Genomic DNA, 57671 nt, shown 5'->3' with positions numbered 1-57671 from the left:
CACTATAAGTGAGGGCATAGGTGCCAATCTCACGGGTATCTACGTAACCATCGATGTGAATTTTGCCAGTCAGGTCGCCATCTTCATTATCAATGGCATTGACGCCGACCATGGCATCAAAGTCAGAGCCATGGAGAACACGGACATTCTGAACGCCTTTCAAGACCGGCTTGCCGTCAACCGGTGGAGGCGTTGGAGAGTTGCTGTGGATAAACGGGCCATAGTCTTTAACAAACTGCTCGTTGTAGGCGTTACCGGAGGCATCGGTGCCCATATCCCAGTTTATTGACCAGGTCATCACACCGCGCAGGCCCTGACCCTGTGACTCAAGGCGTTTGAAAGCGTTGTATAGATCCTGAGGGTCTTTGACAAAACCGGTAGCTGCCGCATCATTACTGGATGGGATACCGAAAACCAACCTGGAATGTGGAATCTGATGAAAACCACGGGTGCCGTTTACCAGTGAGTCCGCCATGTAATAAATAAACTCTTCTTTCAAGGCATCGTTGTTCTGGGCAATCCAGCCAATCCCATCAATCCATATACCATCGCCACCCTGATTATAAAACTGCGGGTTGATCCAGTCGTAGTAACCTTCCAGGTTATCGATGTAGGGAACGTACTTACCACTGTCAACAAGGTAAGGAAACTCCGGAGCCATGGTAATCAGGAAGTTTTTACCCTGCGCCTTGTAATGATCTTTTACAATACGAAGCGCTGCTGGAATTACCGTCTGGTTATCTGCTGCGGTAACGGCGGCCTGTTCCAGATCGATATCCAGACCATCAAAGCCGTAGTAGTCGGTCAGTCGGATAATCTCATCCGCAAAAGGCTGCTCATCACCGGCCCGCAGTTCAATGTGCGCATCAGCACCACCGAGGGCGATCAACACAGAACGGCCCTGATTATTCAGTTCAGCAATCTGATCAATAAACTGCTGCTCAGTAAGACCAATGGCCGGGTCCAGATGGAACGTCGGAATACGACCTGCAGCTGTGTCGTACACTTTCATAAACGAGACGTTGACCACATTGTACATTGGGTCAACCTGGTCCAGTTTCACACAGGGAGCGTTCCCGCCCTGATAGCCGGAGCCATTGCACCAGTTGTGCCAGTAGCCCACCACAACGCCACTGTCCGGATTAACCATGGCCGAACCGTTAGCCTGTGCAGTCACAACTATTCCCGCCAGTACCGCAGAAGTAGCCAGTTGTAATAATTTACGCTTAAACAAATTTCTGTTCCTTACACATTTTATTTGCCAGCAGTTTTTATAGGCTTTTGATTCATAAGACAAGAGCAACATAAGGATCCGATCACAAATTATTGAAAAAGGTCAGGGTAGACTTCGATGAAAAAGCAATGGCACCAGCATAAGCCAGTGCCAACTACTTACAGATTAAATTGTTATCAAGCACATATTGCCCCTTGGCCTGAATCGATGAAGGATCATCGTAGGTGATCAGCTCATCGGTTGACTCCTTCCACAGGTAAGGTGCCTCGGCCTGCTGATCATAGCCATAGACAAAGCCTTGGGCTTCACCATGATTCTCATAAATATCACGATAATCCAGCACGCCCTTTTCCCAGGTGCCGTTGATACCACCGGTAGCAGTACCACTGAACGGATTACCAGCCTCCTTCAGGTTACTGACGCCTCTTAGGGTAGACATTAAGCGCCTACTCCTCTCTTCGGCAAGTTAAAGATGGAACCACGAAGGACACGAAGAGCACGAAGGAAAAGAATGGCTCTTCTTTGTGCTCTTCGTGTCCTTCGTGGTTCCATCCGAAACCCCAATGAAAATGGAGGGATAAGCTTAATGTCCAACCTAAGACTGACGCCTGCCCAGCCACGGCCGTAAAGCGCAACACCCAGAACAATTTTGTCGTGATCAATACCTGACCGTACTCCTGAATACCGTTGTGGCTGAAGTAGCGGTTTTCACCCATATCGTTCATGGATGACTCAAATCTCATACTTCAGCTGCAAGATGGAACCGGTTTCTGTAACCTGTTCCATAATTTAAATGAATTTGTGACTTGAGTTATAAGCTAAACGACAATGATATAAACACGATCAGCAATACTGAATCGTGCAGATAATGGACAAGGTGAGAGCGTTGATGGCAGGGATATACACAATTCCCCAACAGGTGCTAATTGAGAGGATTACTCTGATCCACAAAGATCAATTGCTCAGTAGCAAACCCAAGTGCTTTGGCTTTGTTGATAAAGTCCGATTTAACCTGATCACTGACGGTAGGCGTTCTGGCCAGCAGCCAGAGATAATCTTTGCCATTTCCTGAGATAAAGGCGTATTCATAGCCTTTCTGATCAAGCTCGAAAATAATGTAGGAGCCGTAGAAGGGGCCAAAAAAAGAGACTTTCAGATATCCCTCGTCAGGTTCTCTGACAAATTTTGCCTTGCCTTCGGCCTGCTTACGTTCACCTGCCTCAGCAGAGTAACCTGAGTTGATGACCCGAATACTGCCATCAGGGTTGCTTGAGTATTCTGCGGTGATATGGGAAAGGCCTCGCTCAAATCGATGATCCAGCCTGGCTATCTCATACCATTTTCCAACATAGCGGTTAACCTCAAATGGCTTTACCGGTGTAACGCCTTCGGGTATTCCTGTACAGCCCGTCAGCAGTGCTATCAGTGACAGAATTTTAATGGCTTTCAATGCGTTTTACCCTTATTTCAATACATCCAGCATATTATAAAGTTCTTCACTTTACCTGAGAGGACATAATACCAAAACAGATTTGATGTCTTTAATAGTACGACAATAAATTTTATAAATTACATCGAGTTATCGGAAGTTGAGCACGGTTTGCCGTGGTTTGGGAAAATTAACGTACAAATAGGTATTAGTGCTAAAAGGTTTGGAGGGTATCGCTCTTGCAGGGAATAACGCTGTTTCTGTTTACCAACGATTTGAGGCTGAGTGATAACCGGGCCTTGCTGCAGGCTGCTGCCAGTTGTAAACACCTGGTGTGTGTCTATTGTGTTGACCCTGCCTGGTTTAAGCCAGGCCGTTACCAGTCAAGGGTGATGGGCGAGCATCGCTGGCGTTTCCTGCGGGAGGGTATTCAACAGCTTGAATCACAGCTTGAACAGCGACGGCAAAAACTGCTGGTGCGTTTGCAAAGTCCGTATCAAGCGATCGAGCAAATGCTGAAAGCCCATAAAATTGATGCGGTCTATCGCAGCCGTAATATGGGTTATCAGGAGAGTGCCTATTGGCAAAGTCTCAAGCAGAACTTCCCGGCAGTCACCTTCAATGAAGTTGAAACATTTACGCTCTTCCACCAGAACGATCTGCCATTTGCCCCGGACGAGCTGCCGGAAACATTTACTCAGTTCCGAAAGCTTGTCGAACATCTACCCATTACCGAAGCCGCAACCGCACCGGATATCATGCCAGGGCCCATGCCCGGTTTGAATTACTATTCTGACAGGTTACCGGCAAAGGCCAAAACCAATAGCCCGTTTACCGGTGGTGAAACGGCAGGGGCAGAGCATCTGAAGCACTATTTCTCAGCGCTGCAGCCAACCACCTATAAAGAGACGCGAAACGCCTTGCAGGGTTGGGAGACCTCAACCAAATTTTCACCCTGGCTGGCCCACGGCTGTCTCTCCGCCCGGCAGATTTTCCAGGCACTCAGGCATTATGAGTCATTGATTATGGCCAATGAATCCACCTACTGGATTCAATTTGAATTGCTGTGGCGTGAATATTTCCAATGGTACGCCCTGAAGCATGGTGCTCGGCTGTTTTCATCCAGAGGCATCCGGGATAAGTGCCGGTTGTCCTGCTTTTATCCGGAACGGTTTCAGAAATGGTGCGCCGGTAATACACCCTGGCCCATTGTGAACGCCTGCATGAAAGAGCTGCAGGCCACCGGTTACCTGTCCAACCGTGGGCGGCAGATAGTGGCCAGCTGCTTTATTCATGAACTGGGGATGGACTGGCGTTACGGAGCCGCCTGGTTTGAGCAGCAGCTGGTGGATTATGACGTGGGCAGCAACTGGGGCAACTGGCAGTATCTGGCGGGCGTGGGTGCTGACCCGAGAGGGAGTCGCCATTTTAATCTGGATAAACAGGCTCAGCAGTTCGATCCTGATGGCCGCTATATCAACCGTTGGGGAGGGCATAAAACCTACCCTCTCGACAGTGTCGATGCGGCTGACTGGCCTATCATGCCTTAATCATTCAGCGGCCAATAGTTGATGCCGCCAGCGGGCCTTATGATCTTTCGCCAGGTGGGCAGATACCTGTGGCATGATTCGGATGAAGTCATCCGCCAGGGTCCAGGGGGGATTCACAACCACCATGCCTGAAGCGGTCATACCGGGCTCGCCAGGGTCGGCAACGCCCATTTCAAACAGGTGGGTATTGCGCATCCTGCTTTTGGCAAAGCCCTTTTCCATCTGTCGAATCTGCTGCTTGTCCACCAAGGGATACCACAGCAACAGCATGGCCTGAGGCATTTTCATGTAAGCGGCTTCCATCACCTTAACCACTGTCTGATAGTCCGACTTGATCTCATAAGAGGGGTCAATCAATACCAATGCACGACGACTGGCTGTGGGCAGGAGGGCTGGCAGGCCCTTAAAACCGTCTTCCTGGCGAACATGACAAAGACGACGATGTTCACAATTCTGACGTAATTCAGCAATGGTTTTAGGATGCATTTCATACAGCCAGGCTTTGTCACCGGGCCGCAACAGCCGCTTTACCAGCAATGGTGAGCCCGGGTAACGTTTGGCACGGATATCGTCGGCAATCTGGCCGTGGTAGTCATCCAGACCTTTCAGCTTTTGCCAGTCCAGCTTCAGGACACCTTCATCGCTTTCCGCTGTCTTGCGGGCCATGGCTGAGTCCAGTCGGTAGAGACCGGCACCGGCATGGGTGTCGATATAATCAAAAGGCGTGTCTTTTTTCTGCATGTGCCGCACGCAGGCCAGCAACAGCCAGTGTTTGAGTACATCGGCATGATTACCCGCGTGGTAGTGGTGTTGATAGCTCAGCATGGGATCTGAAAGCCCTGAGTCAGGTGGAAGTCGTGCCTTTTGAAAGGGGGGGAATCTAACAGGTTTCTGGGATAACCGGCATACGGCGATATATCCATTGGGATAGCAGTTTTCGCTATGTAAGTGGTTGAAATAGAAGCGGTTAAATGAAGAGGTTAGTTTTAGTTAGCGAATCTGACCAGCTTGTTAATGAAAAATTCAAACGAGGAAGATCATGGCTATGCATTATGAGCTACCCATTGATCATCAGAGAGTATCAGCAGGGCAGGTGTTGCAATCCATCAAAACACTGAGACGACTATTTCAGAACTCACGCCTGCATTTCTTCTTACTGGCACATTGCTATATCACGGGGCAGTCTATGGATGGTAGAGAAATCCATAAGGATCAGGTTCAGGAGTACCTTCAGCGTTTTCCTGCCGGTAGCAGGCTGCGCCTTGCTGGAGTTCTGGTTTGAACAGTGTGGCTCCGAAGACAATATAATAGATGAGTTGCTGTTTAAATGGGAAAATCCTGTTATTCCGGGAAGGGGCAGTGATCATTGGTACTACGGATAGAGTGCCCCTGCCAGTGAACATGATGTTTCTGTGGCATAACGTACAGAATGCCGTGACTTTTTCTGAATACCCGTTTTTGAGTTGCCTTGAATACTCTACATGCACAGTAGCGATGAGGTTGTTCTGAGCCGAACCTGTCAATTTAACGTAAAGTAGGCATGAAGCACTTTCAAAGCGTAAGAATTGCTGACAACAAGGTTGATCGAACCGCACAAAAGCAATGCCCCGTCTGCCATCGTCCTTTTTCCTGGCGAAAAAAGTGGGAACGCTGCTGGGAGGAGGTCCGCTACTGTTCAAGGCGCTGCCGATCTCAACGAAACCGGGTGATGGATGAAAAACAATAAACACTATTCTACCCTCAGGCTGATTCTTGGAGACCAGCTCAACGCCCACCATAGCTGGTTCACCAGGCAGGACGATGACTGTCTTTATGTGATTGCCGAACTGCTTCAGGAAACCGGTTATGTTAAGCACCATGTACAAAAAATCTGTGGTTTTTTTCTCGCCATGGAACAATTTGCCATGGCATTGCAGGAAGCGGGGCATCAGGTTCTGCATTTGACGCTGGATGAAACCAAAGACTTTGCCGACTTGCCATCATTGATTCTTCACTTGTGCCAGCAATATGCAGTGACCCGTTTTGAATACCAGCGGCCCGATGAATATCGTTTGCTGACACAGTTAAGAGATTTTGAACCCGATAAAACCCTTTTTAAAAAAGAGTGGGATACCGAACATTTTCTGGTTCCGTTTGAGGCGCTTGGCAAACGGTTCAAGCCCGGTAAGCCCGGCAGGATGGAAACGTTCTACCGAAAGATGCGCCAGCAGCATGACGTCCTGATGTGTGATGGCCAGCCGGAGGGCGGACAATGGAATTACGATGCGGATAATCGCTGTAAGCTCAAAGCTGCTGATCTTGATGCGATTCCAGAACCGTTAGTGTTTGCCAGTTCAACCGCGTCAGTACTGGAGCGGCTGAAACGCCATAAGTTACAGAGCTTTGGTGATATTGGCACTCATCTGCTCTGGCCGATTACACGTCAGCAGTCATTAACATTACTCAATTATTTCTGCACCCATTGCCTGCCACATTTTGGTCAGTTCCAGGATGCCATGACCGCGAACAGTGACCATCAGTGGAGTCTTTACCATTCCCGGCTCTCCTTTGCCCTGAATACCAAAATGCTCCATCCGAAACAGGTGATCGATAAGGCGATCAGCACCTGGCGTGACAACCCTGAAGCGATTTCACTGGCGCAAATAGAAGGCTTTGTCCGTCAGATCCTGGGGTGGCGTGAATATATTCGGGGTGTTTACTGGAGCAATATGCCGGACTACGAGTCCATGAACTACCTGAAAGCGACAAGCGATCTGCCTGATTGGTTCTGGACCGGTCAGACACAGATGAACTGTATGCGCCATGCCATTACTCAGTCATTGCAGTATGCCTATGCGCATCATATTCAGCGGTTGATGATTACCGGTAACTTCTGCCTGTTGGCGGGTATTGATCCTGACCAGGTCGATCAGTGGTATTTGGGTATTTATATCGATGCAATTCAGTGGGTAGAGCTGCCCAATACCCGGGGCATGTCACAGTATGCCGACGGAGGCATGGTGGCATCGAAACCCTATGCAGGCAGTGGCAATTATGTGCAGAAAATGAGTGACTATTGTCCGGGCTGTGTTTACCAGGTGAAGGAAAAAGAGACCGAAAGCGCCTGCCCCTTAAACAGTCTTTACTGGTATTTTATGGAGAAACACCGAGAGATGTTGCAGAACAATCCACGGACCGCCCTGGTTTATAAAGGGTGGGACAAAAAGGGTTCAGCGGACAGGAATGCCATCCTGAAGCGGGCTCAGTGGTGTATTAATCATTTGAACGCGCTGTAAACATTTGATAACCCGATAAAGTCACCGCTAAGGGAGACTCATCGGTAGGGCATTGTTGAGCAATGGAGTGAAGGACCCAAAAGTGTAGGAACGAGATCATGGTTACTAAAGATCATGGCTTGAGATGGTTCACAATAATAGCGAGTGTCTCTTCAACTTTGTCAAAACGGTTATCAATCTTATCGAGTCGATTTTCAATCCTGTTGAAGCGTTCACGGTTCTCCTGTTGGTGGGCATCCACCTTTTTGTTGAGTGTTTCAATCGCTATTTCGTGCCGCACACTGTGCAGGAACAGTTTTTTAATATCATTCTGTGAGTTTTTAACGCTGATCTCTATTTGATGAATGGCATTCCAGAGCGCATCCCTGTCTTTATCATGGTTCATAAGGACCACTTCTGATTATTTTTGATGCGTTGAGAATAGCAGATGATTGCCTCGTTCCCGGGGTTTTTTTTTGAGGGAACGAGGGTATTCGTGATGTTCTTTACTAATCCATCAGGCAGGTTTTGGCACCCAGGCCTTGCACCATCCTTCCGGCTCTACGGAGTTTGCCGGAAAAAGCCTGCAACCCTGGTTATCCGGGGTATAGAGAGCGCAATTCTCACACTTTCGTCCTTCCTGGTAGCCATCTATGGATTTAGCATCTGCCTGTGTCTTCTTATAGGAGAGACCTATTGCGGTAGGGTTGGACTCATCCAGTGGGGGGAGCGCATCAGCCCGTGCCTGGCGGCTGGGAATATTTAGAAGGGGAATAAGCGCGGATGCTGCGGCCAGTTGTAAAAACCGACGCCGGGTGGGGCCACGCTTTTCAGAATCGAATGATTTTTCAGACATGGGAGTACCTCATCGTACTTTTATGTTTTTTAAACCTGATAGTATCAAGGTTTAAAACTTTTCTATTTCTACGAGTAGGTATATCTCACGGATCATGGGGGAAATCAATCAGAAACGAAGTCGTGCAGGTTTTGTCGGGTAATCAGGAGGCTCACTGGCTCACCTCCATATTGCCAACAGTCGCTGCGTCAACCGGGCCTTCGCAAGGGTGTATGGCTTTTCGGGCAGCACCACCTCTGGCGACCAGGACGAGGTCACCTATGCCGGCACCAACGGTATCAACGGCCACCAGTGACTGGCCGATTTCCTGCTCGCAGGGATTGATCAGCTCAACGATCATTAATTTGAAGCCACTGAGACCATCCTTCTTGCGGGTGGCCCAGATGTTGCCAGTTACCTTGCCAATCAGCACTTGCCATACTCCCGGAAATGGTTGGGCTCGAAATTTCAACGGGGAACATTAATACAGGGGTTGGAAAGTCCAATTGACGAAAGTCAGTTTTCCAGGCATCAGAAAATTAACCTGGATCAATATTTGGGCAGTTTTTGAGGGTGCGTGTGGGGGGCATACCTTATCTGTGATGAATGGTCGTTCTTAGGGTGGACATTAAGTTAAACCTGGATTTTCAATGGGTGTCGGATGGAACCACGAAGGACACGAAGAGCACAAAGGAAAAGAAAATCTCTTCATTGTGTCCTTCGTGGTTCCATCTTTAACTTCCCAAAGGGGAGAGTAAGCGCTTTGCTGATTATCTTAGTTCTTACTGCCAGTTGGGAACGCGGCAGCAAGAAGTAAAAAAGGTTAATTAGCTCTTTCCGGGATGATTAATCTGGGCCATGCCAATAACCCTTGGGTCGTTGGGATTTTTATGGTTAATTATTGCCAGGTAGAATGAATGGTCAAATTTAAAGCGAAGAAGTTTTTCAGGAGGTATATGTAAATCGTATGAGAGTATAGATGACGCAGCAGCTACCGTCGCTCCATTTTCATCAACGTCCAATGCTGCTATATGTTTACCCTTGGCTTCAGCCTCTTCACATATTTTTGTAAATTGATAATTGAACTTGAACTTGGGCAGCGTTAGCACCGCGTGTTTACTTCCGGATTTGCCCAGGATAGTGGTGAGTCCACTTGACAAAACCTGGTTGAGATCTTCACTACCGGGATTCGTTTCCCCTTCTGGCGGTAAAACAAACACCGCTTTCATGCCCGATTCCATAACAGGAACAGCGACAAAGTCATAATCTTTATTTTTTATGTGCTTAATGGGTTGTACACTTCCACTTTCCATCCACTGTATTTCTGAGTGGGCTGCATTTTCCCATGTCATTTCTGAACTCTCTTTTTCGTTCATCACTCTAAAAGGAAACCGCCATGAAACCTGTTGCAATAACCAGGTGACCAGTTGAAACGCCATGTCTGGATTATCCAGGTCTTTTGCTTTCAGAAAATCAGTAATCAGGCCCTGGGTGTCTTTTGTTATTTGCTCATTGAGCTCTGCCGTGGCCTGTTCAGGTCCCTTGTGAAATAAAGCTTCACTGGTTGTATGAGGAATCTGGGATTGTCTCAGAATTCCATCAATCTTTGGTCTTTTTGAAATGACATGTATGCCTTCTTTGGTGCTTTTGATCAATGGTCGAGCTTGATGAGGCTCACCAGTATCCCCTGAAGAGTAAGCCATATTCTTTAAATTAATAGTCATCGCCTCTGATGTTGTGACCAGAGCAGGTGAGGTGACAATGTTAATTGATCGTTCGAGTAATGTTAATTCTCTAACAAATTCCTGTACGTCATCGCCAAGACCCTTCAAATAGGGTTGGACATTTTGTGCTAATGATGTACCAGAATCTGAGGAATCAGCCGACTGTGTTGAGGATTGAGGGAAGAGTAAATCACTGTTGTCACTGATCGTATTTGGTGAAAATCTGGAATAGTCACTAGAGGGTAAATTATTCATGTATATTCAAACCTCCAATCGTAATATTTAATATCTGATCCTGCGCATTATTCGCATTCAAAATGGCAAGTTCTGACCGGTTAAATGATAGGAGGTATTTTTATTATGTAAATTATTGTTTGAATAATTAAGTGTCATTGTTATTACTGCAATATAGATTGTTGTTGTTGATTTTATTTGGCTATAGTGATCTCCAAATGATTTACTTACTATTCTTTCAGGAAAAGTCATTTCTGAAATCGAAGGCTTAACAGGATGACCATAAAAGCGTTTGCATCATCAGCAGATCTGGAGCCCAAAAAAGAGACGCTTGAAGTTCTGGCAGATGGTGTTTATGCCTTTACCGCTGAGGGGGATCCTAATGTCGGGGCCATTGAGGCAGAAGACTTCCTTATTGCTTTTGAGGCTCGGGCAACACCAAGGGCAGCGTCTGACTGGTTACGGGAACTCAGAAGGCATACAACGAAGCCTGTTAAGTATCTGGTTTTGTCTCACTACCATGCAGTGCGCGTACTCGGTGCAGCCGCCTTCTCAGCCGAATCGATTATTGCCCATGAGAACACCCGGTTCCTGATTGAAGAGCGTGGTATGGAGGACTGGGACAGTGAGTTTCGTCGAATGCCCAGACTATTCCGGGCACCCGAAGGAATCCGGGGGCTGACCCATCCTGATATTGTGTTTAATGATCGATTGGAAATCCCGCTGGGTGGGCTTCGGGGAAGCCTGGTGCTTGAATACTGTGGACGGGGTCATACCGCCGGGGATATCTGTGCCTGGCTGCCCCGGCATAACATTCTGTTTGCCGGAGATCTTGTTGAGGCCCGGGCTGCACTTTATACCGGTGATGCTTTCCATGTTGACTGGTCCACCACCACGTTGGACAAGGTAAAGGCTTACGGTGCTGAGACGTTGGTTGGTGGCCGGGGTGCAGTTGTGCATGGTCGTGATCATGTTGATGCCGCTATCGAACAAAGCCGCACTTTCCTCAAGACTCTGATTGATCAGGTAGGGGCCGTTTATAAAAACAGGGGAACGTTAACCGAAGCCTTTGCCGCATCCCATAAAAGCCTGGCCCCCCGGTACGGTAACTGGCCCATTTTTGAGCACTGTTTGCCATTTGATGTTCAGCGCCTCTGGGATGAGTTGGATGGTATTGACTGGCCGAGAATCTGGACTGCCGAGCGGGACCAGGAAGTTTGGGATCAACTGCATGGCGGATATTGAAGCTGGTATAAATAGAGAAATGTACAAGGTTAATAAACGACGGGTTGATGATCCCCGGCTTGCATACTCACCGACTGGCCATAAAAATTTATATATGACTTGACTCTCCAGGGTGAAATCCGTTTAATACGCCTCGCACATCGTTTCGTTGTTTGAACAGCGCCTGGGTAGCTCAGTTGGTAGAGCAGCGGATTGAAAATCCGCGTGTCGGTGGTTCGATTCCGCCCCTAGGCACCATGCTTAAATGATAAATGATATATGTGCCAAAATTTAGCCTGGGTAGCTCAGTTGGTAGAGCAGCGGATTGAAAATCCGCGTGTCGGTGGTTCGATTCCGCCCCTAGGCACCATTATATAAAGGCCCTGAAGCATTTTTGTTTCGGGGCTTTTTTTGTTGAAAAGTCGTATTATACGACGGAGTGTTTTTAGATGTGTGTCCTGCTCACAGTCTCTTCTTTGGGGCTATACCATCCCCCTTACCCTTTCCTGCGTTACGATGTATTTGATGGTCTTGCAGTGACAGGCGTTAGGGATGTAATAGAAGTTTATACGGTCCTGGAGTACTTCTCCGACATTCTTCTTCCACTTAGCCAGCACATATCGGATAGAATCTATTCAAAAAAGGGTGCAAACTCTAAGAGTCCGAGAATAGACTGCCTTAACGAGAGCCACGTTGTCCAAAACTTGATATTACCAAGATGCTGAACCAAGTCCTTACTGCAGAAATCGGAGATGAATCCCACCGGTCAGCCACTGATCCGGATGTCTCTGCCATATCCAAAAAACCAGCCAGTGCTGATTTTTTTGCGGGAAGTGGACTTGCCACTGAAGGGCTAAAAGATTTCTTTGACTCTGTATGGGCCAACGATATTTGCGCCAAAAAGAAGGCTGTTTTTGCAGCAAACCACTCGCCTGAAATCTTTACTCTTGACTCAATCGAAAACATCAAGGGTGACAAACTTCCCCGACACTCCTTGTCTTGGGCAAGCTTCCCTTGCCAAGACCTTTCCCTTGCTGGAAATATGGGTGGAATAACCAGTTCTCGCAGCGGAATGGTTTGGCAGTGGCTACGCATTCTCGATGAGATGAGAGAAGCTCCAGCCGTATTAGTTGCTGAGAATGTCAGAGGCCTGGTATCAGGTAAGAATGGTGAAAACTACCTCGCTCTTCATAATGCTTTACTTGAAAGGCAGTACAATGTTGGAGCTGTCCTAATAGATGCTGTGCATTGGGTACCTCAGTCTCGCCCGCGGATATTTGTCATTGCCGTGAGAAAGAGTACTGATATATCCGGTTTTACTACTGACTCACCAACATGGGCTCACCCCAAAGCTATTCAGGCCATTGCTTCCAAAGCAACTGATTGGACATGGTGGAACATTCCCGCTCCATCTACACCAATGCACCCACTAGAGAAAATCATTGAGCTGGATGCGCCCTTCGACTCTGAGGAAACCGTCAATCACCACCTCAGCCTTATTCCCAAAAGCCATTTTGATAAGCTTGAAGCCGCTGTAAAAAAAGGTCAGAGAGTCTTCCCGGGATATAAGCGAATCAGGAATGGTCAGCAGGTGTTAGAGGTCAGAACGGACGGCCTTGCAGGCTGCCTGCGAACCCCAACTGGAGGTAGCAGCAGGCAGCAACTCGTTATATATCGTAATGGTAAGTTTGGAACTCGCCTTCTGACTGTGAAAGAAGCTGCTCAACTAATGGGTGCCCCCAAATACCAGATACCAGGTACTTATAATCAAGGATATAAGGCCATGGGTGATGCCGTTGTGGTTCCTGTTGTACGACATCTTGCAGAGCATTTGCTCTACCCCCTCATAAAAAAATAGAGCTGAACTCTTTCTGTCGATAATGTTTAATAGCCTTCAGAAGGGTGGAGGCTATATGATTGACTACGGTATAACCGCTTGTGCATTTGAAACAGAAGAGCTGAGAAAACAGTTGTCTGCTTTTTTCGACTCAAAATTTTTAGGGCAAAAGGTTGGCAACTACAAGTTCGGTGTATATGCATTCTACGACTATGAGCGGGAACCCATTTATATTGGGCAGACCAAAGAAAGTCTGCGCACTCGAATTCGCAGACATCTGACAAACAGGCGGACTGATGCAGTTGCCATGTCAGTTCTTGATCCAATGGAAGTCTACGAAATAGAAGTGTGGCCCCTTCCTCAATACACGACTCTATCCAAAGAAGAACGCAAAACAGCGAGCTTGCACTTAGATGCGCTTGAATATGCTGTATACAAAAAGAGCATTGACACATCCAGGTTTCACGCCGTTTTGAACGAGAAAAGTCCCCCGCAACCAAAGATCGAAATTGATATTCCACAATCATTTCGACAAGTCGTTATTTCTGATGAGGTCTTCAAATTGAGGAGCCATCCTGATTTTCGTATAGCCAGAAGGGCGGCAACTATCGCGAAGTTATCCCACATCATTAGTGAAAGAAAGGTAGCATACGGGCTGCGGAACACGTTGAATACTCAAGCCCTCAGGCTGCAATGGCTCACAGAAAAAAGGCTTTCGTCAGTATCGCCAGATTCTAATGAAAGTGATGATTGAAGCTCAGCAATTGCTAGCCCGGATATTTCATAAACGTGCTCCCGCTCTCGCTTGTCCTTTGCCGCTCTAAGGGAGTTTTGTTCAGTCGACCGTACTCCCCGGTACGGTGCTCCCTCACAAAATCCCTTAGAGCGACAAAGTCCTGCGCGAGATTCGGGGCAGTTTATGAAATATCCGGGCTAGACTTTCATCACCTTTAATGTATGCAGAATGCCTATCGTTACCTGAACAATAGACATGATCAAATATTTTCCCATCAGCTTTGAGGCGTGCCAGACCCTGAGGTTGGCTGAGAATAGCCAGCCGGAGGTTAGTTATCTTCCGGCACATAGCCTTCAGCGGCATCAATATCTTCGCCAGAGAAATATTTATCCATTTGTTCCATAAGGTACTGCCGGGCTTCAGGTGCCAACAGGTTAAGATGCTTTTCATTGATCAGGCGGGTCTGGTGAGCCTGCCATTCAGTCCAGGCTTCCTGGGAAACATGCTCAAAGATCCACTGACCCTTTGGACCGGGTAGCGGCGGAACCATGAGGCCTTCCGCTTCTTTTTTCAGTTTGACGCATTGAATCATTCTGGCCATTGTTATCTCACTGCTTCAGTTACTATGGATTGACGGTATCTTAACGGGAAAGCTACCTGATAAACATTCATTCCCTTCAGGAAGAGCAGCTGACTTCCAGTTTTTTGCCCCATTCAGGTGGTTGCTCTGCATAGTGCTCAAAATCAGGGTGCTCATCGTAGGGCGAAACCAGTACGTTCATCAGGTTTTCAATTTCCTGATAGTCCCCTTTCTCTGCCTTTTCGATCGCCTGTTGTGCCAGATAGTTTCTGAGAATGTATTTCGGGTTAACCTGTTTCATCCGTTTCTGGCGGTTCTGGTCATCCAGAGGGTTTCTCTTGAGCCTTTTCTTATAGCTATCCAGCCAGGGGGCAAGTGATGGGTGGTTAACTAACGCCTCCAGCTGGTTAACGGGTTGTTCTGAAGGAAAGCTGCTGAGAGTTCGGAAGAATAATGTGTAATCACAGTGACTGTCATGCAATAGCTGAAGGAGATCGCGAACCAGTTCTGCGTCTTCCTCCTCTTCTGCCAACAGCCCCAGTTTATCGAGCATCAGGCGGGTATAGGTTTGGGTGTAGATTTGTGGGTATTGATCCAGCGCTTTCTGGATTAACTCAATATCATCAAACAGGGGAACCAGTGCCTGGCCAAGCCTGCCACAGTTCCAGTAGCCAATGTCGGGTTGTTGGCTGAAGGCATAGCGACCGGAGTGGTCAGAGTGGTTGCAGATGTAGTGCCAGTTAAAATCGTCCATAAAACCATAGGGGCCATAATCAAACGTATCCCCGATAATGCTCATATTGTCCGTATTCATAACGCCGTGGGCAAAACCTGCAGCCTGCCACCGGGCAATTAAGGTTGCGGTACGATGAACGACTTCTGCATAAAATAGCTGATAGCCTTTGTCACTGCCCGCCACTGCTTTCATTCCTTCAAGATCATGAAAGTGGTGTTCAATGGTGTAATCAGCCAGCTCTTTTAAGGCTTCATACCGTTTGTTGTAAAAAAAATATTCAAAGTGGCCAAAGCGGATATGGCTTCTGGCCAGTCTGAGTAATGTTGAACCCGCTTCCCTGGTTTCCCGGTAAACCGGTGTATCACTGGTCACCACGCACAAAGCGCGGGTCGTCGGAATGCCCAGATGGTGGAGCGCTTCTGAGGCGAGATATTCCCGGATACAGGAGCGCAGAACGGCTCTGCCATCACCAAATCGGGAGTAAGGGGTTGGCCCGGCCCCTTTCAGATGCAGGTCCCACTTTTCTCCCCGGGTATTGACCAGCTCTCCCAATAACAACCCTCTGCCATCACCCAGCTGGGGATTATAGGCACCAAACTGATGGCCGGAATACACCATGGCCAGTGGTTCTGAACCGGGCCATGCACGGTTTCCGGAACCGATCAATGTCAGCTTTTCCCGGGTTTCCCGGGTGTCTTCAAGGTTCAGCTGCTGGCCGGCTGATGGGCTGTAGACCACGAGTCTCGGGTTCTCCAGGGGAGTTGGGTCCAGCCTTGTATAAAAGTATTCAGGCAAGCCTGAGTAGGTGTTGTTGAAGTGTCCGCCATCAAGGTTATTCATCCCTGTGGTGCTCCCGAATGATTCACAGTGGGTCAGTTTACTCTGTATCTGTGCACTACACATTCATTCATATAAATGGCCAGTTTTTGAACTTATAGCCAGTTTTTCTGTCTTAGAATATAAGTTATTCAAAATAATAAAGGGGAGAGGTACATGAATTCAGTTGAATTGGGCGCTTTGAACGCCATGTCTTACTGTTGGAACAAGCATGATGACAGTTTCATCCTTGCTCGTGCGGTGAAAGCCATTGCTGGGGTGGTGAAAGCAACATTTACCAAATATACCGTCTCATTAATTGAAGCCGAGGCTGTGATGAAGCGCCATCCCGATGCCTGGTTTGCAGAGCCTGTCACATGGGCATTGGCTAAATACAAGATAACCCATGCAACGGATACTTCACGACAACCAGTAACAGCAAGCAGTTCTCCTGCCTCATCAGCAACAGCAGGCAGTCCTCCCCCATTGCCCCGAACACCCCGGGTATCGGAGTATTCACCATACTCATTTTCCTTAAACGAAATGGTTAAAACACGGGTTCAATTTATAAACGAAGAATGCCGGACTTCAGAAGAAGCTGTGATTGTCGCCTATCAAAAGATGAGAGCTGCTGCTGGGGAGTTGTGGGTCGAAAACGCCAAGGTTACATGTGATGAGGTGAGGATAGATGAAGTAGACGAAATCGTATTTGGCAATAAAAACCACCATGTTATGTCGAAATACAAGATAATTATTCATCAACCAATCGGTGGAGGTTGCACGGTTGAAGAAGTACTCAAGTTGCGTGATAAAAGTAATGGTCAGATGAAATTGGTGCGTATCGGTTCGTTCAGTGAAACTGTAGGCGTATCAACAGCAGGAGGAGCCGGTTTTCCCGGTTATTCAGATCAAAGCTCTATCAAGGCTGGCCGCTATTTACAACAACTCAAATTTAAAGACGAAAAAGGTGTAGATCGTTACCCCTACCGGGATACCCAGTTTGGTATAGGCAGCCCTATCACTGACGATCAAAAGATACGCGGTTTTTGGAGTTGTGGTTTTGATGCACTGAGGTTGGGGATTTACCAAGCTACCGGCTATAAATTTTCTTTCCTGGTCCTGGTCGCTTTTTTAGAAGAAATGATTAGCTCCACAACTAATGCAGCGCAATTGAGGCAGTGGTTTTCTCAGCACGACTATCCTTTTGGCGATGTAGCAATGGAATTGTTGGCTTCTGACATCCCAAAATCACCAGACTACCCGTTTTTTCTGAAGGAAAAGGAGTCTAAAGGTGCAAAAGAACTCCCGGAAGAAAGAAAAAATGCTGAAGGTTTCGACATATGTGAACGTAGTAAAATTTTGACGACAAACTGGGACTGCACATCAACAGCCATACTTGGCCAGCCTGCTCACGCTTATGGTGTCTATCGAAACAGAAAATCAGATGGCACTTTCGAATATATGGTCTACGACCCTCACAATTTCGAAAGAAGACCAGACTTTTACATTTCAGATTGTGGTCAGGGTCGTATGAGTTTTGCAACCGCCGAGGATGCTATTAACCACGTAACAACAGATAAAGGGGGTTGCAATGGCCACCTTGATGCTTTCTATAGATTGCCTGATTCCACAATGTGCTACCTGCGGGACAAAATGTTGGAAACAAAAAAACGGCTGGAGGAAAATGGAACAGGCTACTAAAAGTTATAGCGAACCCTGGCAATACACCCATCGACTTTGAAATTATCTGTCCAATGGTGTAGGTAACGAAAGGTAATGGTGGTATTGCTCTTAATTTCCCCCAATCATCTTCAGGCCAGCGCCCAGCTCCATGATGTCACATTTACCATTATTGACTTGATCATAAGATAAGTGTGGCTGGGCAGGATCTCTGGCTGACTCGGTATAATCGTCGGTTTTAATGGTGTAATAGTTGAAGGCTACCTGAGGCTGCCAGCTCCACTCATATCCCAAGGTTAGCTGCTGGCCAGCTGATGGGCAGTAGGCCACGAGTCTCGGGTTCTCCAGGGTGGTCCAGCATTGTATAAAAGTATTCAGGCAAGCGTGAGTAGGTGTTGTTGAAGTGTCCGCCATCAAGGTTATTCATCCCTGTGGTGCTCCCGAATGATTCACAGAGAATCAGTTTACTCTGTATCTGTGCGCTACACATTCTTATAAATGGCCAGTTTTTGAACTTATAGCCAGATTTTCTGTCTTAAAAATAAGTTATCCAGAATAATAAAGTGATAGAGCTATATGAATTCAGTTGAATTAGGCGCTTTGAACGCCATGTCTTACTGTTGGAACAAGCATGATGACAGTTTCATCCTTGCACGTGCCGTGAAAGCTATCGCGGGGGTGGTGAAAGCAACATTTACCAAATATACCGTCTCATTAATTGAAGCAGAGGCGGTGATGACGCGTCATCCCAACGCCTGGTTTGCAAAGCCTGTCATACGGGCATTGACTGAATACAGGGTATATCATGCAGAGGATACTTCACGACAATCAGCAACAGCAAGCAGTCCTCCTCCGTCATCAGCAACAGCAGGCAGTCCTCCCCCATCGCCCCAACCACCGGTGAATTCACCATTCTCATTTTCTTTAAAAGAAACGGATACAGCCCGGGTTCGATTTATAGACGGATTCCAGACAACAGCAGATGTCAAGGACGCTTATAAAGAGATGAGGGCGGCCGCTGGTGATTCGTGGGTTGCAAACGCCAGGTTAACCTGCAAACAGGTGACTAAAGATGCTGTAGATGACATCGCATTTAATACTAAAAATCATTACGCTATATCGAAATTCATGGTAACGATCACCCACCCAGACCATAGAGGGGAATCGATTGAAGAAGTGCTTCATGTGATGGATAAAAGGACTGGCCAGCATAAGCTGGTGCGTATTGGTTCGTTCTTTGATGTTGCAGACGGATCAACAGTCGGAGGGGGCGGTTTCCCCGGATATTCAAAGGCAAGCTCAACCAGGGCAGGCCTTTATTTAAAAAATCTCAAAGTTAAAGACCAAGATGGCAACGATTACTGTCCCTATGCGCAGACCAAGTTTGGTTTGGGCGAATATGACAGTAATAATGTAGGCAATATGTGGAGTTGCGGCTTTGACGTACTGAGATTGCAGCTTTACCAGGCAACAGGTTATAAATTTTCTTTTCAGGTCCTGGTTGCTTATTTAGAAGAAATAATCAGCGCCAGAGGTGATGCTCAAGAGTTGAGACGTAGTTTGTCTAATGGCCATTATCCTATGTCCATATATGTAATGCACCTGCTTTTAACCGGCATCGCCTCATCATCAGGCTACTCGAATTTACTGGTAGAAGAGAGGTCTACAGGTGAGAGTCGACTCTCGCCAGACGAAAGAGAAGGTCTTGGTATCAAAACATGCACGCGTCAGCATATATTGGACACCACAAACTGGGATTACTCATCAACAGCCATGATTTGCCAGCCTTTATACTCTTTTGGTATCTATCGAAGCAAAAAAAGTGACGGTACTTTCGAATATACGGTCTACGACCCTCACAATTTCGAAGGTAGTCCAGACTTTTACGCTTCATGCAAGGGGCAGGGGCGAAGGAGTTTTGCATCCGCCCAAGAAGCGATTGATCATGTAACAGGCAGTAAAGGAGGCTGCAATGGCAAGATTGATCTTTTCTTTAGAGGCCCTGATGCTGGACTATGCTTCATGCGGGACAGAATGATGAAAACGAAAGGTCGGCTGGAGTCTGAAGGAAAAGGTTTCTAGAAGCTATAGCGAACCCTGGCAATACACCCATCAACTTTGAAGTTTTCTGCCCAATGGTGGGAGTAACGGAAGCTAATGGTGGTGTTGCTCTGAATTTCCACACTCATGCTGGCATCAAATTGATAGCGGTTGTTATCTCTGTCAGCACCATTGATCCGGAAGTGTTCACCCCCTGCGGCAAAGTGCGCGGTGATAGCAATCGGATCTTTCTTGAAATCGTGATAGCCCATCAGCCCAAGCTCTGGTTTGATGACCATTGCCCGGGTATTAATTTCTCCAATCAACTTCAGGCCAGCACCCAGTTCCATGATGTCATATTTGCCATTTTTGACCTGGTCGTATGATAAGTGTGCTTGGGCAGGATCTCTGGCAGACTCGGTATAATCGTCAGTTTTGATGGTGAAATAATTAAAGGCTACCTGAGGCTGCCAGCTCCACTCATCTCCCAGGGGGTAGGTGTGGCCCGCAATCATGCCGACCCCCCAGCTCCGGGTATCATATTTTGCATCGTGCAGGTGACCATCAACGTAGCGGCGTCCTTTATTCTTGCCAGAGGAATAACTCATCCGACCATCAAAGAAAAAATCATTTTCCAGATACGAGGAGTAAAGGCTGGCGATATGAGTATCCGTGTCAATTTTGTTTCTTGAGCCATCTTTCCCTGCTACGTTTCCTTTTGCATAGGTGTAGGCAATGCCTGCCTCTATATTCTGATCCTTTTCCAGAGGGCTATCTGCACCCATGGAGAAGCCATTGATTCTGGCATGATAACCCGGTACATGGTCCTTGATATCCTGTGTTGCCTTGCTGTAGTCGTATTGAATCCAGGCCGCGCCAGCAGAGAAGATATCTCCAGTGTTGATGCCGGTTCGTTTGCCGGACATTCTGTCGTTAAGAGTTTTGCCTGCCGTTTTCAGTGCAAGGTTGGCATTGTGCACCGCATGAGGCGACATGGCAGGGGCAAGCTCTGCGGCTTTTTTATTGTCTTTGCCGGGTTTTACATTTTTTACAACATGCCGGGTTAATTTGGCACTTTTACTGTCGTGTTCTTCTTTTTCGGAAGGTTTCGTAGCTGCCAGCATCATGGATCGAAACCGCCCCGGAACCTGAGATACCCGATGGCCAGCCTGATCCGTGCTGACCAGCAGCATTCTTTTTGCATTATCCGGATCAATGATCGCGTCATAGTGAATATAGAGCTCATTGTCAGCATCCACATTAACCGGCTGGTTAATGTTGGAATCCTCTGCTTCCATCAACAGATATTGTTTGCCAATGGCCGGATCTTGAATGATAACGCTGTCAAACACAAAATCAGCCGCAGGACCCACATGGATATTTTTGGCGGCCACCACCGGGGCTTGCGATATCGTACCATCGGTTAACGGCTCAAACCTTGCCGCGTCCGGATTTTGTTCTGTCAGCACCAGGCGACCATCCTGTTGATAGTTACCGTCGATATTAAGTTCAGATGGGATGGTAACGACGGCTCCCTGACGAATATGCAATGCAGGTGATGATTCAGGCACCTCTGCACGACGGCTGTCTGATGAGCGGGAAACGATAGCCATTCTGTCTGCCAAAAAATGGAGATGGCCATTCACATCAATGAGCCCATTGGACCGAAGCAGGTTGCCTTTATAGTGATTGATACCGTTAAAGGTAATGGAATCAATATCGGATAACTGTTCTTCCACTGTTGTATTGTTGGCAATGAATCGATCATCTTTACCGTTGGCTCCTTTAAGTGAACCAATCTTGCCACCGGTTTGCTCTATGCTGAATGATGGGCGGCTCTGTAATGGTGACAGGTTGACCTCACCCAGCGTTCCTCTGGAGTTTACGTATACTCTGCCACAGTCTTCTGTAAAGTGGGTGGCCAGTATTCCTTTGCCCTCTGGCACCTGATCAGAAACAAGAATATTGGCTGCACTGGCCGCTTCGTGGATGTTGATATTGTCAGGGTTTGTTAACTGAATGCTGTGCCAGTCAGCGCCAAAGATATCGATATTGGCGAATCCTGAGGCTGTTTTCAGTGGGCCATTCACCAGGGCCAGAGTGTCCTGTTTATCCTGTCGGCCGATGATCCGATCGGTATTGCCACCATGTTGCATAAAGTACAGGGAAGGGCGCTGGGTATCCGCTGAAAAATCCAGTACTTTCAGCTCTCCCCGGTGTTCAGGTAATTCATTGATGCCAGCCCCACCGAGATTGGTGACGACAAATGCCTTGTTCCAGTCATAGGGGGCATCATCGGAAAAAGAAAGATGCAGTGACTGTTTTTGAGCAGCATCCTGTTCACTGGGCTGCGTTCCATCAGCAACAATAAGATCTGCCGCTCCATCAGGGGCAATAGTGAGTGTTTCGGGATTATTCACCAGCCCCTGGCTGTTCCAGCCTGAACTATGAATCCAGATATTTTTCACAGAATCAACAGTACCAATATTGGCTCCGTCGTTGAGATTGAGCCGCTGTATCTGCGGAGTCGGCAGGTTGCTTTTAATCGTCAAAGGGCACTCTGGTGATGTTTGTATATTCAGCCTGGCAGGGGTATCCGGCACATCGGCTGTGAGTTTGGAGCTGTCAGCAACATTGACTTCAGCAACAGGCGCATCAGCGACCAGTTCAATAGCACTGATCCGGCCTTCAGAAACAAAATCCGGGGTTGTGATAAACAGTCGCTCTACCGCCGGTATCTCACCTTTAAGCTTTGCTCCTTCCGTTAGCTGCAGGCTATCAATTTTTTTGCTGAAGACACTGACGGGTCTTGGAGTACTGAGTACAAGGCTGCTCCCAAAGGGACTTTGTTGCGGGTTGCCACCAACCAGCACATTACCAAGCCCGGTTTCCGGAGAATAAACACCATCGGCATTAATAATTCTACCCACCTCCAGCGTCTTGTGGTCACCGGGCATGATGCTTACCACGCCACCCTGCAACGATAGATCACCAAGACTGGCCTGGTCATATATTTCCAACAGGCCAAGTGCTCCACCCTCTGTTACCGTAACAGGCAACCGCTGTCCGGCAGTTGTTTTTATCTGAAGGGTCAGATCATTCTCTGTACGGTGAGGGATCTCCTGTGGTCCATAAATCCGCAGTAATGTCAGAATGCCATGCTTATCAACCAGCACTTCTCTGGTGTTATTGAGCGTTCCATGGGAACCCCAGTCATTACTGGCAACGGTAACGGACCGGAGGCTGTCAGTATCGCCCTGAATGTGGCCTCCGCGAATAACCAGCTGATCATCTTTTTCCGGGTTACCTGTCAGAGTACCTATTTCACCATTAAGAATCTCAAAACGCATGTTGGGGCGTTCTTTAATGTTGAAATTTATCCCCGGCGTCATGAGGTCCGTTTTTAATGTTGCGCTTTCAGGCTTCCCGACTGAATACGGCATAAACGTCGGATTAGGTATATCCTGGGCCTTGCCTGCTCTTTCTTTCTCCAGGTGATCAGCACTGACTGCATAAATATGCCCAATAGGCAGGGTGCTGGTGAGTGTCAACGACTCAAGATCAGCGGGAAGCTCCACCGGTGCTGCCACGCCATGAAGATTCAGGGTAGCAAAACCATGTTGCAGCGCTGAGCTTGAGACGGCTTGTACGGTTTCTGCAGAACCGCCCTTAACGGTGAGTTGGTCATTTCTGGTTTTGTTGCCCCGCAGGTTTACCAGCGTGTCACTGTCGTGGATATAGTGAAGGTCTGGGCGGTGATGGCCATTGGACGCATCAATCTCATTAACAGTGCCGTAATTGGTGATCCTGATGGCATCACCGGATGCGCTATCACTGAAAAGCAGCCCCAGGCTGCTATCGGTATGTGTCGGAGAGGCTCCCAGTGTAACCTCTTCTACCTGCGCAGAGGGTGAAACTTCAATATGTCTGGCATTATGAACAGGTCCGTAAGCGTGAAAAGGCTGGTCAGCGGAGGTCTTTACGATCAGTTTCTCCGGGGCAGTCAGTTGGCCAAAACGCGCCCCATTGGCGATGGTGACTTCTGCTTTACCCGCTGATCCATCGAACTCCGGGATCGGTTGTCCCGAGCTGATGCCAGACTCTGAAGGCGTTGCAACAACCAGTGTATTGGTTTTTTCTGTCAGTCGGTTGTCTTGTGCTGAGAATGCCGGATCCCCAAGGACAATTGACGTCTGTTCAAAAGTAGGTGTGTCTTTATCACCAGCGAATTCAGTGACCAGATGTTTTACGCCACGGACCGGCGTTTTTACCTGCCAGTCACCATCGGTTTGTGCTCTGATTCGATGCACATCTTCAATGATGTTGATGATTCCGCTTGCCAGAGATAGCTCATCACGGCCTTGCAGATGGCCTGTCATCTGGCTGATATTACCACCCTCCAGGGATATTCTGGCGGCAGGACGGTTATGGGTGTCCGATAAATTAATATGGGCTATTCCAGATTCGCTGACCTCGATATCAACACCATTTTCTGATGGAAACAGATCCGTAAAACTGAGCTGCAGGGTTTGCGCCTGATCCTCACTGACAGGACTCAAGGTGACATTCACAGTGCCGGCGGCAATCAGTGATTTTGGGTTGATAATCGGCCGGGATGCTGTCCACTGGTCACCGGTTATATAAATAAATTCAAAGTCCCTGACTTCACCATTGACTGAAATCTTCTGGTTAATGTCTTCAGTCATGTTGTCTGCCGGGTTGATACGCAGAATATCCATCGGGCTATTGCCTAGCAGATTTCCCTGCAGTGTGCCGCCACGAAGTTCAATCAGGTTAAGGTCATTACCGGAGCCTTCAAGCAGCACGGCGGCACGCTGTCCCCTGATGTAGCTACCGGGCGTGAAGATGGCGATATTAAAGGGCCCTGTTCCCCGGATAGCGGCATCATCATCACTGATCACTGTTCCCGAATTCTTAAGCCCGCCTTTGTGCAGGTGAATGCCGCTGGCACCATCCGTAGCAGTTATGGTGCCGGTGTTGGCAATAAGTCCGAAACCGACATTTGGATTATCCGGGGCAATGGATTGTGCCCTGGCCCCGGTTGAGTGCGAACCGGATATCTGGATACTGCCATGATTTTTGATCAGGCCATTGTTATAAGACAGCAGTCCGGTTCCCTGACCCTTAATTGAGCCATGGGGATAATTTATGGCACCTGCTTTGTAGTCATTACTGTGTTCATCCCACTCTTTGCCTATTCCGGACCAGACAATGTTCTGTCCATTGCTGACCATTCCTGTGCTTTCGGGGTGGCGTATCAAAATGGTGCCGTGATTGGTGGCTGTTGTTTGATGGCTTGTATCTTCAGGGCTTGCTGTGGCCCTCATACCTGTTCCTGGTACATTGATTTCAATATTGCCAGTGTTCAGGATTTTTTCACCCTCAGCCTCCATTCCTGTCATCCCCATGGTGGCGATGTAGAGAGTACCGGAATTTATAGTGTGCGCATCGGAACCCGGTGGGGAGTTTTCCTGAGTTTCTTGCTGGTCATTGGATAAATTACCAGCATTTTCAGTTTCAACTCCAGCATGATCACTTTGGCTTGATGTTGAGACTAGTGCAGAAATGGCAATTACCAATATTTTTTTATGGAATGTCTCACATTTGAAACCAATCATTCTTCAGGTTCCTCAACCAATGGGTTATACCATAGAGCTGAAACTTCTATACATAATGTATAAAAATAACCTCAGGGTTATTTCCAACGCTGAGGTTATTTTTTGGGATAAAATGCTGGGGTGTGTACGGCTGTCAGGCCAACGATTACTTGAAATACAGATAGTATGGAAAAGGTTTTTTCTCACGAAATATTTTTTTAGTTTTAAAATAATTTTTTTACTTTGTTTTTTTATAATAAAGGTGTCATTTAGATTGATCTGAATCCGGAAGCCATATTGTGAATATAGCTTCAGGGTAATTTCTTACAATGCATTTTCTACTTTTTGTAAAAGTTTCTTTACCGGTGCAGCCAACCCCAATTCAGGCGATTGATCCAGTGCAAACCAATAATAATTGTCATGGTCTTTTATTACCGTATTGGTTTGTCCCGGATATTCAACAAAACTCAGTGCCGGGGTAATGTCCAGGTGGTAGTGGCTGAAGGTATGACGAAAAGACGGCCATATGTCGAAGTCTGTCAGTAACAGGCCCGTCTTCTCCAGCGCCTGCTCGATAATCTGGTCAGGAGCTGAAATCTCGGGAAAGCTCCAGAGTCCTCCCCAAATGCCAGACGGTGGTCGTTTTTCAAGCAGAACTTCACCGTACTGATTCACTACCATCAGCATAATGACCGACTTTTCCGGTTTCTCCCGTTTTGGCTTTGATTCCGGAAACAGCCTCTGCTGACCTGTTTTGTGCGCTATACAGTCAGCTTCCAGTGGACAAGCCTGGCAGGCGGGTTTACTTCTTGTGCAAACCGTAGCCCCCAGATCCATCATCACCTGAGTGTAATCACCTGTGCGAGACTCAGGTGTCAGCTGTTCAGCAATCTCCCATAGCGCATTGGCGATACGTGTCTGCCCGGGCCAGCCGGAGATGGCAAAGTAGCGGGTAAGCACTCTTTTTACATTGCCATCCATAATGGGAGCCCGGATCCCCATGCTAATGGAGGCAATGGCACCAGCGGTGGATCGGCCAATGCCCGGAAGTTCCATAAGCTGTTCAACTGAGCGGGGAAATACTCCTGCAAAGTCACTCACCACTTTTTTTGCGGCGTTATGAAGGTTTCTTGCGCGACTGTAATAACCGAGCCCACTCCAGAAATGGAGCACTTCATCTTCACTGGCTGCTGCAAGGTCAGTAACTTCCGGAAATCGCACCATAAACTTTTGGTAGTAGGGGATGACAGTGGTTACCTGCGTCTGCTGCAGCATGATCTCGCTGATCCAGACACGATAAGGCGTTTTATTTTGCTGCCACGGCAGGTGTTTACGGCCATGGGCATCAAACCAGTCCAGGAGTCTCTGGCTGAAAGCAGGGTCTGTGTAGAGGTCTTTTAGAGTCATTAAATTACAAAAACAGGTTTGCGATCAGCCTGCAGGCCGATCGCAGTATAGTAGTTGTGGGCAGAAATATTATTTGAAGAAACCCTTGAGCAGGTCTTTAACCGGTCCCTGCACTTTGTCTTCTATCTTCTGCTTAAGGCGGTTTTCTGCAATCTCCGCAATGGTTTCGGTCAGTCGTCTGACATCAACGCCACATTTCAGGTCACCAAGATCGCCATGGCAACGGACAGGCCAGGTGACATTGACGTACTCCTTGTTGATCTGACAGGCAGGATCACTGTCCGGCGCTTCTTCTCCACGGATGTTGAGGCCCATACGATAATCCAGTTGTCGATCAACAAGATTTACGTAGCCATCACCTTTCAGGTTCATATAAGCGAGCGCTGCAATCAGATTGTCGTTGTTAGCAACACCGTTTTTGATGACGAAACTGCCGCTCAGGTCGGTAAACTCGGTTGATGAGCCCCAATCCGTCGCACTCAGCTCTTTCTTACGCACTTTGGCAATGCCTTCACAGACCATTTTGTCAAAGTTGGCATCAGTGAATAGGCCTTTATCAATCTTGAATTCAATGTTGCCATTCAGGTTTTTGGTGAGAACACTGGCGTATTGACCCTGTGTATGAACCTTCATACCCGCATTCACATCACCTTGCAGTGAGGCAAGATCAGGAATAGCGGTTGATAGTGCTTCAAGGCTGATATTTTTCAGCTCTGCCGATGCTGCCATTTTGGGCTTGCCTGACCGACGTACATCCAGGTTAGACGTCATATCAATAGTGCCTTGATAAAAGCGGGAACCAATGGTTACTTCCTGCTTACCCCGGGCTGCTTTTATAGAAACAGACGGCTGTTCAAAAATGAATTTGGCCACGGTGAGAGAGGCCAGCTTCATTGACCCGTCAAGGTTAAGGCCGCGCAGCATGGCTTCCGGAATCAGAGGATGCTCTTTACCTGATGCGGGTTGCCCTGAACCCGATTGAGCGGGTTGCTCTTCATCAGGCACTTCTGCGTTATCCATGGCAGGGGGGAGATAGTTATCCAGATTAAGGTCGTTGCCGGTAAAGCTGAACTGCATATCGCCCCGGTCAATGCTGTTCATCCTGAAATTGCCATCCAGAGTAAAACTATCCAGCTGGAGCTGCAGCTTATCTGCGTTCAGGCTTTCACCATTGGTGCTGAAATGACTGTCAAAGGATAGCCGGTTCAAGGCTTTTGGGTCAGCCATGGGAGGAAGCTGGACCTTGATCTGGTTCAGTAGATTGGCAAGGTTAAACTCGGCAACGCCCAGGTTGCCCTTAAGCAGCATGGGTGTTTGCTGATATTGAACATTACCCACAATACTCAGGCTTTCACCCTTTTCTACATCCGGTGTAGCGCTGACTTTCAGGTCCTGAATGTCATAATGACCCGCTTCCAGATTAAACGTCATCTTGCCACTGATCAGTGAATTTATCACCAGGTCAGGAATGGTGATGTGGGCTTTTAATTGAAAATCAAAAGGCTGCTGATTGCGAATGGCTCCAGTGGTTAAACTGGCCTGGTCAATAATGTATTTCTGCCCGGAAACCCGGTCTTCGTAGCTGATCAGCAGTCCATTGACGTTGACACTGGCAATATCCAGCCTGACAGGCGAGGCTGGTTCTGACTCAGGCGTCGGGGATGGCTCCTGTCCCCTGGGCGTGGGTTGTTCAGTGGGCTTTGGCGCACTGACCTGCCAGTTTCCCTCGCCTTTGGTATTTTTGACCAGCGTTAATTCCAGCCCTGTCAGCTCAAGGGTCTGCATTTCAATGCGTTTACTGATTAAGGGTATCAACTTCACACTGACTCCGGCGGAACCCAGTTGCGCCAAGTGTGAATTATTGGCCCCTGCGACGGATACATCCTTAAGAGAAAGGCCAACCCAGGGGAATATTGACCAGTCAATGGGCCCGTTAATGCTGACTTTCAGTCCCGACTGTTCATAGACAAGCCGGGTGATTTCATCGCGATACTGGTTGGGGTCGATAACGCGTGGCAGCAGTGCCGCACCGATAACACCCAGCAAAATCACCGCCGCCAGCAGCACGGCAATGAACTTGAGAATGCGGTTCATGGGAAGCCTCAGGGTCTGAAGTGTGGAAGAGTGATAATAAAAGACACCTATCTTACCCTGATACTTAACGTCATCAAGGGTAAAACAGGTTTATTGCGGAAATGGGAACAGCATCAGAGGCTGGCGATTTGCAGCTTTTTCAGTGATTCCACCGGACGGGTCCATGGATGAAGTATCAGGGCAATGTTTTTCATTGCCGGGGACTTCAGCGCCCTGATGGCTTCCTGACTGTTTCTGTATTGTCCCTGAACCAGAACATACCAGTCCTTCTGGTTGCGCTGAACATGAACAGTGACTGCTGAAGCCAGCTCCGGGAAACGCTGTTTCAACTTGTCAATTGTCTGCCGGTTACTGGCTGCGAACCACTGAATGGTATAACTGTCATCAGGGCTGTTCAGCAGTTCATTCACAGGGTTGCGATGGTCCGGCTGTTCATAGCGGTTGTAGTTGTTGTCCGGCTGATAACCCGGGTGGAGCGGTTGATCTCTGTCGGGTATCGCATGAACAACCGTTGGTCTGTGCATTGCCGGTGCACCAACGTCGTTTGAGTTCATTAACCTTGCCTTTACTGGCTGTCGGTTAAGATCTTCACGATGGACAATATAGGTCTTGTCACCAGGGTCATCCTGACTAATCCATTGACGTCTATCAATAGACGGCTCTGTCACGGGTCTGGCCCACGCATGGGTAGCCTGCGGGGTTGAACCGACCAGGGACTGCAAATAGGCAACCTGTCTGACTTTTGGCGAGAAACGTGCCGACACTCTTGACAGTGAAGGCGTGAGCAGAGCATCCAGAGCCTCGGAACGATTCACAAAGAGCATACTGACCAGGGCGTAGCGATTCCTGCTGTGTCTCTGGTAGTGGATGATCTGAGTATTTTTCAATTCGCTGTAACGAAGCCTTGCCCGTTCAAGTGATGCTTTTCTGCTGGCATTCATCCATTCAATCGTATAACTCTTTGGATTGGCTGTCAGAACATTCATTGCAGGACGGGATGGTTCCGACTCTTCATAGCTCTGGGGTTGCCTGTATTCAGGGGCCGGTGCAACAGGCGTGTTTGGCGTGTTGTAGTCGACACTGCTCCCCTGAGTATGTTGCTGAGGAATTCTACTGCGATAGGCCGGTGAGATACTGACATACATTTCCTGCGGGTTAGCCTGCTCTGGCAGAATCCGGTAGTTTTGATCACTGGATAAGCCAGAGTAGGATTGGCCCTCGAATTCACGGCCATAAGACACAGTATTTATTTCAGGTGGTTGGCCTGTATCATAACCTGTCTCAGCCGATGGGTAGCCATTATCACGACGGATGACCGGTGTTTCCGGTTGCTGAGTATAATAGGGCTGCCGTTGATACTGTGAACGTTGACGGCTTTGCTCCGTACTCTCCGTACTATAGGAAATATCGTAGTTAATAGGCGCATTGTTGCTGTCGCGCATGGACAGCTCTGGAGGATATTCTGGCTGATAGCGATCCGCCAGCTGTTCCACCGGGTAATTCGGCCTGATAATATCCAGTTTATGAATACTGGCCAGCGATCGTGTCCAGGGGTAAAGTTCTCTGGCCATATGGGATCTGGGCGGTGAGTCCAGTTCCGCCATGGCGGCAATATGGCTTGGATATGGGCCATCCAGAAGCACATACCAGACGGTGCCTGATCGTTTGTATTCAGCAATGGTCGCGTCTTTTAATACCGGGTAGCGCTGCTTCAGCGCCTCCAGCTGTTCACGCTCTTTTGCTGCCATCCATTGAAGCACGTAATGGTCTCTCGGAGCATCCAGAATACTGACTAGTGATTCTGAGTTTCGAGCTTCAATAGATAATGAATTATGGGATTCAGCATAAAGCTGTTGTTCATCAGACTGTTTTTGCCTGGAGTATCCGGCATACTGTGGAGCAGATTCGGTTTTATAAACCTGTCTGCTTATGCCGTTGCATAGCCAATCATTATTAATGCCTGACTGGCAGTTCCAGGAAATATTCGAAGCCAGAGGTTTTGGCGGCAATACAAGACTCTCTGCAACAGGTGCAGCAATTGACGTCAGAGCGGCCACGACACAAAGCCTGAGTTGTTTTTCCTTAAACAACAATCGACCGGACATGGTATCAGATCCTTCTTGATTCAATTCAACAATACCTGACCAGTAAACAAAATCAACCCTTATAAAAATTAATTTTTTATTAAATATTTTTTTGTGAATATTTCGATTCTTATAAAGAGAGCTATTATGTTAACGGCAGAGTTGTTTTTTTCGGGAAAACAAAGGGTATTCACTTTTTGGTTTTTTTTGAGTCTGAAAAAAGCGAGCTTATCCATTTGTTGATTATTAGATTATCTAAAAAACCAGTCTTTAATAGTCTAAAGAAAGGTTGTTGGTCTCCTCAGATTGAGTGAAAGGTTGTTGAGGAAAAAAAATGTTGAAAGTGAATTATCCTGCTCTCAAATTACCTGGCAACATAATTTGGCTGATGGGGTTACTTAATATTTTATGCATAGCGCCTCTCATCAGCGTGGCCAATGAATGCTTCCCTGCGTTTGATAAGGCAAAATCTCAGTACATCGTGGGTTATGGTAGCCTGCTTTACGAACAGGCCAGGAAATCAACCAATATCGGGTTTAAGCCTGAGGTTCCGGTCTGGGTTGATGGATTCAGAAGAGGGTGGCAGACCAGAACCCGTCAGGATAACACCATAAAGGTGACCGAGCTGGGGGTTATACCGCTGGTTGGCGGACGATTTAATGGCGTGTTGATTTCCATGCCAACCAATAAGATCAAGTCCATAGATCGTCAGCAGCAACTGACCTGTCGTGTACTGGTCAACCCCGGGCGATTAACGTCCATGAATAATGTGAAAATCCCGGAGAATAGCCAGTTCTGGCTCTATCAGACGCAGAATAAATACAGCAGCAAACCCGCAGGCAGCTATCCGATCCTGATGTCCGATGTGGATGAGTTTCTCACGGGGTGCCTTGAGCAGGCGGATCGGTTTGGTCTTGAATCCTTCGCCCGTGAGTGTGTGACTACGACCTGGAACTGGTCATCACACTGGGTGAATGACCGGCTTCATCCATTGAAAGCAAAACCGGCTCAAATCCAGAGGCTGCAGGTGGATAAGCTTCTGGAAAACCTGGAAGGTAATCTTTATGAACAGGTCCGGTCCCAATAAAGAATATCCTCGGTCAGGCTCCCAGGAGGCTGACCGAGAATAGACTGCCCTACTGCGGTGGCAGCAAATTGGTCTAAAAAGTCGGAAATTTTTAGCAAATAGAACCACTATTCACTAAAAATTCCCGACTTTTTATCCTCAATTTTCTGCCATCCTCGCTACGGGCGCTATTCTCGGGCAGCCTCCTAGCGAGCAGTTAACAGTCTCTATATAATGCTCACCATAATATCCCGGCAAACAGAATAGATGACAATCCAACCGGAGAAGTTCATGGCTGAGCGCAAAGCGAGTGTTGAAAGAAACACCCTGGAAACCCAGATTCGTGTGGCCATCAATCTGGATGGTACTGGTAAGGCATCGTTTGATACAGGGGTGCCTTTTCTTGACCATATGATGGATCAGATTGCCCGCCATGGCCTTATTGATCTTGATATCAAGGCTGTTGGTGATAATGACATCGACGATCACCATACCGTTGAGGATATCGGCATTACCCTGGGGCAGGCCTTTGCCAGGGCTATTGGCGACAAAAAAGGGCTGTATCGTTACGGGCATGCTTATGTGCCACTGGATGAGGCGCTTTCCAGAGTCGTTATCGATTTCTCCGGGCGACCCGGTCTGGAGTTTAATGTTGAATTTACCCGCGCCATGATCGGTCGCTTTGACGTTGACCTGTTCTATGAATTTTTCCAGGGCTTCGTGAATCACGCCGGTGTCACCCTGCATATTGATAACCTGCGGGGACGCAACGCCCATCATCAGATAGAAACCGTCTTTAAAGCCTTTGGCCGTGCCTTAAGGATGGCTGTTGCCCTGGATCCACGCATGGCGGGCAAGATGCCTTCTACAAAAGGGTCGTTGTAACCATGAAGACGGTCGCTGTCATTGATTATGGAATGGGCAACCTTCACTCCGTCAGTAAAGCACTGGAACATGTTGCAGAGGCGAATACCCGAATCATTGTTACCTCCGATCCCGGCCAGATACTGGCTGCCGATAAAGCAGTACTTCCCGGCGTAGGGGCAATCCGTGACTGTATGGCGGAGATACGGCGTCATGGTGTTGATGAAGTGGTTCGGGAGGTAGCAGCGAACCGCCCCTTGCTGGGTATTTGTGTGGGTATGCAGGTTCTGCTCGATCATAGCGAAGAGAATGGCGGGGTTGAATGCCTTGGCCTGTTATCAGGTGAGGTAAAGTTCTTTGGGAAAGACCTTCGGGATAGCGAAGGCGCTCGATTGAAAGTTCCCCATATGGGTTGGAGCCCGGTCCGCCAGGCTGAACCATCCCATTCTCTCTGGCAGGGAATCGACGACAATGCCCGGTTCTATTTCGTGCACAGCTACTATGCCCGTGTTGCCAATGCAGCGATGGTGGTGGGTAGAAGTGACTACGGTCTGGGTTTCGATGTCGCCCTGGGTCATGACAATATTGTTGCTGTGCAGTTCCACCCTGAAAAAAGTGCCGCCAATGGACTGCAGCTGCTCGAAAACTTTTTAACATGGAAGCCATAACGATGTTAATCATTCCTGCAATCGATTTGAAAGATGGTGCCTGTGTCCGGCTGCGTCAGGGAGAAATGGCTGATGCCACGGTCTTTGGTGATGACCCGGTTGCCATGGCCAGCCGGTGGGTGGATGCCGGTTGCCGAAGGCTTCATCTTGTTGACCTGAATGGGGCGTTTGCCGGCAAGCCCCTGAACGCGGATGCAGTTCGTGGTATCACCGCAAAGTACCCTGATTTGCCCGTGCAGATTGGTGGGGGCATTCGTGATCTGACGACAATAGAAGCCTATCTGGACTCTGGTGTTTCCTGGGTGATTATCGGTACTAAAGCAGTAACCGACCCTGACTTTGTCAGGCAAGCCTGCCAGCAGTTTCCCGGCCATGTGATCGTGGGTATTGATGCCCGTGATGGCTGGGTAGCAACGGATGGCTGGGCAAAAGTCACCGACACCCAGGCTGTTGACCTTGCGCGTCAGTTTGAGCAGGACGGTGTTTCTGCCATTGTGTATACCGATATTGCCCGGGATGGCATGATGCAGGGGGTCAATGTTGCCGCAACCCGGCAATTGGCCAACAGCGTGGCGATACCTGTGATTGCTTCCGGTGGTATCACTGATATGGACGATATACGTGCCCTGAAAGCGGTTGCCGGGGAAGGGATTGCCGGTGCGATCACTGGTCGTGCCATTTACGAAGGGACACTCAGTCTGAACGAAGCGCAACGTTACTGCGATGAATGATTATGGTATCCCTCCAATGAACAGGCCCGATATTAACCGGGACGATAAAAATATGGCCGTACTGGCGCATCTTCTGCCCCTGTTCGGCTTTATGGTTCCGGGGTTGAATATTGCCATACCGCTGGTGATCTGGCTGATGAAGCGGGACAAGTCGCTCTATATTGAGCACCATGCCAGAGAGTCCCTGAACTTTCAGATCACCATCACACTGCTGGCTACTCTCTGGGTTATCCTCAAGTTCATGCTGGTAGGGTTTCTATTATTACCACTGGTGCCAGTGATCATTGTAGTGGTTCTGGTGTTTATGGTCAGGGCAGCCATGAAGGCGGGCAGTGGAGAGTTTTACCGCTACCCGGTGTCGCTGCGTCTGGTCAATTAACAAGCTTTGGAAAGGTTGCAGTCATGGGACTGGCTAAAAGAATAATTCCCTGTCTCGATGTCGAAAATGGGCGGGTGGTTAAAGGCGTTCAGTTTGTCGATATTCGGGATGCTGGTGACCCGGTGGAAGTTGCCCGTCGTTATAACGAAGCGGGCGCTGATGAGATAACCTTTCTTGATATTACCGCCAGCCATGAGGGGCGGGAGACAACGGTGCATACCGTTGAACGTATGGCCAGTGAAGTATTTATCCCGCTGACCGTTGGCGGTGGTATTCGCAAAGTGGAAGATATCCGCACCATGCTTAATGCGGGTGCGGATAAAGTCAGCATCAACACCGCAGCGGTTTTCAATCCTGAATTCGTTCAGGAAGCTGCTGACCGGTTTGGCTCGCAATGTATTGTTGTGGCTATTGATGCCAAGAAAGTGAGCCAGCCCGGTGAGCCAGATCGCTGGGAGATTTTCACCCATGGCGGGCGCAAGCCTACCGGCCTTGATGCTGTGCAGTGGGCACTGAAAATGGAGCGCCTCGGAGCCGGTGAAATACTGCTGACCAGTATGGATCAGGACGGTGTCAAAAATGGCTACGACCTGGGCGTCACCAGGGCTATCTCGGAGTCAGTGGGTATTCCGGTCATTGCCTCCGGCGGTGCGGGAAATCTGGATCACCTGGTGGCAGGAATCAAAGAGGGTAAAGCGGATGCGGTACTGGCCGCCAGTATTTTCCATTTCGGGCAATACTCTATTCCTGAAGCCAAAGAGTATATGGCTGCCCGGGGGATTGAGATGAGAATTTGATCCGGATTGCTTAATGAGGGAGCCATGCGGGGAATTTGGATTTACTTCCAGCTGTTGCCTTTAGAACGTTGAGGTTGGGAGGTGACTATTTCGATGGTTGTTGGCTTGTATACAGGGCTTTCAACATAAGTAGAGGGAGGAGGCTCTCTTTTACAACAAAAAGTGCTAACTGACGGCAAGATGGACGTTTGCCTGCCATAACAGCTGACTATTCCAGTTCTGGGTTCAGAACCCAGTATATTTTCTGAACTGGAAACTGATTGAACAGACTCTAAACCAATAACAGAACTCATAATTCATTCTTCAGGCAGTTACATTCCAGTGCCTGAAAACCTAGCAGGTGAGAATCGATCTTGCCTGAAATATTGGCAATCCCGGTTTGACCAATAGCATTTGCTCAATCCTTATGGCACTGACTGTCTGGTTTGATCGTGTGTTGCAGCTCCAGACAGCCATGCACATAAAGGATTTAGACAATCTACTGGTTATTATTTATCCAGGTTCAGAATGGATACCATCTCAAAAATCTGGCCTCTCAATTCATTGGCCTGCTCGTTTTTGATGCCTTTGATATTGATGACTTCACTGTCCAGGGCGGCAAAATCCGGAAGGTCTGAGGGAAGCCAGCTGGTCTCTGACCGGCGCATATAAATACCATCCATCTCTGGCAGGTTAGCCAGGGTCAGAGCCTGGCTGGCGGCACTGTCACCCAGGGCCGGGTGTTGTTCTTCCGGGAACTCTGCCTGTTGATCACTGACGCTCAGGCCAATACCAATATGTGTTTTGGCAATATTGATTGCTCCGGCTTTTTCAGCCAGCGCTTCGATCATCAGACAGCAGAATAAAGCATCTGAGGTAAATGCCGGGCTCTCTTTGCTGGAAAACCGCAGATAGGCATTCCCTTCTGGCGTATAGGTTACCTCGCCACCATAATAATCCGCAGCTTCACAGATGATCTGGCTGTGAGTGCGGAGAATATCCTGCAAGTCTCTGGGGGCCAGCAATTGCTGAAGCCTGCCCAGGTTTTTGACTTTGATTGCGGCAATTATCGCTGTTTCCTGCTGTTCTTCGACGCTCTCTTCCGGCTCCGCCATTTTCTTTTCAAGCAACTGTTGCTCGGCAAAGGCAGAAAGTCGGGTGATTTCGCCAGTGATCGGCGGGATTGGATTCCCAGTGGGCAGAATTGAACGTAACTGTCGTTCAATAAGGCGCAGCTGAGTGACCAGGCTGGAGGCATAGAGGTGCAGAAAAATCACCCCGGCCAGCAGCAGTATCAAGCTGATAGCAATAATCACGAGCAGGGCTTCTTTGGGTTTCTGGCTTAGCAGGCCTTCGTTGAGTGATAAGCGGGCGTAACCGGCAATCACATCCTGGTAATGAATGGGCGATGAATAAACCGGATGTCTGATGCCTTCATCCGCCGTTTTGGCAATGGCTTTGGCGATTCTCTGGTTATCGATGCTGTAGATGCTGGCTTCAGCAACATAAGGGTTCTGCACCAGCTGACTGAGCAGAACATTGAGGCTGAGCCTGTCTCCGGTGACCAGCATATCGGTCGCGGCGCTGGCAGTCTGTTCACTCAATAATTGACCGATACTGTCCGCCTGGTGCTGGCTTGATGAGTCAATCTCATTGCTGATGACCAGCGACATCCCAATCGTCAGCGTGGCCATCAATAGACCAAAGATGACCATTAACTGCGTTCGGATGGAAAAGCGGGATGTGAACTGCACAAAAATATCTGGCGTGAAAATACGCTTCTTCAAAAGTTAAGCTCCTGAGGGAAAGCCAATGATTGTGATGAATGATCAATAGCTCTTACTGTCCATGAGTAAATTCTGACAGCCTCGCCGGGGAAGAGCCAGACTAAAAAAATGGAGACAAGGTGCTCCATAGTTGTTGCAATGGCAGGATGATACCAGACAAAACCTATTTCCCTTGCTATTCCAGAAATAGTAATGCAGACGAGATTTCACCTTAAAATTGCGTTAATGGTTATTTCCTTTTTAAAAAGGCTTTAATAAGCTCCTCACACTCACTGTCAGGGTCAGCAAGGCTTAGAGGTGTAGCGCCATTTTGATTTTTCACTTTGACCCGGATGCCGACAACGTTCAGCAACTCCCTGACGATCTTTGCGTCACCTTGTCTGGCAGCCAGGTGGAGAGCCGTATCACCATTGAAATTCATTTGATTGACATTGGTGCCTTTAACCGCCAGTAATTCCTTGACGACATCTGCACGGCCCTGTTTGACAGCAAGCAGGATGGCTGTATTGTTGAAAAATCCAACCCTCTCATTGATCTTGATGCCGTCAGTGTTCAGTAACTTCCGGACGATATTTATATTGGCATATTTGACAGCAAAGTGGAGAGCATTCCAGCGATGTTTATCTTTCTTATTGACGTTAATACCGTCAGTGGTCAGTAACCTCATGACGGCCTCTGTGCGATTATGTTGGACTGCCAGGTGGAGAGCCGTATGGCCCGATTTATCAGTGATATTGATATTCACTCCATTGGTTTTAAGCAGCTTTTCCAGGCTTTTGCTATGGCCCATGGCAGCGGCGATATGCAGCGGTGTTCTGCCGTTCTCATCGGTAGCATTGATGTATGTCGAGATGACCCGGTCATTCAGATATTCCATGGAATCAGTTTTGGCAGCACTAGCACTGTGCACTAAGGAAGTAATATCCGCACCATTAGCAATCAGAGCGTTCAGGACCTTATTGTTGTTCGCCATGAAAGCGGGATACAAGGCACCGTTAAGGTCTTTCGCTCCCTCCTTGATCAAGAGTAAGAGGGGCTGATCTTTTCCCAGTTTGGCCGCAGTGCACAGGGCACCATCAAGATCTTTTGCTCCGTTATTGATCAGGGGTTTAAGGCACCAGGTTTGCCCCTGCCCGGCGGCTTCACGCAGGGCACCGTTAAGGTCTTTTGCTCCCATTTGGATCAGGCGACTAAGGCAGAGTATGTGTCCCTGCCCGGCGGCAGTAAGCAGGGCATCGTCAAGGTTGTTTGCTCCCGCTGCGACGAGAATTTCAAGGCAATGCAATTGCCCCCGTTTGGCGGCTTCGTGCAGGGCGCTATTAAGGGCAGGTCGGCCGGGGCGGGTGCTGATCAGGTAATTAAGGAGTTCAGTGTTGCCCTTCTGGATAGCGGTGGTCATGTCCGGACGAATCAATGGCAGTGTCGATTGCCCGTATGCACATTCACGCAGGCCAAGACTTGTTAACTTCTGCTGTAAATCGTCAGGCGTTTCAATGATGCATTCCGGGTTGCGATAGGTTCTGACCAGTGAACGCCCATCCAGCTGTCCTCTGTTATACCCGTCGTCATTCTTACCGATGCCACCATTTAAGGGGGCATTTGCTGTGTTGCCCCAGACAGTATTCATGAAACCCTTCAAAACACTTTCCATCGCTTTGTCCAATTTTAGAGTTAAAGACTGTAGTTAGTTCTCGTCCAAAAACACAACCAATTGAAAATCCTGGAAATTCATCTTGAAAAATAGTTGAAGCATCTTTGTTTTTTTACAAGCTAGTCAATAAACATCAGGGAATGCTAAAAACAGAAGGCTTCAAATGCACAAGAAAGGCAATCCGTAGGATAGTATGGAACTTCATTACGTTCCTCATGAAATATCCGGGTTAGGACTTTCTCAGCGGCTTGATGCTTATCCGCAGTTCAATGACTGGGTTTATTGAAGACTTGAATTCTGGTGACAAACACTGACAGAAATGGGCTGTCAGCAAAACTGGCCCACCCTGTGACTGCTGTGGCATTTTCATTGTGCGGAGTGATCTGGAAAAATCAGATTGCCAATTCTCATGACCGACTATGACGGTCATGAGAATTGGGTTCCAGACAATAATGTAGACGACATGTAACCTTTATTATTGTGTTATTGTTTATTTGCTTTTTCAAAGGCATCCAGGACTTTCTTGCACTCCGTGTTAGCAAGGTTGTAAGCCGTTTTGCCTTTATTGGTTTTCTGATTGATGTCGATGTCTTTAGCAGTCAGTAACGCCTCCATGGCGTCTTTGCGACAGTCGTGGGCAGCCATGTGGAGAGCTGTATAGCCAGAGTTATTCTTCTCATTGACCTTGATGTGCTGCATTAACAACTTGATGACGTCTGCATCAGCGTGTTGGGCAGCCGTGTGGAGAGCCGTCCTGTTATATCCACTCGTTGCATCGACCTGGATGCCGGCTTTTATTAACAACTCGACGATTTCTATATCAGCGTGCATGGCTGCTAAGTGGAGAGCCGTACAGTAATCTATGTGTTGATCCGTAAAGTAATGGAAACACCCCTTATTGACCTCGATGCCGGTATCCAGTAACAACTGGACGGCCTTTGCATGATTGTTTATGACAGCTAAGTGGAGAGCCGACTGGCTCAATTTATCAGTGATATCGAGATTCACCCCATCGGTATGAATCAGCTTTTCCAGGCTTTTGATATGACCCATGGCAGCGGCGATGTGCAGTGGTGTTTTGCCGTTCTTATCGGTAGCATTGATGTCTACCAAGGGCCGGAAGGTCGGGTCGTCCAGAAATTCCGTAGAATTTTTACGGGTAGCAGTATGCAGTAAGGAAGTCATATCTGCCCCCTTCGTCAGCAGAATGCCTTTTAACTCTTCGTTTTTCGCCAGAACAGCGTAATACAAGGCACCGTTAAGGTCTTTCGCCCCCTCATTGATCAAGAATAAAAGGGAATTCGTATGCCCCTGTTGGGCGGCAGCGCACAGGGCATCATCATAATTTTTTGCTCCCAAATCGATCAGGGGTTTAAGGCACTGCACTTTTCCCTGCGCGGCGGCTTCGTACAGGGCACCATTAAGATCTTCAGCTCCCAATTTTTTCAGGGGTTTAAGGCACATCGTTTGTCCCTGCGCGGCGGCTCTGCGCAGGGCTCCGTCAAGATCTTTAGCCCCCAATTTTTTCAGGGGGGTGAGGCACTGCACTTGCCCTTCCCCGGCGGCAGCACGCAGGGCATCGTCAAGGTTGTTTGCTCCCGCTTTGAACAGGATGTTAAGGTACTGCGTTTGCCCCTTTTTGGCAGCATTGAGCAGGGAGTCATTAAAGACAGGTTGGTCGGCGGGTATAGCACTGAAAAGGTGTCTAGGGAGTTCAGCATTGTCCTCTAGGGCAGCAATGTGCAGGGGTGTCTCCCCATGTTGATTGGCAGTATTAAGTACCGTGGTTACATAATCAGGTGATTCGTCATCAGCGACGTCGCTCCTGCCCGGACCGATCAATGGCAGTGCCGATTGCCCGCTTGCACATTCCCGTTGGTTAAGACTTGTTGACACCTGCTGTGCATCGTAAGGCTGCTCGGTGATGCGGGTGCAAGAGGTTTCGGACAGTAAACGCCCAGCAAGCTGCCCTGTGCCAGAATCTTTATCATTTTCAACGATACCATGATTTTCGAAGGCATTGGCTGCGTTGGCCGTGGCACGATCTAACGTGTTGCTATTCATCGCTTTACTCTACTTTAGGATTAAACTCTGCAGCTTTGACAATAAACAGCAGAGAAAATTCCTTAAAATAGAATTTCCCACGTTTTTTTTTGAATACGTAATTTGCAGCAGAGGATTTTTTGTTGAAAAAAACCGGGCTCAATCAAATAGGGAGGTCTTGCAGAGTGACTCTTCACTTGGTAACGGTGGCCGGAAAAAATCAGATTAAAAATACTCATGACCGGCTATGACGATCATGAGTATTTGGTTCCAGAAATAGTAATAATCCTGGCTGAGATTTAACCTTTCATATTGCGTTAGTGTTTATTTGCTTTTAAAAAGTCTTTAAGTAGTTTCCTGCAATAATCGTCAGCATAATATCGAGCCGTTTGGCCTTTGTTATTTTTCGCTTTGACATCAATGCCAACAGCATTGTCCAGCAATATCCTGACGATCTCTGTATGACCTCTTGTAGCAGCTATGTGGAGAGCTGTATGGCCAAGGACACCCTTTTGATTGACCTTGATGTCTTTAATGGCCAGTAATTGCCTGACGGCGTCTGGAATATTCCTGTAGGCAGCAAAATGGAGAGGTGTCCAGCCCGCTTGACCCCTCTGATTTACTACCGCGGTGTCGCTGGTTTTCAGTAATTCCTCCATGACGATCTTACCGTCGGCTTCATCGTAATTGTAGAGAGCATAGTGGAGAGCCGTATTGCCGGATTTATCAGTGATATTGATATTCACTTTATCGGTTTTAAGCAGCTTTTTCAGGCTTTTGATATAGCCCATGGCAGCGGTGATATGCAGTGGTGTAAAGCCGTCCTTATTGGGAGTATTGATGTAAGTCGAGATGAGCTGGTCATTCAGCTGTTCTACAGAATCTTTCTGGGCAGCAGTGTGCACTAAGGTAGTAACATCCGCTCCGTTATCAATCAGATAGTCCCCGATCTCATCGTTTTCTTTCAGGACAGCGAAATACAAAGCATTGTTAAGGTCAAGGTTTTTCCCTCCCTCTTTGATCAAGAGTGGCAGGGACTTGCTTTGCCCCTGTTCGGCGGCAGCGCACAGGGCTCCATTGAGATTATTTGCTCCCTGATTGATCAGGGGTTTGAGGCACTGGGTTTGTCCATGCCTTGCGGCTTCGCACAGGGCCATGTTAAGGACTTTTACGTTATCATCCGTTCTGATCAGTGGGTGGAGGCAATGTGCTTGCCCCTGTGCGGCGGCAGCACACAGGGCATCGTCAAAGTTGTTTGCTCCCGCTGTGATCAGGATTTCAAGGCAATGCCTTTGCCCCGATTTGGCGGCTTCTTTAAGGGCGTTATTAAGGGTAGATTCGTCGGGTTGTTTGCTGATCAGGAATTGAAGATGTTCAGCATTGCCCTCCCGGGCAGTGTTGACCATGTCTTCACTGAATTCGTCGTTCTTTTTCAGTATTTGCCATATATTGGTGCTGCGTTGCCGTTCAGCAGTGTGCAGGGGTGTTTCACTATGGTGGTTGGGTTTAATTGATTTGCCGTCAATGACGCTGCTACGGCCCGGATCAATCGGCAGTGATGGTTGCTTGTCTGCACATCCGCGTTGGTCAAGACTGATTGACTTCTGCTGTCCATCGTCAGGCTTTTTGATAATGCTTTTCGGGGTGTCAGAGGTTTTGACCAGTGAGTGCCCATTAAGTTGTCCTCCGTTATACTCGTCGTCACTCTTATAGTTAACATCGACATTTTCCAGGTTGAACCTGACTCTGTGCACATTGCTAATATCACTATTATTCATCACTTTGCCCTACTGTAGGATTTAAGACTGTGGTTTAGACAACGAGCAGAAGGGGGAATTCCACAAAACAGAAATTTTTCACGTTTTTTTTTTGAAAACGCAGTTATCAGCAGAGGATTATTCTTATCCTCAATTTTGTCCCGGCCCTGTATAAATACCAGTGATAATATGTACAATCGTACACACTTTGATGGCTGTAAAATGGCTTATTTATCAACGTTTGAGTGGTTATAAAAACGAGTACAAACGTGCAGAAAAAAGTGAGCAATATAATACTGATTAATGTGACTGGCCGGGACCAGCCGGGACTCACCTCATCCATAACCTCTATTATGGCCAACTACGGTCTGGAAATTCTGGATATTGGTCAATCGGTCATCCACGATACCCTGACCTGGGGCATTCTTGTCCGTCTGCCAGACCTGGCTTCAGGTCATGGTGATTCCGCTGCTGTTGCCAGCAGAATGCTTAAAGATCTTCTGTTTCATTTCCATGAAAGTGATTTGCAGTTTAGTTATCAACCAGTATCCGAAGATGATTACGAGCACTGGGTCTCTGAGCAAGGCAGGAATCGTTATATATTGACCCTGTTATCCCGTCATGTCACCGCGGAGCAAATCGCCAGAGTCTCTGGTATTACCGCCGCGCATGGACTGAACATTGACCATATTTCCCGCCTTTCCGGTCGACGATCGCTGCGCAATGATAACCAGACGGATGAAAAAAACGGCCATCGTTCATCATGCCTGGAGTTTTCGGTCCGGGGTACAGCCCCTGATCAGGAAAAGCTAAGGGCTGACTTTCTCAATCTTACCGCTGACCTGGACGCTGATGTGGCATTTCAGGAAGACAGTATTTACCGGCGTAACCGTCGGCTGGTTGTTTTTGATATGGACTCCACCCTGATCGAAGCGGAGGTTATCGACCTTCTGGCGGAGGCCGCAGGTGTGGGTGACCAGGTGGCAATGATCACTGAGAGGGCCATGCAGGGTGAGCTGGATTTTAATGACAGCTTTCGTGAGCGCCTGGCCATGTTGAGGGGGCTGGATGAGTCTGTGCTGTGTGATATTGCCAGACAGCTGCCGTTAACCGAAGGTGCAGAAAAGTTGATTCGCACCCTCCGTTCACTGGGCTATCGTACGGCTATTCTATCCGGTGGGTTTACCTATTTTGCCCGCTATCTTCAGGATAAACTGGGGATAGACTATATCCATGCCAATGAACTGGACATGGTGGATGGCAAGGTTACCGGCCAGGTGAAAGGCGACATTGTTAATGGTGAGCGAAAAGCCACACTACTGAAGCAGATTGCCGCTGAAGAGGGTATTTCCCTGAATCAGGTTATTGCGGTGGGTGATGGTGCCAATGATCTGCCAATGCTCAGTGTGGCCGGGCTGGGAATTGCCTTTCGGGCCAAGCCGATGGTGAAACAAAGTGCCCGGCAGTCAATTTCCACCCTGGGGCTGGATAGTATTCTGTATCTGTTGGGCTTTAGTGAGAAAGATCTGGAGTCGCTTGGTAATTGTCCCTGAATAACTTACTTTTTTTGCCACGGAGGCACGGAGAACAGAAAAATCTTTTCCTCCATGACTCCGTGACAAAGTTTTTCTTGACTGGATAGTATCGGAAATGTGGAAGTTATTTCAGGACTATTACTTAATACCCTCTGACTGAGAAAAGGTGTTCGCGATGGATGAGTGGATCAGCTGGCAGGATCATTGCCCGTATTGTGGAGAGCCAATCGAACTGCTGTTGGATGCTGGCTTCACGGAGACGGATGAATCATTGCTTTACACTGAAGATTGTCAGGTGTGCTGCCGTCCCATCGTTGTGATGCTGACCATCGATGAAGACGGTAACCATCATTGTCAATTAACGACAGAGTCTGGCTTTTGATATGAAAGGTAATATGAACATCATAAGTACATGGAGCAAGCAAGCCTCAACGGCTTTGGTCATGGCTACCGTCGCTTTTATCAGCAGTGTCAGTGCCAGCGAAGCAAAAACTACCACCTGGCAGGAAATCGTTGAGCAATCAAAAGGGCAGACGGTTTATTTCAATGCCTGGGGGGGAAGCGAGCAGATCAATGATTATATTGACTGGGCTACCGATCAGGTAGATAAACGCTACGGTATTGCACTGAAACATGTCAAAGTCAGTGATACATCAAATGTCGTAAGTCGTGTACTTGCGGAAAAAACAGCCGGACGAAACAGTAATGGCTCCGTTGATCTGGTATGGATTAATGGTGAAAACTTTCGTTCAATGAAGCAAAACGGCCTGTTGTTTGGTCCTTTTGTTCAGGACTTACCCTCGTTCAAGGGCGTGGACCCAGAAGAGAACCCCTCCACGGTGCTCGACTTTGGTGAGCCTGTTGATGGCCTCGAAGCGCCCTGGGGGATGGCACAACTGGTGTTTATTTATGACACCGATTCGTTTTCCCGAAAAGAAACGGTCCCGCCAGCCAATGCCTCAGAACTTCTTGAGTTTGCCAGAAAGCATAAAGGGCGTGTGACGTACCCCTTGCCACCCGATTTTGTCGGTACGACGTTTCTGAAGCAGTTGTTGAGTGAGTTGACACCAGAACCCGGTGTGCTGTTAAAGCCCGTTTCTGAGGCGGATTTCGATGCGGTAACCTCTCCTTTATGGCGATATCTTGATGAACTTCACCCTTTATTGTGGCGAGAGGGCGAGACGTTTCCAGCCAATAATCTGGCGCTGACGCCCATGTTGGACGACGGTGAAATTTTACTCTCAATGACCTTTAATCCCGCCTATGCCAGCTCTGCTATTGCCAATGGGGAGCTGCCAGACACGGTGAGAACATACGTCCATAATGCGGGCACATTGGGAAACACCCATTTTCTGGCGATTCCTTTCAACAGTGATTCTACCGGGGCAGCACAGGTCGTCATTAATTTTCTGCTATCACCGGAGGCACAGGCACACAAAGCGAATCCGGATGTCTGGGGAGACCCTACGGTGCTGAGCATGAGCCAGTTAAAGGGTACTGAACGCAAACGCTTTACTAGTTTGCCCCTGGGGCCGGCAACCCTGTCTCCTGAAGCGCTGGGTAAAGTACTTCCGGAACCTCACAGCTCCTGGGTCGCTGAACTTGAGGATGCCTGGAAGGCAAGATACCGCCAGTGAGTTTATTGATAAAGTGTGAACAGCAGGTATTTGTCAGGTCTGTTTCACGGTTACTTGCTTTAGGGTTGGTGGCTCTGTTTTTATTCCCGGTCCTGGCCGGGTTGGGCAGTATTATGCTGCCTGCCTTTGGGTATATGCCGGTCCTGGGGTTTGACACATTCAGTTTATCTTCCTGGCAAATGCTGCTGGAAACACCCGCGCTTATCGAGATGCTGTTGCTCAGTCTCTGGACCTCTGTTGCATCCACTTTGTTATCCCTGTTCCTTGCTTTTGGTGTTATCTGTTGCACCTGGGGCACGCCCCTTTGGCATAAGGTTCAGCGGTGGCTGGCACCCTTGATGGCTGTGCCCCATGTGGCACTGGCTTTTGGGGTTATGTTTGTGTTGATGCCCAGTGGTTTGCTGGCCCGGCTTATTGCTGTTTTTGCCGGGTGGAGCTTTCCCCCTGACTGGCAGACGACCCAGGATCAATACGGCATTAGCCTGATACTGATTCTGATTATTAAAGAAACCCCTTTTTTGCTGTTTATGATGGCGACGTCTGTCGTGCAGTTGCCCGTCGCCGATACGCTGAAACTGGGCGGAAGCCTGGGATACCAGCCAGGTGTTATCTGGCTTAAGCTGATCTGGCCGCGCCTCTACCCGATGATTCGTTTGCCAGTGTATACCGTATTGGCGTTCGCCATCTCTGTGGTGGATGTGGTACTGGTGATTGGGCCTGCAAACCCTCCGACATTTGCCGTACAGATTTTTCAGTGGATAAATGATCCGGATTTGAGCAAAAGCCTGCTTGCCGCATCGGGCAGTGTGCTCTTGTTGCTGCTGGTGGCCTCTGTTATTGGTGCTTTTCACCTGACGGAATGGACCATGAACAGACTGCTCAGATACTGGTTGATCAATGGGTACCGTGGTCGGTTCAGTGGTCTCTGGCTGTCGTTCAGCAGGAAAGCCTGGCAGGGTTTGGTGATGCTGTTTCTGTCAGGCGGGGCTGCTCTGCTGATCTGGTCTTTTGTCTGGCGCTGGCGATTCCCTTCTCTCTGGCCAGACTGGTCTTTACGAAGCTGGCAGCGAGCCTGGGAGGGTATCAGTGAGCCCATTGTGAACTCCCTGCTGATCGGCGTGACCGCCACGCTGGCGGCCAACATTATCTCGGTTATTTTGCTGGAGCTGAATGATCTCCAGCGACAAAACAGTGAATCTGCCGGAAAGTGGCTGGCCCTGCTGACCAGGGGGGCCATGTATATTCCATTACTTTTGCCGCAAATGACTTTTCTGTTTGGTGTTCAACTGCTTCTGCTGCAATGGGGAGCTGAGGGTCACTGGTTGACGGTTACCGGACTGCATTTGCTGTTCGTATTGCCCTACTGCTTTCTGAGTTTGTCAGGCCCCTGGCAGCATTATGATCAGCGTCACAGTCTTCAGGGACTGTTATTATCCGGGTCTTGGCTGAAGACCTTTTTGCGGGTGAAACTGGGCATACTCTGGCGTCCGGTGATGGCCAGTCTGGCGTTGGGCTTTGCGGTGAGTATTGCCCAATATCTGCCAACCCTGTTTGCCAGTGCTGGCCGGGTGGAGACAGTGACAACCGAGGCCGTCAGTCTGGTTTCCGGAGGAAATCGACGGTTGATTGGCGTCTACGGGCTTGTTCAAATGCTCCTGCCTTTTATTGCTTATGCCATGGCTTTTTTCCTGAGCTATTGGACAATCAGACATGGACGTTTTGCCAGGAGACTCCACTCTTGAGCCTGATTCTTGATCAAATTGATATTACGCTGAATGGCCAGAAGCTGTTGGATAACATCTGTTGTTGCGTGGACGGCGGTGAAGTGCTTTCGGTATTGGGTCCCAGTGGTTGTGGTAAAAGCAGTTTGTTAAATCTGATTTGCGGGACGCTGCCAAACAGCTTTGGTTGCTCAGGACAGGTGATGCTGGACGGGGTAGTGCTGAATAACCTGCCGCCCTATAAACGACAGGTAGGCCTGCAGTTTCAGGATCACCTGTTGTTTCCCCATATGACGGTGGGTGAGAATCTGGCCTTTGCGCTGCCTGCGCACTACCGGAAATCCCAGCGCCAGGAAAGAGCAGAGCAGGCACTGGCTGACTGCGGAATGTCGGGCTTTTTCGAGCTGAATCCAGCCATGCTGTCCGGTGGCCAAAAAGCAAGAATCAGCCTGATGCGAACGCTGTTATCGGAACCCAAAGCCCTGCTGCTGGATGAGCCTTTTTCCAAGTTGGATGCAACACTGAGAAGCAGCTTTCGGCACTTCGTCTTTCAACAGATTCAGAGCCGAAGCATGCCTGCGCTTATGGTGACCCATGATGAACAGGATATTCCTGATAAAGGCTTATTGCTTAAGCTCTGATCATTGATTTTGCACCGGGTAAAAATAGATCGGTGTTGGCAAAGAAATCAGAGGTGTCAGAGCCCGGGGGAAGCTCAGGGTAAGGTGATCTGAGAATCAGAGCCATGCTATTGTCAGTGTCGGTTAAATGGACCGCGTGCTCGAACTGGGTTGCATCCATTATGTAAAAATGGCCGGGTTCATTCGATTCAATGGTTGCCAGCTGATCATTGTTTCGTATGGTTAACGTTCGCTGACCTGCCAGATTGATACAAGCCACCAGCTGGCCTACCTTGCCCTTATCCACATGCCAGCCAAGACAGTGATTCGATGGTAGCATGGCGTTATTCTCAGGGTTTTCAGATCGGCGACAATAAAAATTAATAGACGTCAGGCGCAGGGCATTCTGGCCAAAATAGCGTTTAATATCAGGGTTGAGGGTGTGAAGATGATTCACCAGATGGATAATGGTTGAATGGCTGGCAGCCAATATTGCGCGGTCCGGTTCTTCTGCTGGCATCGGGATTGCCCATGAGCGTACAAGCCCGGCATCACCATGACACATGAACGTGGCTTGTGTACTCGGTAGTTTTGCCAGATAGGCTTCCCACCTGGGAACGAGACTGCCTGTAGCATTGCCTTGTCGGGCTATTATTTCGTGGTACGGGAAGCCCATGGCCTCTATATCACGATTAATGCCTGTGATTATTGCCGGGTCAATATAGCCGGTCATGATCGTTTCCTGAGAACCGCGAATATTGGGTGCATTAATTTTCTGGCATTTATAGGCAGCACGGCGTCCTTTGTTGGGAATTGTGGGGCTGATTTCTTTTCCGTTGGTCTCCGGAAGGGGTAATCGAAGCAATCTGGTCGGCAATGGTCGTAATGAAATGGTTCTTTGTTTATTCCCTGTTGCAGTCGCTTTAGTGGTTGGGTTATCCATTGTGGATAAGCAAGACTGACCGGGTTTGTCCTGGTTATTATTCTTTCTTATCTTTTTCCCCTTGAGGAACGCATCGGACAAAGGATGCGCAGAAACAAAGGTCTCAGTAGCTGTATGAGGCCTTTTGTGAGAACGAAGAATCATAAAGAGTAAAATCCATGATATTTTTATTCGAACGATTAATATAGAAGAACGGTCAGAAATTGCTTAACTAAACCAGACAGGACCGTTACACATCCTGTCTGTCATTCTTAGGGTAGGCATTAAGCGCCTACTCCCGGCTTCGGGAAGCTAAAGACGTAACCACGAAGGACACGAAGAGCACAAAGAAGAGCTTTCCTTATCCTTCGTGATCTTTGTGTCCTTCGTGGTTCCATCCGAAACCCAATGAAAATAGTGGGGTAAGCTTAATGTCCACCCTAACGTCTGTTTACTTCTGTCAGCCAAAGTCAAAGTCCATCGCTTCCATTGGTCCCTGAATATAATACCCCTGCGCGTAATCAACACCCATTCGCCACAAGTGTGCCAGTGTCCGGGTACTTTCCACCTTTGGCACAATACTGCGAATATTATGTTCTTTGAGGATATCCAGCATTTTGATGATGTTCTCATCACTGTTTTCGTCCAGCTTGCTGGTGAAGCTGCCGTCCAGGCGCACAAACTGGATATCAAGGTGCTTCAGTATCTTCATGGAACGGGAGTCACCCTGAAATCGGGTAATGGCCAGCTGGCAGCCAATATTGTGAATAGCTTCAGCAAAATCCACAATGCGTTTCAGCTGCTGGAGCACGATGGACTCTGGCAGTTGCAGGACAATACTGTCAGGCGGCAAATCTGTCGCTTTCAACAGGCCGGAAAGATACTGGGCTAACTCGGTTCCCTGGATGGACAGGTGACTCAGGTGAATCAGCAACCGAACATTTTGTCCCTGTTTATGGACCTGTGCCAACTGGCGCACGCATTGACGAAGAACCCAGCGATCAATATGCGGCATCAGGCTGGAGGATTCTGCCGCCGCCATAAACGTGCCAGCTTCTACCACTTCTCCCTGGTGGGAGTGCAGGCGCAGGAAGACTTCATACTGTTTTTCTTCGGAACCGGTAATGTTGATGACAGGCTGGAACAGCAGACGGAATGAGTCTTGGGACAGCGCCTGACGGATCATGGCCTGTACATCGCCATCCCTGGCTTTCTCATCGAGTTCTTCCGTTTTGGAGTAGCGGCAAAGACGTTCGGCATTTTTAATGGCGCGCTGGCAGGCACTTTCTGCATTATTTAACAGTATGGTGACGCCTTGCTGATGCTCTTTAACCGCAAAACCGATACTGACTGTCGCTGTGAGCGTTTCATCGTCACTACCGAACAGGTGCTCATCAATGGCACTTTGCAAGGTGATGAGGCGTTTTTGGACATCATCCGGATTACCTGCTGTTTCAACCAGCAAAAAGCTGTCATCGGTATAATGGCAGACAGCGGCAGCGGGGAAGAGTTCCTCAGCCATCCGCACAATGGATTCCTGTATGGAGATAATGCCGTCAATACTGGCTTCTTGTCGTAAATTCTGGAAGTCATCCAGCTGTATCCAGGCCAGTGTTGCCTCTGTTGCTGCTGTAACCGCAGATGCGGCTTGCTCAAGAAACTGTTCTTTCGTGTCTGCACTGGCCTTATGGTTCACCGGCTGGCTGAGTACGGGAACCATTACCGGTAACAGAATCAGCTGGATGCAGGGTTCATCATCGTATTGCGCAGCGGATAAGCGAAGGCTGACGGGGGTACTGTGGCCATCGGTATGAACCAGCTCGCATTCAACCTGGTCAATCGTTTGGTTGGTCCCAAACTGCTTCAACATCTGCCTGATCTCAGCTTGATGTTGTGCGGCGATCATATCGATCAGGGGAATGCCCGCCAGATCATCGGCATGATCGTAGCCCGTGAGCTGAAGATACGCAGCATTGGCATCCACATGCATGCCATCGTGAATATAGGCGATGGCTTCAGAGGCATTGGCCAGTAACAGTTGGCAACGTTTGTTGGACTCGTTCAGCTCCTGGCGTGCATTGCTGAGGTTTCGCCGGTCTTCCAGGCTGGTGAGCTCACGGAGAACGGCGTGCAGTATATGCTCTTCATTGGCACTGGGTATCGCGTCTCTGGCTCCGGCAGATAGCCAGGTAGAAGTACGCTGAGGATTGTATTCCGGCAGGGTGACAATAACCGGAATATCCTTCTGGTGTTTTTCAATGATGGCCAGTACCTGCTGTGCATTAAGCCTGGTGGTTTCTTCAGCGCTGAGCACGACATCCCATGGCTGCTCTGACAGGGCCTCCTCCATGGTTTCGATGGAAGCAATATGTTGTACCCGGTGAGGCAGGCCCGCATTGCGAAACAACTTTACCCAGCGTTCCACATCGTTTGGGGAGTCTTCCAGGGCAAGCAAGCGTACGGTTTGTCGGCGGTAATTCATGGGAGATTGATCACTATTATTTTGAATGAGGCAGCTCTTACGTCAGCAGATGCTCCCTGAAACGGTATGAGCCTGTTTCAACATCTTACGACAAGCGCAATTCAAAGGTATAGAGTGCTCCCACGGAATTGTGACCGGCACCGGGAACTTGATTACCGGGATCAGAAACCATAAAAGTTTACCCAAACAGCTTGAATTGGTACTGGCTCCAGGTTGGCGTTGTATTCATGCAGCTCATAAGTTGACCTTTCAGCAGGGTGTCATTCTGAATCAACTCAAACTTGGCTCCCTCCCTGCCGGAGAGATTTGGTATGACCAGAGAGGGCGCGTTGGGGTCGGTTAACATCAGTGATCTCTGGAAGTGGCTGGCTGCCTGAGTTTTGTGTATCAAGGATATGGCCACTGGTTCTACTGATGGGGTGAAGAGATTGACACCAAAAGTTACTTCATTCTGCGCTGAAATACCCAGCCAACGCACACTGTACAGGGCCCAGGGTGACACTTTATCCGGACGGATGCCAATAAGTTCACCGGCATGAAACTGTTTGGGTAACTTGCTGTTGATTTTCAGGCAGAGCCCGGTGTTGCTGGTATTGATGATCTCGGCTGGCAAGACAGAGAGGTGGTTGTTAACCGGGGTCTCTTCCGTATTAAAGGCAATTCTCTCACCCGCTGAAGGGCTGTTTTGTTTATCTCTGATTTCAGCGTCATGGGCCTGTGACCAGACATCATCAGATGCCTCTGAGAAGCTACTCTTGCCAGCAGCATCAGAATGAACGGAAATAATATCCTCAAAGCGTCGTTTACCTGAGAGATGATAATGAAGCGCGGTAAATCCAAAGCAGGTTTCACATGGGTCCGATGCAGCTCTGCGCGGACCTGATCGCTTTTGGATCGGTCCCCAGCTTGATATGAGATGTTGGATCAATTCCGTTGGCAACACGTTTGCCGCTTTGGGATCTTCTTTTATTTTTGCCAGGTGCGCGGTCAGTACCCGGATATTCAGACCAATCACGCCGGGATGCACTTTATCAGGCTCTGGTAATGCATATTCAAGGCCTCCGTCACTGTTGAGACGTACAGAAAAATAGGTTTTCAGGCCAGACTCGGGCTGGATTTTGCCGTGGCTGATCCAGAGGCTTAACATTTGCCAGACCTGCTGGATTTCACCGGGTGATAATTGATCGGTATTACTGCGTGACAGCATCAGGGCACGTTTATAGAGGTTTTCCAGCGACATGGGGCTGGATTTGGGGTCATAAGGATCTTCCTGTTGGAAGCCCTGATGATTATGGCGTGCGGCAAGCTGGTATAGCGTATGCAGTTCAAGCCACAGGCGTTCAGGTGCAGGGCGATAAAGCAGGCAATGGAATAAATACGCTGCTGCACTCTCCGAAACAGCCCGATGCAGCGCGGCTGCAAGTAAATTGGCATGCTCTTTATTATCCAGAGAGCACTGAACCACGGCTTTATAGACGTTTGCCAACCCCATATACAGGCGCTTGCACAGATCAAACCAGCTTTGCTGACTTGATGCGAAAGTAATGTATCGCTGCAGATGTCGTTGATAACTATTGGCGGCGGTTGACAGAGACGGCGAACGGAGGACTTCTGCAAGGGCAAATAGCTCTTCGGGGGGGCAGTCAAGCCTGCTCAGCTCATCCAGGGCGTGGACCAGGCGCTCGCCACTTTGCTGGTGATCTGTGAGAGGCAGTCCTTTCAGCCACTGTTCCAGCTTATTGCTGTTTGACTCTGCCCCATCAGGACAAAAAGAGAGAGAATTGAGGCTACGGCTGGGCAGCTCCAGGTGAGGAGTATTTGCAGATTCCATTCTTAAATTCCAATAGCGGGGCTATGACATCCTGTCAGTAACGGTTCTTGAGCAATCTTTTTATTGAATCAATGTCGCCTTTCCGGGTGATAGCGTTACCAGTAACAATCCACCCATTTATTTCCAGTAGCGAACTCTGTATTTATGATAATTATGCTGAGACGAATATACCAGTCCAGCAAGCTTTATCAATTTTAGTAAATTGTACGACCAATGTCTGACTTTTTATTGAGAAGTGTCAGAGTATCCATGTTTTGCCGGGTCTGCCGGGAATCTCCCGAACCAGTCTGGGCACCAGGTAGCCCGGACAGTGAGCCATAACCTCTTGTATCAGACGAGTCGCTGTAACGTCCGGCACATCAAAATGAGCGGCACCGTGCACCGGGTCTAACAGGTGCAGGTAGTAAGGGAGTACACCAGCTTTAAACAGTGCTTCGCCAAGCTGAATAAGCGCTGAAGCACTATCATTAACGCCCTTAAGCAACACCGCCTGGTTCAATAATGTTACGCCCGCCTGTTTGAGCCGGAACATGGCTTCACGAACGCTGTCGTCAATCTCGTTGGCATGGTTGGCATGAATCACCATCACTGGTTGCAGGCGCTGTCTGGCAAACCAGTTGATCAGTTCATCGGTGACCCGGTCAGGAATCACAACGGGCAAACGGGTATGAATGCGCAGTGTGGCCACATGATCAATAGCGTTCAGCTCGGCAGCAATGTTCGCCAACCGGCGGTCATTGTTGGCCAATGGGTCCCCGCCACTGAGAATCACCTCCTTTATGCTGGTATCAGAGCGAATGTACTCTATGGCATTGCGCCAGCTGTCCTGGTCCAGCCGATTATCCTGGTACGGGAAATGGCGGCGAAAGCAGAAGCGGCAGTTCACCGCACAGGCCCCGCCGACAATTAGCAACAGCCTGCCATGGTATTTATGGATAACCCCATCGGTTGGATTCTGCGACTGTTCTGCCAGCGGATCCAGGCCATAACCCTCAATGTGTTGGCACTCTTCGCCAACAGGCAGAACCTGCCTCAACAACGGGTCGTCAGGGTTCCCCGGCACCATTCGCTGGATATAGGCATGGGGTACTCTCAGTGAAAATTCCTGACAGGCTTTCAGTGCCGGTGATAATAGCGCCGGACTCAACTGCAACATGGCCAGCAACTGCTCCGGGGAGGTGATGGCCCCTGCCAGTTGTGCCTGCCAGCAGCCGAAATCGCTGATTGTCTGCGTACTTATCTGCGCCCTCGACTGCACACTGAGCTCCGAACGGGTTATCATAGGGGTTTTTGATCTCCTGGTAAGGTCCAATGGCTAGTTATAGTACCAATGAGTTTCGTTCTGGTCTTAAAGTAATGCTCGAAGGCGATCCCTGCTCGATCATTGAGAACGAATTTGTAAAACCTGGCAAAGGTCAGGCATTCAACCGGGTTAAATTCCGGAACCTGATGTCCGGTCGCGTCTGGGAACGTACGTTCAAATCCGGCGAAAGTCTGGAAGCGGCAGACGTTATGGACCTGGATATGGAATACCTCTACACCGACGGTGAATTCTGGCACTTCATGATGACTGATGGTTCCTACGAACAACATGCAGCCAGCCGTGAAGCCGTGGGTGATACCATCGATTGGCTCAAAGAGCAGGGAGTATACTCGGTTACTCTTTATAATGGTTCCCCTCTTTCGGTTTCTGCACCTAATTTTGTCGAACTCCAGGTGGTGGAAACCGATCCGGGCCTGAAGGGCGATACAGCCCAGGGTGGCTCCAAGCCAGCCAAGCTGAGCACCGGCGCGGTGGTTAAGGTGCCCCTGTTTATTGTTGAGGGTGAAGTCCTCAAAATTGATACCCGTACCGGCGAATATGTGGGTCGTGTGAAGTAATTTATGCCCCCCGTGGGGTAGCGCTCCCGCTGCCCCAATCTGTTTTTGTTCTGCTGTTTTTTTGTACTATGTACGTACAATGTTCTGCGCGGTCTATGTAAAAACGCATATTCCACTACTTTACTGTCGATTAAATTGCCTGTGTTTTCCGTATCAGGTACTTCTCCATAGTCCATGGGTTTTCATGGCGAGTCTTGCCCGGGCACGACTGAACTCAATCATTACTATGATAACAAACAAATCACCGATGACGGGGTGAGTTTGAGTACCTCTGGGGTGAAACCTGGTGTTTGGTATTGATACCTTCACCCCTGTTGAGGTTAAAGGCAACCCGCTCAGTTATACCCTGGCCAGCCTGAGCAGTAATGAGCAGATGCAGCAAACCCTGCTACTTTTGGCAGGGTTTGTTTTTTCAGCTCTACAACTACCGACACAATTCACTTACCTTAAATAATGAATATTACTCAGGAGCAATTTATGGCCAATGATGTATGGTGCCCATCGGCTTCAATGATGGCGCTTAAAGAACGAGCGCGGTTACTGCAAAAGGCCCGGGCTTATTTTGATGCTCAGGGGGTCATGGAGGTAGAAACCCCGATGCTGTCCGGCAGCGCCACTGTGGATGTTTATATAGATAGCTTTGCCACAGAGTTCAGCCCCATTGGTCATGGCCAATCACAGCTTTGCTACCTGCACACCTCGCCGGAGTTTGCCATGAAGCGGCTGCTGGCAGCGGGCAGTGGCGATATTTACTCGCTCGGGCGAGTCTTCAGAAATGGTGAAGCCGGAGGGCGGCATAATCCGGAGTTCACCCTGCTGGAATGGTACCGGGTTGGTATGAATGACCGGCGGTTGATGGATGATGTTGCCGATTTGCTGAGCAGTGTTTGCAACTTCCGGGAGGTCAGGCGCTGCAGCTATGGTGAGCTGTTTGCAGAGTACCTGGGAGTCAATCCATACATCGCATCGGATGAAGCGCTGAGCCAGCTGGTCAGGGATAAGGTGGATGCCAAGCTTCAGGGGCTTGAAAGAAGTGACTGCCTGGACCTTCTGTTCTCAAAATTTATTGAGCCGAACCTTGGGTCCACAGATTCAGAAGTGCTGGAAGGCTACTTTGTCTATGACTACCCGGCCACCATGTCAGCACTGGCCAGGTTATCCACCAATCGGGATGGGCATCCGGTAGCTTCACGCTTTGAACTGTTTGTTAACGGGGTCGAGCTGGCCAATGGCTACCATGAACTGCTCAATGCAGAGGAGCAGAAGCAACGCTTTGAAGAAGAGCAGCAAAAGCGTCAGGAGAGAGGCTATGACATCTACCCCTACGACAAAAACATGGTAGCGGCACTGGAACACGGAATGCCCGACTGTGCAGGCGTAGCGATGGGCATTGACCGGCTTCTTATGTTAATGCTTGGTACCGTCAATATTGCAGATGTGCTGGCATTTGATTTCAGCCGGGCATAATCAATAGCACCGCAACAAGTGTGCAGGTTGGTGATTCCCTAAAAGATGCACGGGTGGATAGAGAGATCTTTTATTGCATCAACCGGGAATAAAAATACTTGTCATTACATTTGGTTTGTGTAGAATGCGCCGCTCTTCCACGGGCTAACCTGAAACGGTCACCCACGGATCAGCAGAATGAATCATCATCGTTGCCCGGGAAGTGCGGTTTGAAAATGGGTTGTTTGGAAGTGAATGAAAAACAACCGGTTGACAAATCAAACTGGCGCGGTAAGATGCGCCTCCGCTGACAGGGCTTGAGAGCAACGTTAGCGAGTTGGAAAGCTACTTTCTTCTTCTGAAAAACGAATGCTTGACAACGAAAGTCGCCACGGTAAGATAGGCGGCCTTGCTGATCGGCACTGACTGCTGAATCAGCGATTAAATCACCATGATTTAATCAGTTCTTTAACAAGATATCAGACAATTCGTGTGGGCGCTTGTGCGATTGCATCGGTAACAAAGCTTCGGCTTTGAACACTTAAGATGCTTAATTGATCAAGCGAACATACCTGTAAATTCATGTACGTTTAATTGTGACATTGAGCCGTTGCCTTGCTTTTCGAAGTGAAGCAACAAAACGATTTAAACTGAAGAGTTTGATCATGGCTCAGATTGAACGCTGGCGGCAGGCCTAACACATGCAAGTCGAGCGGTAGCGGGAAGAGCTTGCTCTTTGCCGACGAGCGGCGGACGGGTGCG

47 protein-coding genes, 2 tRNA genes and 1 rRNA gene (1 of these 50 running past the window's edge) are annotated in these 57671 nt (G+C 48.6%); 26 read left to right on the top strand and 24 right to left on the bottom strand.

Annotated features, from left to right (window positions below):
• From J7439_RS12390 to J7439_RS12375, 4 genes are all read right to left on the bottom strand, one after another.
• Positions 1 to 1234: the 5' portion of an immunoglobulin-like domain-containing protein gene (locus tag J7439_RS12390; protein WP_209202107.1), read on the bottom strand. It extends 956 nt beyond the left edge of the window; the window shows 1234 of its 2190 coding nt (coding positions 1–1234); it begins with the start codon at positions 1232 to 1234; its stop codon lies beyond the left edge, outside the window.
• Positions 1235 to 1388: 154 nt separating this feature from the next.
• Positions 1389 to 1673 (bottom strand): glycosyl hydrolase family 18 protein, encoded by a 285-nt coding sequence (locus J7439_RS12385; protein WP_209202106.1) that lies wholly within the window; start codon positions 1671 to 1673, stop codon positions 1389 to 1391.
• Between the two features lie 7 nt (positions 1674 to 1680).
• The gene (locus tag J7439_RS12380; RefSeq protein ID WP_209202105.1) at positions 1681 to 1959 is read right to left on the bottom strand and encodes a hypothetical protein; all 279 of its coding nucleotides are present in this window, start codon (positions 1957 to 1959) and stop codon (positions 1681 to 1683) included.
• Positions 1960 to 2156: 197 nt separating this feature from the next.
• Positions 2157 to 2684, bottom strand: coding sequence for a lipocalin family protein (locus J7439_RS12375; RefSeq protein ID WP_209202104.1), 528 nt, complete (start codon positions 2682 to 2684; stop codon positions 2157 to 2159).
• A gap of 218 nt (positions 2685 to 2902) precedes the next feature.
• Between J7439_RS12375 and J7439_RS12370 the strand changes: the two genes are divergently transcribed.
• On the top strand, positions 2903 to 4213 hold the full coding sequence (locus J7439_RS12370) for a DASH family cryptochrome (protein ID WP_209202103.1): 1311 nt from the start codon (positions 2903 to 2905) through the stop codon (positions 4211 to 4213).
• Here the strand turns inward: J7439_RS12370 and J7439_RS12365 are convergent, their stop codons facing one another.
• On the bottom strand, positions 4214 to 5038 hold the full coding sequence (locus tag J7439_RS12365; RefSeq protein WP_209202102.1) for a 23S rRNA (adenine(2030)-N(6))-methyltransferase RlmJ: 825 nt from the start codon (positions 5036 to 5038) through the stop codon (positions 4214 to 4216).
• Positions 5039 to 5252: 214 nt separating this feature from the next.
• Here J7439_RS12365 and J7439_RS12360 point away from each other — a divergent pair, with 214 nt between their 5' ends.
• The 3 genes from J7439_RS12360 to J7439_RS12350 all read left to right on the top strand — a co-directional run bounded on the left by J7439_RS12360 (position 5253) and on the right by J7439_RS12350 (position 7488).
• Positions 5253 to 5495: a hypothetical protein gene (locus tag J7439_RS12360; protein ID WP_209202101.1), complete on the top strand. Its 243-nt coding sequence runs from the start codon at positions 5253 to 5255 to the stop codon at positions 5493 to 5495.
• 258 nt (positions 5496 to 5753) lie between these two features.
• The gene (locus J7439_RS27110) at positions 5754 to 5939 is read left to right on the top strand and encodes a DUF2256 domain-containing protein (protein WP_209202100.1); all 186 of its coding nucleotides are present in this window, start codon (positions 5754 to 5756) and stop codon (positions 5937 to 5939) included.
• A complete protein-coding gene (locus tag J7439_RS12350) occupies positions 5926 to 7488 on the top strand; it encodes a cryptochrome/photolyase family protein (RefSeq protein ID WP_209202099.1) in 1563 nt (520 codons plus the stop codon). The genes J7439_RS27110 and J7439_RS12350 overlap by 14 nt, the downstream gene beginning before the upstream one ends.
• A gap of 112 nt (positions 7489 to 7600) precedes the next feature.
• Here J7439_RS12350 and J7439_RS12345 read toward each other — a convergent pair whose 3' ends face one another.
• The 4 genes from J7439_RS12345 to J7439_RS12330 all read right to left on the bottom strand — a co-directional run bounded on the left by J7439_RS12345 (position 7601) and on the right by J7439_RS12330 (position 10281).
• Entirely contained in the window at positions 7601 to 7873 is a 273-nt protein-coding gene (locus J7439_RS12345; protein WP_209202098.1) for a hypothetical protein, read from the bottom strand.
• 111 nt (positions 7874 to 7984) lie between these two features.
• On the bottom strand, positions 7985 to 8323 hold the full coding sequence (locus J7439_RS12340; RefSeq protein WP_209202097.1) for a high-potential iron-sulfur protein: 339 nt from the start codon (positions 8321 to 8323) through the stop codon (positions 7985 to 7987).
• Positions 8324 to 8474: 151 nt separating this feature from the next.
• Positions 8475 to 8735 carry a EutN/CcmL family microcompartment protein gene (locus J7439_RS12335; protein ID WP_209202096.1) on the bottom strand — a complete coding sequence of 87 codons (261 nt, stop codon included), beginning with the start codon at positions 8733 to 8735 and terminating at the stop codon, positions 8475 to 8477.
• Positions 8736 to 9129: 394 nt separating this feature from the next.
• Positions 9130 to 10281 carry a serpin family protein gene (locus tag J7439_RS12330; protein WP_209202095.1) on the bottom strand — a complete coding sequence of 384 codons (1152 nt, stop codon included), beginning with the start codon at positions 10279 to 10281 and terminating at the stop codon, positions 9130 to 9132.
• Positions 10282 to 10536: 255 nt separating this feature from the next.
• Between J7439_RS12330 and J7439_RS12325 the strand changes: the two genes are divergently transcribed.
• From J7439_RS12325 to J7439_RS12305, 5 genes are all read left to right on the top strand, one after another.
• Positions 10537 to 11505 (top strand): MBL fold metallo-hydrolase, encoded by a 969-nt coding sequence (locus J7439_RS12325; protein ID WP_209202094.1) that lies wholly within the window; start codon positions 10537 to 10539, stop codon positions 11503 to 11505.
• A 161-nt stretch (positions 11506 to 11666) separates the two neighbouring features.
• Positions 11667 to 11742 (top strand) — tRNA-Phe (locus J7439_RS12320).
• A 36-nt stretch (positions 11743 to 11778) separates the two neighbouring features.
• Positions 11779 to 11854, top strand: a tRNA-Phe gene (locus tag J7439_RS12315).
• A gap of 348 nt (positions 11855 to 12202) precedes the next feature.
• On the top strand, positions 12203 to 13342 hold the full coding sequence (locus J7439_RS12310) for a DNA cytosine methyltransferase (RefSeq protein ID WP_209202093.1): 1140 nt from the start codon (positions 12203 to 12205) through the stop codon (positions 13340 to 13342).
• A gap of 55 nt (positions 13343 to 13397) precedes the next feature.
• Positions 13398 to 14075, top strand: a complete 678-nt coding sequence (locus J7439_RS12305; RefSeq protein WP_209202092.1) for a GIY-YIG nuclease family protein — start codon at positions 13398 to 13400, stop codon at positions 14073 to 14075.
• A 310-nt stretch (positions 14076 to 14385) separates the two neighbouring features.
• Here the strand turns inward: J7439_RS12305 and J7439_RS12300 are convergent, their stop codons facing one another.
• Both J7439_RS12300 and J7439_RS12295 read right to left on the bottom strand, forming a co-directional pair.
• Positions 14386 to 14658, bottom strand: coding sequence for an oxidative damage protection protein (locus J7439_RS12300; protein ID WP_101746174.1), 273 nt, complete (start codon positions 14656 to 14658; stop codon positions 14386 to 14388).
• A gap of 76 nt (positions 14659 to 14734) precedes the next feature.
• Complete coding sequence (locus tag J7439_RS12295) at positions 14735 to 16213, bottom strand: protein adenylyltransferase SelO (protein ID WP_209202091.1); 1479 nt, start codon at positions 16211 to 16213, stop codon at positions 14735 to 14737.
• A 153-nt stretch (positions 16214 to 16366) separates the two neighbouring features.
• On the opposite strand from J7439_RS12295, the gene J7439_RS12290 reads away from it, so the two are divergent.
• The gene (locus J7439_RS12290; protein WP_209202090.1) at positions 16367 to 17890 is read left to right on the top strand and encodes a hypothetical protein; all 1524 of its coding nucleotides are present in this window, start codon (positions 16367 to 16369) and stop codon (positions 17888 to 17890) included.
• Between the two features lie 90 nt (positions 17891 to 17980).
• Here J7439_RS12290 and J7439_RS12285 read toward each other — a convergent pair whose 3' ends face one another.
• Entirely contained in the window at positions 17981 to 18283 is a 303-nt protein-coding gene (locus J7439_RS12285) for an autotransporter domain-containing protein (protein ID WP_209202089.1), read from the bottom strand.
• Positions 18284 to 18445: 162 nt separating this feature from the next.
• Between J7439_RS12285 and J7439_RS12280 the strand changes: the two genes are divergently transcribed.
• The gene (locus J7439_RS12280) at positions 18446 to 19951 is read left to right on the top strand and encodes a hypothetical protein (protein WP_209202088.1); all 1506 of its coding nucleotides are present in this window, start codon (positions 18446 to 18448) and stop codon (positions 19949 to 19951) included.
• Here the strand turns inward: J7439_RS12280 and J7439_RS12275 are convergent.
• The 4 genes from J7439_RS12275 to J7439_RS12260 form a co-directional block, all read right to left on the bottom strand.
• Positions 19948 to 25548 carry an autotransporter outer membrane beta-barrel domain-containing protein gene (locus J7439_RS12275; RefSeq protein ID WP_209202087.1) on the bottom strand — a complete coding sequence of 1867 codons (5601 nt, stop codon included), beginning with the start codon at positions 25546 to 25548 and terminating at the stop codon, positions 19948 to 19950. The two genes, J7439_RS12280 and J7439_RS12275, sit on opposite strands and share 4 nt — an antisense overlap.
• Positions 25549 to 25851: 303 nt before the next feature.
• Positions 25852 to 26934, bottom strand: coding sequence for an A/G-specific adenine glycosylase (mutY, locus tag J7439_RS12270; protein WP_209202086.1), 1083 nt, complete (start codon positions 26932 to 26934; stop codon positions 25852 to 25854).
• 69 nt (positions 26935 to 27003) lie between these two features.
• The gene (locus J7439_RS12265; RefSeq protein ID WP_209202085.1) at positions 27004 to 29028 is read right to left on the bottom strand and encodes an AsmA family protein; all 2025 of its coding nucleotides are present in this window, start codon (positions 29026 to 29028) and stop codon (positions 27004 to 27006) included.
• Positions 29029 to 29141: 113 nt separating this feature from the next.
• Positions 29142 to 31133 (bottom strand): SPOR domain-containing protein, encoded by a 1992-nt coding sequence (locus tag J7439_RS12260; RefSeq protein WP_209202084.1) that lies wholly within the window; start codon positions 31131 to 31133, stop codon positions 29142 to 29144.
• 313 nt (positions 31134 to 31446) lie between these two features.
• On the opposite strand from J7439_RS12260, the gene J7439_RS12255 reads away from it, so the two are divergent.
• The 6 genes from J7439_RS12255 (at position 31447) to hisF (ending at position 35617) form a co-directional block, all read left to right on the top strand.
• Entirely contained in the window at positions 31447 to 32199 is a 753-nt protein-coding gene (locus J7439_RS12255) for a hypothetical protein (RefSeq protein ID WP_209202083.1), read from the top strand.
• A 270-nt stretch (positions 32200 to 32469) separates the two neighbouring features.
• Positions 32470 to 33063, top strand: coding sequence for an imidazoleglycerol-phosphate dehydratase HisB (hisB, locus tag J7439_RS12250; protein ID WP_209202082.1), 594 nt, complete (start codon positions 32470 to 32472; stop codon positions 33061 to 33063).
• Between the two features lie 2 nt (positions 33064 to 33065).
• Positions 33066 to 33710: an imidazole glycerol phosphate synthase subunit HisH gene (gene hisH, locus J7439_RS12245; RefSeq protein WP_209202081.1), complete on the top strand. Its 645-nt coding sequence runs from the start codon at positions 33066 to 33068 to the stop codon at positions 33708 to 33710.
• Positions 33711 to 33712: 2 nt separating this feature from the next.
• Positions 33713 to 34441, top strand: a complete 729-nt coding sequence (hisA, locus tag J7439_RS12240) for a 1-(5-phosphoribosyl)-5-[(5-phosphoribosylamino)methylideneamino]imidazole-4-carboxamide isomerase (protein WP_209202080.1) — start codon at positions 33713 to 33715, stop codon at positions 34439 to 34441.
• Positions 34442 to 34457: 16 nt separating this feature from the next.
• On the top strand, positions 34458 to 34820 hold the full coding sequence (locus J7439_RS12235; protein ID WP_209202079.1) for a DUF4870 domain-containing protein: 363 nt from the start codon (positions 34458 to 34460) through the stop codon (positions 34818 to 34820).
• A gap of 23 nt (positions 34821 to 34843) precedes the next feature.
• The gene (gene hisF / locus J7439_RS12230) at positions 34844 to 35617 is read left to right on the top strand and encodes an imidazole glycerol phosphate synthase subunit HisF (RefSeq protein ID WP_209202078.1); all 774 of its coding nucleotides are present in this window, start codon (positions 34844 to 34846) and stop codon (positions 35615 to 35617) included.
• Positions 35618 to 36105: 488 nt separating this feature from the next.
• Here the strand turns inward: hisF and J7439_RS12225 are convergent, their stop codons facing one another.
• The 4 genes from J7439_RS12225 to J7439_RS12210 all read right to left on the bottom strand — a co-directional run bounded on the left by J7439_RS12225 (position 36106) and on the right by J7439_RS12210 (position 42855).
• Positions 36106 to 37383, bottom strand: coding sequence for an AhpA/YtjB family protein (locus tag J7439_RS12225; protein WP_209202077.1), 1278 nt, complete (start codon positions 37381 to 37383; stop codon positions 36106 to 36108).
• Between the two features lie 229 nt (positions 37384 to 37612).
• Complete coding sequence (locus J7439_RS12220; protein ID WP_209202076.1) at positions 37613 to 39010, bottom strand: ankyrin repeat domain-containing protein; 1398 nt, start codon at positions 39008 to 39010, stop codon at positions 37613 to 37615.
• A gap of 507 nt (positions 39011 to 39517) precedes the next feature.
• On the bottom strand, positions 39518 to 41098 hold the full coding sequence (locus J7439_RS12215; RefSeq protein WP_209202075.1) for an ankyrin repeat domain-containing protein: 1581 nt from the start codon (positions 41096 to 41098) through the stop codon (positions 39518 to 39520).
• Between the two features lie 296 nt (positions 41099 to 41394).
• Positions 41395 to 42855 carry an ankyrin repeat domain-containing protein gene (locus J7439_RS12210; protein ID WP_209202074.1) on the bottom strand — a complete coding sequence of 487 codons (1461 nt, stop codon included), beginning with the start codon at positions 42853 to 42855 and terminating at the stop codon, positions 41395 to 41397.
• A 260-nt stretch (positions 42856 to 43115) separates the two neighbouring features.
• On the opposite strand from J7439_RS12210, the gene serB reads away from it, so the two are divergent.
• The 5 genes from serB (at position 43116) to J7439_RS12185 (ending at position 48368) form a co-directional block, all read left to right on the top strand.
• Positions 43116 to 44387, top strand: a complete 1272-nt coding sequence (serB, locus tag J7439_RS12205; protein WP_353623054.1) for a phosphoserine phosphatase SerB — start codon at positions 43116 to 43118, stop codon at positions 44385 to 44387.
• Positions 44388 to 44544: 157 nt separating this feature from the next.
• Complete coding sequence (locus J7439_RS12200) at positions 44545 to 44751, top strand: CPXCG motif-containing cysteine-rich protein (protein WP_209202073.1); 207 nt, start codon at positions 44545 to 44547, stop codon at positions 44749 to 44751.
• 13 nt (positions 44752 to 44764) lie between these two features.
• Positions 44765 to 46006: an ABC transporter substrate-binding protein gene (locus tag J7439_RS12195; RefSeq protein WP_209202072.1), complete on the top strand. Its 1242-nt coding sequence runs from the start codon at positions 44765 to 44767 to the stop codon at positions 46004 to 46006.
• Positions 46007 to 46119: 113 nt separating this feature from the next.
• Entirely contained in the window at positions 46120 to 47748 is a 1629-nt protein-coding gene (locus tag J7439_RS12190) for an ABC transporter permease (RefSeq protein ID WP_209202071.1), read from the top strand.
• Positions 47745 to 48368 (top strand): ATP-binding cassette domain-containing protein, encoded by a 624-nt coding sequence (locus J7439_RS12185; RefSeq protein ID WP_209202070.1) that lies wholly within the window; start codon positions 47745 to 47747, stop codon positions 48366 to 48368. The genes J7439_RS12190 and J7439_RS12185 overlap by 4 nt, the downstream gene beginning before the upstream one ends.
• Here J7439_RS12185 and J7439_RS12180 read toward each other — a convergent pair.
• The 4 genes from J7439_RS12180 to epmB all read right to left on the bottom strand — a co-directional run bounded on the left by J7439_RS12180 (position 48358) and on the right by epmB (position 54864).
• A complete protein-coding gene (locus J7439_RS12180) occupies positions 48358 to 49290 on the bottom strand; it encodes a hypothetical protein (protein WP_209202069.1) in 933 nt (310 codons plus the stop codon). The genes J7439_RS12185 and J7439_RS12180 overlap by 11 nt on opposite strands.
• A gap of 439 nt (positions 49291 to 49729) precedes the next feature.
• Positions 49730 to 51751 carry an EAL domain-containing response regulator gene (locus J7439_RS12175; RefSeq protein WP_209202068.1) on the bottom strand — a complete coding sequence of 674 codons (2022 nt, stop codon included), beginning with the start codon at positions 51749 to 51751 and terminating at the stop codon, positions 49730 to 49732.
• A gap of 178 nt (positions 51752 to 51929) precedes the next feature.
• Positions 51930 to 53582 carry a cyclic-di-GMP receptor FimW-related protein gene (locus J7439_RS12170; protein WP_209202067.1) on the bottom strand — a complete coding sequence of 551 codons (1653 nt, stop codon included), beginning with the start codon at positions 53580 to 53582 and terminating at the stop codon, positions 51930 to 51932.
• A gap of 238 nt (positions 53583 to 53820) precedes the next feature.
• Positions 53821 to 54864, bottom strand: coding sequence for an EF-P beta-lysylation protein EpmB (epmB, locus tag J7439_RS12165; protein WP_209202066.1), 1044 nt, complete (start codon positions 54862 to 54864; stop codon positions 53821 to 53823).
• 29 nt (positions 54865 to 54893) lie between these two features.
• Here epmB and efp point away from each other — a divergent pair, with 29 nt between their 5' ends.
• From efp to J7439_RS12145, 4 genes are all read left to right on the top strand, one after another.
• Complete coding sequence (gene efp / locus J7439_RS12160) at positions 54894 to 55463, top strand: elongation factor P (protein WP_101745846.1); 570 nt, start codon at positions 54894 to 54896, stop codon at positions 55461 to 55463.
• A gap of 286 nt (positions 55464 to 55749) precedes the next feature.
• Positions 55750 to 55917: a hypothetical protein gene (locus J7439_RS12155; protein ID WP_209202065.1), complete on the top strand. Its 168-nt coding sequence runs from the start codon at positions 55750 to 55752 to the stop codon at positions 55915 to 55917.
• 23 nt (positions 55918 to 55940) lie between these two features.
• Positions 55941 to 56930 (top strand): EF-P lysine aminoacylase EpmA, encoded by a 990-nt coding sequence (gene epmA / locus J7439_RS12150; protein WP_209202064.1) that lies wholly within the window; start codon positions 55941 to 55943, stop codon positions 56928 to 56930.
• A gap of 626 nt (positions 56931 to 57556) precedes the next feature.
• Positions 57557 to 57671, top strand: a 16S ribosomal RNA gene (locus J7439_RS12145); the annotation flags it as partial.

It is taken from the genome of Salinisphaera sp. G21_0 (assembly GCF_017744115.1).
Taxonomy (GTDB): Bacteria; Pseudomonadota; Gammaproteobacteria; order Pseudomonadales; family Endozoicomonadaceae; genus Endozoicomonas.
This window is presented reverse-complemented; position numbering and strand designations above follow the sequence as displayed.

Bases quoted from the DNA above. Each gene is read 5' to 3' on its own strand.
- J7439_RS12200 (WP_209202073.1), top strand. From the start codon at position 44,545: ATGGATGAGTGGATCAGCTGGCAGGATCATTGCCCGTATTGTGGAGAG.
- J7439_RS12190 (WP_209202071.1), top strand. From the start codon at position 46,120: ATGCTGCCTGCCTTTGGGTATATGCCGGTCCTGGGGTTTGACACATTC.
- J7439_RS27110 (WP_209202100.1), top strand. From the start codon at position 5,754: ATGAAGCACTTTCAAAGCGTAAGAATTGCTGACAACAAGGTTGATCGA.
- J7439_RS12345 (WP_209202098.1), bottom strand. From the start codon at position 7,873: ATGAACCATGATAAAGACAGGGATGCGCTCTGGAATGCCATTCATCAA.
- J7439_RS12300 (WP_101746174.1), bottom strand. From the start codon at position 14,658: ATGGCCAGAATGATTCAATGCGTCAAACTGAAAAAAGAAGCGGAAGGC.
- J7439_RS12350 (WP_209202099.1), top strand. From the start codon at position 5,926: ATGAAAAACAATAAACACTATTCTACCCTCAGGCTGATTCTTGGAGAC.
- J7439_RS12305 (WP_209202092.1), top strand. From the start codon at position 13,398: ATGATTGACTACGGTATAACCGCTTGTGCATTTGAAACAGAAGAGCTG.
- J7439_RS12215 (WP_209202075.1), bottom strand. From the start codon at position 41,098: ATGAATAGCAACACGTTAGATCGTGCCACGGCCAACGCAGCCAATGCC.
- J7439_RS12330 (WP_209202095.1), bottom strand. From the start codon at position 10,281: ATGAATAATTTACCCTCTAGTGACTATTCCAGATTTTCACCAAATACG.
- J7439_RS12285 (WP_209202089.1), bottom strand. From the start codon at position 18,283: ATGGCGGACACTTCAACAACACCTACTCACGCTTGCCTGAATACTTTT.
- J7439_RS12255 (WP_209202083.1), top strand. From the start codon at position 31,447: ATGTTGAAAGTGAATTATCCTGCTCTCAAATTACCTGGCAACATAATT.
- J7439_RS12360 (WP_209202101.1), top strand. From the start codon at position 5,253: ATGGCTATGCATTATGAGCTACCCATTGATCATCAGAGAGTATCAGCA.
- epmA (WP_209202064.1), top strand. From the start codon at position 55,941: ATGGCCAATGATGTATGGTGCCCATCGGCTTCAATGATGGCGCTTAAA.
- mutY (WP_209202086.1), bottom strand. From the start codon at position 26,934: ATGACTCTAAAAGACCTCTACACAGACCCTGCTTTCAGCCAGAGACTC.
- hisF (WP_209202078.1), top strand. From the start codon at position 34,844: ATGGGACTGGCTAAAAGAATAATTCCCTGTCTCGATGTCGAAAATGGG.
- J7439_RS12380 (WP_209202105.1), bottom strand. From the start codon at position 1,959: ATGAACGATATGGGTGAAAACCGCTACTTCAGCCACAACGGTATTCAG.
- efp (WP_101745846.1), top strand. From the start codon at position 54,894: ATGGCTAGTTATAGTACCAATGAGTTTCGTTCTGGTCTTAAAGTAATG.
- J7439_RS12275 (WP_209202087.1), bottom strand. From the start codon at position 25,548: ATGATTGGTTTCAAATGTGAGACATTCCATAAAAAAATATTGGTAATT.
- J7439_RS12365 (WP_209202102.1), bottom strand. From the start codon at position 5,038: ATGCTGAGCTATCAACACCACTACCACGCGGGTAATCATGCCGATGTA.
- J7439_RS12210 (WP_209202074.1), bottom strand. From the start codon at position 42,855: ATGAATAATAGTGATATTAGCAATGTGCACAGAGTCAGGTTCAACCTG.
- J7439_RS12175 (WP_209202068.1), bottom strand. From the start codon at position 51,751: ATGAATTACCGCCGACAAACCGTACGCTTGCTTGCCCTGGAAGACTCC.
- J7439_RS12260 (WP_209202084.1), bottom strand. From the start codon at position 31,133: ATGTCCGGTCGATTGTTGTTTAAGGAAAAACAACTCAGGCTTTGTGTC.
- J7439_RS12280 (WP_209202088.1), top strand. From the start codon at position 18,446: ATGAATTCAGTTGAATTAGGCGCTTTGAACGCCATGTCTTACTGTTGG.
- J7439_RS12325 (WP_209202094.1), top strand. From the start codon at position 10,537: ATGACCATAAAAGCGTTTGCATCATCAGCAGATCTGGAGCCCAAAAAA.
- hisH (WP_209202081.1), top strand. From the start codon at position 33,066: ATGAAGACGGTCGCTGTCATTGATTATGGAATGGGCAACCTTCACTCC.
- J7439_RS12310 (WP_209202093.1), top strand. From the start codon at position 12,203: ATGCTGAACCAAGTCCTTACTGCAGAAATCGGAGATGAATCCCACCGG.
- epmB (WP_209202066.1), bottom strand. From the start codon at position 54,864: ATGATAACCCGTTCGGAGCTCAGTGTGCAGTCGAGGGCGCAGATAAGT.
- J7439_RS12235 (WP_209202079.1), top strand. From the start codon at position 34,458: ATGAACAGGCCCGATATTAACCGGGACGATAAAAATATGGCCGTACTG.
- J7439_RS12295 (WP_209202091.1), bottom strand. From the start codon at position 16,213: ATGAATAACCTTGATGGCGGACACTTCAACAACACCTACTCAGGCTTG.
- hisA (WP_209202080.1), top strand. From the start codon at position 33,713: ATGTTAATCATTCCTGCAATCGATTTGAAAGATGGTGCCTGTGTCCGG.
- J7439_RS12385 (WP_209202106.1), bottom strand. From the start codon at position 1,673: ATGTCTACCCTAAGAGGCGTCAGTAACCTGAAGGAGGCTGGTAATCCG.
- J7439_RS12170 (WP_209202067.1), bottom strand. From the start codon at position 53,582: ATGGAATCTGCAAATACTCCTCACCTGGAGCTGCCCAGCCGTAGCCTC.
- J7439_RS12220 (WP_209202076.1), bottom strand. From the start codon at position 39,010: ATGAATACTGTCTGGGGCAACACAGCAAATGCCCCCTTAAATGGTGGC.
- J7439_RS12195 (WP_209202072.1), top strand. From the start codon at position 44,765: ATGAACATCATAAGTACATGGAGCAAGCAAGCCTCAACGGCTTTGGTC.
- J7439_RS12290 (WP_209202090.1), top strand. From the start codon at position 16,367: ATGAATTCAGTTGAATTGGGCGCTTTGAACGCCATGTCTTACTGTTGG.
- J7439_RS12180 (WP_209202069.1), bottom strand. From the start codon at position 49,290: ATGGATAACCCAACCACTAAAGCGACTGCAACAGGGAATAAACAAAGA.
- J7439_RS12340 (WP_209202097.1), bottom strand. From the start codon at position 8,323: ATGTCTGAAAAATCATTCGATTCTGAAAAGCGTGGCCCCACCCGGCGT.
- J7439_RS12265 (WP_209202085.1), bottom strand. From the start codon at position 29,028: ATGAACCGCATTCTCAAGTTCATTGCCGTGCTGCTGGCGGCGGTGATT.
- hisB (WP_209202082.1), top strand. From the start codon at position 32,470: ATGGCTGAGCGCAAAGCGAGTGTTGAAAGAAACACCCTGGAAACCCAG.